The 42,789-nt window shown below is 31.4% G+C and carries 36 protein-coding genes, 1 other RNA gene and 2 pseudogenes (1 of these 39 running past the window's edge); 14 read left to right on the top strand and 25 right to left on the bottom strand.

Annotated elements, in window-relative coordinates:
* From Q0870_RS12070 to Q0870_RS12045, 6 genes and pseudogenes are all read right to left on the bottom strand, one after another.
* Positions 1 to 1,973: pseudogene (locus tag Q0870_RS12070) on the bottom strand (hypothetical protein); the annotation flags it as partial.
* A 34-nt stretch (positions 1,974 to 2,007) separates the two neighbouring features.
* Positions 2,008 to 2,406 (bottom strand): hypothetical protein, encoded by a 399-nt coding sequence (locus Q0870_RS12065; protein WP_298555767.1) that lies wholly within the window; start codon positions 2,404 to 2,406, stop codon positions 2,008 to 2,010.
* 546 nt (positions 2,407 to 2,952) lie between these two features.
* Positions 2,953 to 4,866 (bottom strand): OmpA family protein, encoded by a 1,914-nt coding sequence (locus Q0870_RS12060; RefSeq protein WP_298555766.1) that lies wholly within the window; start codon positions 4,864 to 4,866, stop codon positions 2,953 to 2,955.
* Positions 4,867 to 4,878: 12 nt separating this feature from the next.
* Positions 4,879 to 5,832 (bottom strand): type IX secretion system membrane protein PorP/SprF, encoded by a 954-nt coding sequence (locus tag Q0870_RS12055; RefSeq protein WP_298555765.1) that lies wholly within the window; start codon positions 5,830 to 5,832, stop codon positions 4,879 to 4,881.
* 13 nt (positions 5,833 to 5,845) lie between these two features.
* On the bottom strand, positions 5,846 to 9,103 hold the full coding sequence (locus tag Q0870_RS12050) for a gliding motility-associated C-terminal domain-containing protein (protein ID WP_298555764.1): 3,258 nt from the start codon (positions 9,101 to 9,103) through the stop codon (positions 5,846 to 5,848).
* 39 nt (positions 9,104 to 9,142) lie between these two features.
* Positions 9,143 to 9,649: a hypothetical protein gene (locus tag Q0870_RS12045; protein WP_298555763.1), complete on the bottom strand. Its 507-nt coding sequence runs from the start codon at positions 9,647 to 9,649 to the stop codon at positions 9,143 to 9,145.
* A 250-nt stretch (positions 9,650 to 9,899) separates the two neighbouring features.
* On the opposite strand from Q0870_RS12045, the gene Q0870_RS12040 reads away from it, so the two are divergent.
* From Q0870_RS12040 to Q0870_RS12025, 4 genes are all read left to right on the top strand, one after another.
* Complete coding sequence (locus Q0870_RS12040) at positions 9,900 to 10,388, top strand: histidine phosphatase family protein (protein WP_298555762.1); 489 nt, start codon at positions 9,900 to 9,902, stop codon at positions 10,386 to 10,388.
* Positions 10,389 to 10,511: 123 nt separating this feature from the next.
* Positions 10,512 to 12,578 carry a polyphosphate kinase 1 gene (ppk1, locus tag Q0870_RS12035; RefSeq protein ID WP_298555761.1) on the top strand — a complete coding sequence of 689 codons (2,067 nt, stop codon included), beginning with the start codon at positions 10,512 to 10,514 and terminating at the stop codon, positions 12,576 to 12,578.
* A 1-nt stretch (position 12,579) separates the two neighbouring features.
* Entirely contained in the window at positions 12,580 to 13,485 is a 906-nt protein-coding gene (locus Q0870_RS12030) for a rod shape-determining protein (RefSeq protein WP_298555760.1), read from the top strand.
* A gap of 179 nt (positions 13,486 to 13,664) precedes the next feature.
* Complete coding sequence (locus tag Q0870_RS12025; RefSeq protein WP_298555759.1) at positions 13,665 to 14,270, top strand: outer membrane beta-barrel protein; 606 nt, start codon at positions 13,665 to 13,667, stop codon at positions 14,268 to 14,270.
* A gap of 9 nt (positions 14,271 to 14,279) precedes the next feature.
* Here the strand turns inward: Q0870_RS12025 and Q0870_RS12020 are convergent, their stop codons facing one another.
* The 3 genes from Q0870_RS12020 to dnaX are packed head-to-tail and all read right to left on the bottom strand — an operon-like array spanning position 14,280 to position 17,175.
* Positions 14,280 to 14,861 carry a tRNA-(ms[2]io[6]A)-hydroxylase gene (locus Q0870_RS12020; RefSeq protein WP_109352640.1) on the bottom strand — a complete coding sequence of 194 codons (582 nt, stop codon included), beginning with the start codon at positions 14,859 to 14,861 and terminating at the stop codon, positions 14,280 to 14,282.
* A gap of 12 nt (positions 14,862 to 14,873) precedes the next feature.
* A complete protein-coding gene (locus tag Q0870_RS12015) occupies positions 14,874 to 15,449 on the bottom strand; it encodes a DUF4738 domain-containing protein (RefSeq protein ID WP_298555758.1) in 576 nt (191 codons plus the stop codon).
* Positions 15,442 to 17,175: a DNA polymerase III subunit gamma/tau gene (gene dnaX, locus Q0870_RS12010; RefSeq protein ID WP_298555757.1), complete on the bottom strand. Its 1,734-nt coding sequence runs from the start codon at positions 17,173 to 17,175 to the stop codon at positions 15,442 to 15,444. The genes Q0870_RS12015 and dnaX overlap by 8 nt, the downstream gene beginning before the upstream one ends.
* A gap of 409 nt (positions 17,176 to 17,584) precedes the next feature.
* Here dnaX and rnpB point away from each other — a divergent pair.
* Positions 17,585 to 17,924: RNase P RNA component class A (rnpB, locus tag Q0870_RS12005), an RNA gene on the top strand.
* An 85-nt stretch (positions 17,925 to 18,009) separates the two neighbouring features.
* On the opposite strand, the gene Q0870_RS12000 is transcribed toward rnpB, so the two are convergent.
* The 5 genes from Q0870_RS12000 to Q0870_RS11980 all read right to left on the bottom strand — a co-directional run bounded on the left by Q0870_RS12000 (position 18,010) and on the right by Q0870_RS11980 (position 21,542).
* On the bottom strand, positions 18,010 to 18,753 hold the full coding sequence (locus Q0870_RS12000; protein ID WP_298555756.1) for a hypothetical protein: 744 nt from the start codon (positions 18,751 to 18,753) through the stop codon (positions 18,010 to 18,012).
* Between the two features lie 28 nt (positions 18,754 to 18,781).
* Entirely contained in the window at positions 18,782 to 19,300 is a 519-nt protein-coding gene (locus Q0870_RS11995; protein WP_298555755.1) for a nuclear transport factor 2 family protein, read from the bottom strand.
* A 163-nt stretch (positions 19,301 to 19,463) separates the two neighbouring features.
* Positions 19,464 to 20,003 carry an RsmD family RNA methyltransferase gene (locus tag Q0870_RS11990; protein ID WP_298555754.1) on the bottom strand — a complete coding sequence of 180 codons (540 nt, stop codon included), beginning with the start codon at positions 20,001 to 20,003 and terminating at the stop codon, positions 19,464 to 19,466.
* A complete protein-coding gene (locus Q0870_RS11985; protein ID WP_298555753.1) occupies positions 20,003 to 20,824 on the bottom strand; it encodes a DUF3822 family protein in 822 nt (273 codons plus the stop codon). The genes Q0870_RS11990 and Q0870_RS11985 overlap by 1 nt, the downstream gene beginning before the upstream one ends.
* On the bottom strand, positions 20,808 to 21,542 hold the full coding sequence (locus Q0870_RS11980) for a hypothetical protein (protein ID WP_298555752.1): 735 nt from the start codon (positions 21,540 to 21,542) through the stop codon (positions 20,808 to 20,810). Before Q0870_RS11980 ends, Q0870_RS11985 begins: the two co-directional genes overlap by 17 nt.
* 126 nt (positions 21,543 to 21,668) lie before the next feature.
* Between Q0870_RS11980 and Q0870_RS11975 the strand changes: the two genes are divergently transcribed.
* From Q0870_RS11975 to Q0870_RS11950, 6 genes are all read left to right on the top strand, one after another.
* Positions 21,669 to 23,093 carry an ATP-binding domain-containing protein gene (locus tag Q0870_RS11975; protein WP_298555751.1) on the top strand — a complete coding sequence of 475 codons (1,425 nt, stop codon included), beginning with the start codon at positions 21,669 to 21,671 and terminating at the stop codon, positions 23,091 to 23,093.
* Between the two features lie 20 nt (positions 23,094 to 23,113).
* Positions 23,114 to 23,719, top strand: coding sequence for a DUF4126 domain-containing protein (locus Q0870_RS11970; protein ID WP_298555750.1), 606 nt, complete (start codon positions 23,114 to 23,116; stop codon positions 23,717 to 23,719).
* Between the two features lie 36 nt (positions 23,720 to 23,755).
* Positions 23,756 to 24,484, top strand: coding sequence for a 3-deoxy-manno-octulosonate cytidylyltransferase (kdsB, locus tag Q0870_RS11965; RefSeq protein WP_298555749.1), 729 nt, complete (start codon positions 23,756 to 23,758; stop codon positions 24,482 to 24,484).
* Positions 24,475 to 25,179: an HAD family hydrolase gene (locus Q0870_RS11960; protein WP_298555748.1), complete on the top strand. Its 705-nt coding sequence runs from the start codon at positions 24,475 to 24,477 to the stop codon at positions 25,177 to 25,179. Before kdsB ends, Q0870_RS11960 begins: the two co-directional genes overlap by 10 nt.
* A 138-nt stretch (positions 25,180 to 25,317) precedes the next feature.
* A complete protein-coding gene (locus tag Q0870_RS11955) occupies positions 25,318 to 26,400 on the top strand; it encodes an iron-containing alcohol dehydrogenase family protein (RefSeq protein ID WP_298555747.1) in 1,083 nt (360 codons plus the stop codon).
* 1 nt (position 26,401) lies between these two features.
* The gene (locus Q0870_RS11950; protein WP_298555746.1) at positions 26,402 to 26,950 is read left to right on the top strand and encodes a 1-acyl-sn-glycerol-3-phosphate acyltransferase; all 549 of its coding nucleotides are present in this window, start codon (positions 26,402 to 26,404) and stop codon (positions 26,948 to 26,950) included.
* A 166-nt stretch (positions 26,951 to 27,116) separates the two neighbouring features.
* On the opposite strand, the gene Q0870_RS11945 is transcribed toward Q0870_RS11950, so the two are convergent.
* Positions 27,117 to 29,654 (bottom strand): zinc-dependent metalloprotease, encoded by a 2,538-nt coding sequence (locus tag Q0870_RS11945; protein ID WP_298555745.1) that lies wholly within the window; start codon positions 29,652 to 29,654, stop codon positions 27,117 to 27,119.
* Between the two features lie 166 nt (positions 29,655 to 29,820).
* Here Q0870_RS11945 and Q0870_RS11940 point away from each other — a divergent pair, with 166 nt between their 5' ends.
* Positions 29,821 to 30,561 carry an NYN domain-containing protein gene (locus Q0870_RS11940; protein ID WP_298555744.1) on the top strand — a complete coding sequence of 247 codons (741 nt, stop codon included), beginning with the start codon at positions 29,821 to 29,823 and terminating at the stop codon, positions 30,559 to 30,561.
* Here Q0870_RS11940 and Q0870_RS11935 read toward each other — a convergent pair.
* From Q0870_RS11935 to Q0870_RS11920, 4 genes and pseudogenes are all read right to left on the bottom strand, one after another.
* Positions 30,558 to 31,523, bottom strand: coding sequence for a Gfo/Idh/MocA family oxidoreductase (locus Q0870_RS11935; RefSeq protein ID WP_298555743.1), 966 nt, complete (start codon positions 31,521 to 31,523; stop codon positions 30,558 to 30,560). The genes Q0870_RS11940 and Q0870_RS11935 overlap by 4 nt on opposite strands.
* Before the next feature lie 68 nt (positions 31,524 to 31,591).
* On the bottom strand, positions 31,592 to 32,311 hold the full coding sequence (locus Q0870_RS11930) for a YebC/PmpR family DNA-binding transcriptional regulator (RefSeq protein WP_298555742.1): 720 nt from the start codon (positions 32,309 to 32,311) through the stop codon (positions 31,592 to 31,594).
* Positions 32,312 to 32,410: 99 nt separating this feature from the next.
* Positions 32,411 to 32,671 (bottom strand): annotated as a pseudogene (locus Q0870_RS11925) (4a-hydroxytetrahydrobiopterin dehydratase); the annotation flags it as partial.
* Between the two features lie 178 nt (positions 32,672 to 32,849).
* A complete protein-coding gene (locus Q0870_RS11920) occupies positions 32,850 to 35,228 on the bottom strand; it encodes an outer membrane beta-barrel protein (protein ID WP_298555741.1) in 2,379 nt (792 codons plus the stop codon).
* Between the two features lie 414 nt (positions 35,229 to 35,642).
* On the opposite strand from Q0870_RS11920, the gene Q0870_RS11915 reads away from it, so the two are divergent.
* Positions 35,643 to 36,494 carry a histidine kinase gene (locus Q0870_RS11915; RefSeq protein ID WP_298555740.1) on the top strand — a complete coding sequence of 284 codons (852 nt, stop codon included), beginning with the start codon at positions 35,643 to 35,645 and terminating at the stop codon, positions 36,492 to 36,494.
* A 12-nt stretch (positions 36,495 to 36,506) separates the two neighbouring features.
* A complete protein-coding gene (locus Q0870_RS11910; RefSeq protein WP_298555739.1) occupies positions 36,507 to 37,238 on the top strand; it encodes a LytTR family DNA-binding domain-containing protein in 732 nt (243 codons plus the stop codon).
* A gap of 318 nt (positions 37,239 to 37,556) precedes the next feature.
* Here Q0870_RS11910 and Q0870_RS11905 read toward each other — a convergent pair whose 3' ends face one another.
* The 6 genes from Q0870_RS11905 to Q0870_RS11880 all read right to left on the bottom strand — a co-directional run.
* On the bottom strand, positions 37,557 to 37,844 hold the full coding sequence (locus Q0870_RS11905; RefSeq protein ID WP_298555738.1) for a 4a-hydroxytetrahydrobiopterin dehydratase: 288 nt from the start codon (positions 37,842 to 37,844) through the stop codon (positions 37,557 to 37,559).
* 46 nt (positions 37,845 to 37,890) lie between these two features.
* Complete coding sequence (locus Q0870_RS11900) at positions 37,891 to 38,727, bottom strand: sugar nucleotide-binding protein (RefSeq protein ID WP_298555737.1); 837 nt, start codon at positions 38,725 to 38,727, stop codon at positions 37,891 to 37,893.
* Between the two features lie 24 nt (positions 38,728 to 38,751).
* Complete coding sequence (gene gcvT, locus Q0870_RS11895) at positions 38,752 to 39,834, bottom strand: glycine cleavage system aminomethyltransferase GcvT (protein ID WP_298555736.1); 1,083 nt, start codon at positions 39,832 to 39,834, stop codon at positions 38,752 to 38,754.
* A gap of 86 nt (positions 39,835 to 39,920) precedes the next feature.
* The gene (locus tag Q0870_RS11890) at positions 39,921 to 40,928 is read right to left on the bottom strand and encodes a T9SS type A sorting domain-containing protein (protein WP_298555735.1); all 1,008 of its coding nucleotides are present in this window, start codon (positions 40,926 to 40,928) and stop codon (positions 39,921 to 39,923) included.
* Positions 40,929 to 41,038: 110 nt separating this feature from the next.
* The gene (thrC, locus tag Q0870_RS11885) at positions 41,039 to 42,334 is read right to left on the bottom strand and encodes a threonine synthase (RefSeq protein WP_298555734.1); all 1,296 of its coding nucleotides are present in this window, start codon (positions 42,332 to 42,334) and stop codon (positions 41,039 to 41,041) included.
* A 104-nt stretch (positions 42,335 to 42,438) separates the two neighbouring features.
* Positions 42,439 to 42,789: the final stretch of a homoserine kinase gene (locus Q0870_RS11880; protein ID WP_298555733.1), read on the bottom strand. It continues 570 nt past the right edge of the window; 351 of the gene's 921 nt are visible here — the last part of the coding sequence; its start codon lies off the right edge, out of view; the stop codon is at positions 42,439 to 42,441.

Genomic DNA, 42,789 nt, shown 5'->3' with positions numbered 1-42,789 from the left:
CCACACGCATCGGTTACAGTAGGTAAAGTAAATGTTTCAGTAGCATCAGCAATACAATCTACAGTTTCTGCACCGTCTGTTGGTATTACAATAGGCGTAGTATTAATTACAGTAATTGTTTGAACAAAACTCGTAATTGTCACCCCACAGGCATCTGTAAAATTCCAAGAATTAGTATAAGTACCAGTATTGGCACAACCAGCATCAGGAACAAAAGACCCAGATGTTTTAACAGGAGTTAAAGCACACTTATTGGCAGATGGAAATAGGTTTTGAGCATCAGCTAAATTACTGGCGTCATTACATTGAACCGTTCTATCTAAATCTCCAAGTGCTGTTTGCCATGATATTGTAGGTTGAATAACATCCATGATTACAGGATCTTCAATACTAGCACCACATGGATCTGTTGTTGCAGAACTTAATGTTGATTGTTCAGTAGTATTTATTTCTCCAGAATAAGTAGCCTCAAACTGTACTTCAAATTGGGTTGTACAATTAGTTTCCAAAAAGTAGCACTCATCTCTAATCTGTAATTCAAATTCTACATCAAAAGGTAAACTTCCAGCAGCAACTAAACTATCATCTATAAAAAATTCTAGAAGATTAGTTCCTGTATTATAATTATAAGTTACACCAGAAGGTAATGTAGGTGATATTGGTTCTACTAAAGTTAACTGAGGAGGTAAAGTTTCAAAAATTCTTAAGTTTTTTGCATTATCATTACCTTTATTTTCAACATTAAATTCTGCACCAATCGTCGTTCCAGGACTTTGAGGTGCACTAGGAGTGTCTAATGTTACATTAATAGGTCCAAGTTCTGGTTTCCAAACTTCTACAGACAAGCCTAATAAGTATAATCCATAAACTTCAAGATTTGATGTTAAATTAAATGTGGCAGAAGTTTGATTGTTTCCAATAATAGTATTTCCTGGGTTAGATAATTGAAAAACTGCAGCATCAAAACCTAAGGTATTTGTACTGGCAGGGTTTCTGTCTGTAAAATTGGCGTTATCAATGGTTATTCTACTATTGAAAAAGTTGGTTTCTGGTCTGATTGGAATTGTAGGAAGTTGAGCTGTAGATAAATCGACAAAAGTCCCTGAAGTATTTTGTATTTGTAGGCCATCACCACTTAAACCTTGGTCACCTTCAAGGGCACCAATAAGCACATTTGCATTTACATTACCTGATGGTACGGTTTGAAAACCACTGAATATAATATCACCAGAATCCACTTCATTAACATGTGCATATCCATCAAAAATAGAAATGTTTTTAGGAAGTAGTGAAGGACTTTCATATACAAAAACAATTTGCCACCCCCCAGAGACACCAATTGGAGTACCTGAGTGATCACTTAATGAGCCAATTTTGCCCTCTACATTTGCAACTTGATAAGTTCCATAAGGGTTAGTTAGCGCGCCAACTTGGGTAGTAATATCCTTTACACATATATAAGGTTCATTACTAAAATGAGTATCTCTTCCTCTATAAATAATTTCACTACCTGTTGCAGTATAAGTTGTATAACTCGTTTCTCCAGGAAGCATTAGCTGTACATCATTGTAATTCCAACTTGGTTGGTTTTCATCAATTGTGTCACTAAATTCCCTATCTGCAGCAGCCCAATATAAAAACACTTTTCTAAGTGTTAAACAACTAGCACTAGGCGCAGGATTTGCAAAATTTGCACTACTGGAGTTAAAAGTGTTAGCTCCAATACCTGTGTTACCATCAATATCTACATACACTAAGTTTGATAAATTATGATTATCACTTCCACCTGTATAACTACCTGTAGCAGTTGTAGAAATCATATTGTTAGCAATAATAGTAAAATCTCCATTTACAGCCTCATTAAATCTTGGAGTAAAAGCTTGTTGTACTTGAGCTTGAGAAAAAACACTTATAAAAAGTATAAATACTAATAACGCTTTATAGTGAATTATGGATTTGGTAAAGATTTTCATAAGCTTTAACTAATTAATATTTTATAAATAATATTTAATGCCCTTTTGTATTGGAGTCGGCCATAAAAGATTTTATTATAACAGACTTTCTCTTACTATTTTTTTTATTTAATAATTTCGCTATGAGTTTTGAGCATTTCCATTGGCCAATTTCTGAATTATTTTCTCTAGTAATCTTTAGATAAAATTTTAAAGATTTTTTTGGTTGTAGCAAAATTTTACTTAAATTTTCACTCAAAGTTTTATTGTATATTTCAAAAGTTAAACTAGAACTAATTTTACTATCAATTTTCTTTTCTGAAACAACATTATCATTGTCAAGAAATCCTTTTTGGTTTTTAACGACATTATTATAATCATCTTTGCATTTAGCAGGTTTTACAAATAATTTAAATTCATTGATTTTATTTGAATTATTTGTAATTTCTAACAAATGATAATGTTCTTTATCTGTATCGGGCTTATCACTATATTTTACTATTTCTAAATCAAAAGCTGAATGATTTTTTCTTTGTTCCTGAGCATTTAGAATTTGAAACAGACAGGTTATTAGAAAAAAAATACAGATTTTAAAAGTCGATTTACTTTTCATGATTTGCATAATGTTAATTAAATAATTTGATTTAAATAATAACCAGATATTTAGTACTGGTACTAATTAGTAACTAATATTGATTAATAAAAAAATAAAAAAACTTTTGTTGAGGGAAAAATACGAGGGGAGAACATTACGATTTAATAATGCCTTATTTGTTTTTGAAATTAGATTCGGGGTCATAATTTTAAATTTATAGTAGGTTTTGCAAAAAAACATATATGATATTAGTTAGTCAAATATTCATGGTAAATCACTAATAAATTCGATTAACCGCTAAAATACGCATTTAATCGTAATAATATGTATATTGTCGATGTTTTTAATTTTTATTATTCATAAAAACTTGATAAACAAGTGTTTATAATATTAATTATTTTAGTATTATTTTTTTAATATATAAAAATAAGACCTACGATTTATTTGATGCTCTTGATCTGTACATTTAACACCATTAGAACATTTATTTAATAATTGACTTTCACCATATCCAATAGCGCTTTCAATTTGATTTTGTGGTATACCTCTAGAAAAAATATAATCTCTAGTAGATTTAGCTCTTTTATTAGATAATCGCATATTAAAATTATCCCTTCCTCGACTATCAGTATGAGCTTCAATTTTAATAACCATAGATGGATTAATCCTTAAAACATCTACAATATTTTCTAACTCATATTTTGCATCAGTACGGATATCCCATTTTCCATAATCAAAAAATATGGGTTTAATTACTATTTGATTTCCTTTAATTAAAGATTCTAAAAACAAATCTTTTTCAATAATAGTTTCGTTTTTGTCATTTGAAGTAATTTGAACCTGATCTTCAGAATATGCTATAAGTTTTGCTGTAACAGTATATTTCTTCTCACAGTTAATAATAAATTTATAAGCTCCATCATCTTTAGTTATGATTTCTTCAATAATTTTTCCTGTATTGTCAATAAGTTTTACATGCACATTACTTAATGGTTCATTATCTTTTTTATCTCTTGTAATTCCTTTGATAGTTTGAGAACATATTTTGGAATACACTGTATAAATATCATCACTTCCATTTCCGCCTGGTCTATTTGAAGATAAAAAACTTCTTTTATTATCATTTAATGGGTCTATGAAATAAGCAAAATCATCATAACCACTGTTATATGGAGCACCCAAATTTTTTGGTAGCGCAATACTATCTTTAATAAAATTAGATTCAAAAATATCTAAAAGTCCTAGGTTTAAACGTCCGTCTGAAGAAAAATAAAATGTGCTATCCTTGCTAACAAAAGGAAACATTTCACGCCCTTCAGTATTTATTTTTGATCCCAAATTTCTTGGTTCACTATATTTATTGTTTTCAAGAATGTCAACAACGTAAATATCAGTTTGCCCAAATCCACCATTTCTATCAGATACAAAAAATAGCTTTTTGTTATCTGGACTTAAAGTCGGGTGTCCTGTTGAATAAATTTCATCATTAATAGGTAACTCTATAATGTTTTCCCAGTGGTCTTCAATAAGAGAAGCTTTGTATATTTTTAAATGTGTAGTTCCTTTTTTATCGAAATTTAGTTTATTTTTTCTTGTTACATTATCTCTGGTAAAATACATGGTTTTGCCATCATTAGTAATAGCTATAGTAGCCTCATGATAATCAGAATTAATATCTGAAGATTCAATTAAATTAGCATTACCAAGTTCTAACGTGTAATCTTTTTCTTTTATTGAAATTTGAAATAAATCTAAGAAAGGTTCCTGATTCCATCCATATTCTTTAGTCTCATTAACACCTCTAGCTGAAGCAAAAAATAATTTATTATTAAAAATGAACGACCCGAAATCTGAAAACTTTGAATTGATAGGTAAATTTTCTATTTTAATAGCTAATGACTCATCAATAGCACTAAGTTCATCATATTTAGATAGATTATCGATATCATAATTTTTAACTCTACTATCGTTATTTCTAATTTCTATAAACTTTTTAATCCATTTATTTGCGTCGGAATAATTACCAATACTTTTTAAAGATTGAATATATCTATATAAATGTTCAGAATCAATATTAAATTTATTTACTGCTTTTTCGTACCAATAAATTGCTTTTTCAGAATTAGAGTTATTGTAAAAACAGTCACCCAAACGCGTTAAGTTATGCATGCTATCATCACCATTTTCTATAGCTTTTTCATATAACTCACTAGCTTTAATAAAACTGTAATTATCAAAAAACTTATCAGCTAGTTTTTTTTGAGCAAAAAGAGTACTAGTAAAAAAAACTAATAAGAGAATTAAAAAATTTGTTTTCATATTAATATAATTTTAGAAGTATCTAGGAGATTTAATACGTTTACTTTTAAAAAGTTCATACATAAATAATATTTCATGTGTACCACTAGAAACACCGTTTATTTCTGAAAGTGGGTACTCGTAAGCATATCCAATTCGAATCTGTTTAGAAACTTGAAAATCGGCAATTCCACCTAAAGCAGAGGCATGTTCATTAATTCTATAAGATGCGCCAAGCCAAAAGGTTTCATTAAATAAGAAATTAGCCGTAATATCAAAAGATAAAGGAGCTCCATTAGTAGCTTTAAGTAACATGGCTGGTTTAAATTTAGTTGTTTCATTTAAATCAAAAACATAGCCTCCTGTAAAATAGTAACTTACGCGCTCCAGAGCAATAAAATCAACAGCACCTTGTTTTCCATTATTATAATCTGTATTTAGTATCCTTGGAGCAGAGAGTCCTAGATACCACCTATTTGAATGCAAATAAGCACCTAGCCCAATATCGGGGCTAAACCTATTGGATACATCATCGAAAAAAGGGTCATTAATGCCATTATTTAATGATGGATCACTAGTATTATTTAATAATGACTGATCTAAACTGTATTGAGTGAAACCAGCTTTTAAACCAAAGGCAAGTTTATGCTTCTTTCCTACCGGAAGCGTATATGAGAAATCACCATAAAAATAGGTAAAGTTCTCATATCCTAATTCATCGTTAATGAATGAAAACCCTATTCCAACCCTATCATTTCTTAAAGGGCTGTGGACTGAAATTGTTTGGGTTGTTGGCCCTCCTTCTAAACCTACCCACTGACTCCTGTGTAAACCTACAACACTTAATGTTTCTCTACTACCAGCATATGCCGGGTTTATTGAGATTGTATTATACATATACTGTGTAAACTGTGGTAGTTGTTGTGCAACTCCTATCCAGCAATTTGCCAGTATAAAAATAATTATGTTTAACTTTATTGACTTCATAGTATGTTTAGATTTATTTAGTGCCTACATAAAATGCCTTAGCAAAAGGTTCTAACCCACTATCTTTTAAATTAATAATATAAAAATATGTTCCATTCGGAACTCTTTCTGCTTGTCCAACTGATCCACTAGAAGTAAATCCATTCCAATTATTTTGATAATTGAAGTTTTCATATATTTTTGCTCCCCAGCGATTGAATATCTGCAATTCTACCGTAAAACCACAAGTGTCTATACCATTGATTGTAAAGAATTCATTATATACATCTCCATTAGGAGTCACAACTTTTGAAATGATAACGTTATTCCTATCACTACATGGTAATGTTATACATTCTTCATGAATTTCAATAGTTACTTCTGTTGTATTTAAACATCCATTGTCATTGAAGGCATAACTGAATTTATAAAAGCCTAACACCACATTTTCAGGATCAAAAACACTTTCATCTAAACTTGCGTTGCCATCTAAAACTGTCCATTGCCCTCCTGTTTGATTTTTCTGTAAGTAATCATTCAAATCTATAGTTCCATCATCAAAACAAGCTCTTTTATTTACTGTAGTTACAAGTTCACTTAAAGTAACAGAAATGGTTTGAGTGTATGATTCTTGATTATCGCATTCATCAGTAACTGTCCATGTTCTTACTATTTCATAATCAGATGGATTGTTTTCATCAAAAGAACTTGTTTCTTCAAAAACTTCATTTATGTTAGACGAACAGTTATCAGTAAATTCAATATTTGGAATAGCTGGTATATTTTCACAGCTAACAGTAATTGTAGATTCAATAGTTGTTGTTGGCTCTGGAGCCTTCGTATCTTGTACAGTAATTGTCTGAATGTGTGTTGTTGTTAGTCCATTTGAGTCAATAGATACCCATTTACGCTCTAAAGAGTAATTAGACATACATAAACCATTTGTTCTTTCTTCTGTGAAATCTACATTAACATCACCATCACATGAATCTGTTACAGTTAATGTTACTGGGTCTGGTACGTTATCACATTCAAAAGTACCGTCTACAGGTAGCGTTTCAACAAATTCTGGTGCTTCTGCATCAGTAATAGTTACCAGTTGATTACAAGACAGACTGTCGTTTCCGCCATCATTAGCAATCCAAGTAATGGTTGTTGTTCCCACAGGGTATGGATCGGTTAATGCTAAGTTATCTGAACGTGTTCCTGTAAAAGTGAACGTTGTTGCACAGTTGTCGGTAGCTGTAGGGTCTACAATAGTTACATTAGTAGCCTCACAAGCATTAGTATCTGCATTTAAATCAATGGTTGCAGGACAGGTGATTATTGGTGCTTCTGCATCAGTAATAGTTACCAGTTGATTACAAGACAGACTGTCGTTTCCGCCATCATTAGCAATCCAAGTAATGGTTGTTGTTCCCACAGGGTATGGATCGGTTAATGGCAAGTTATCTGAACGTGTTCCTGTAAAGGTGAACGTTGTTGCACAGTTGTCGGTAGCTGTAGGGTCTACAATAGTTACATTAGTAGCCTCACAAGCATTAGTATCTGCATTTAAATTAATAGTTGCAGGACAGGTGATTATTGGTGCTTCTGCATCAGTAATAGTAGAAACATCATAACTTTCAGATACTGTACATCCGCTATTAGTGTCTGTTACAATAACAGTATAAGTACCAGCTATTAAGTTTGCTAAATCTTGAGTATCTGTATCAGGATCTTGAAGTCCATTATTATCCCAATCGTATGAATAACTTCCCGTACCACCAGAAACAGATATATCTATAGCGCCATCATTTCCGTCTAAACAAGTAACATCAGTACTTGATTCTAAACTAATAGCTAGAGCAGTAGGCAAGGTTAGCGTATTTGAAGATTCATTAATATCAGCTAAAGAACATGTTCCAACTCCATAAGAACCAGAATAAGTTAAATCAGCAGTAAAAGAACCTTCAAAAGCTGGAGTTCCTGTATAATTAAAAGTTCCATTTTGAGAATTTGAAGAACCAACTTGAGTTCCATTCAATCTGAAAACCCATTGAAATGAATCTGAAAAAGAAGTACACCCTCCTTGGTTTAAAGAACTGGAATATGATATTGAACTCGAGCATCCTAATCTTGAAATTACGGGATTTATTACAGGACAAGGAACACAAATATTAGGATTAGAAAAAGTGAGTGATGAAGTATTACAAGATGAATCTTCATAATTTATAACCGAATTACCTGGAACTTGATTACTACATGCATTCACACCGTCAGATTCAATAGTATATGTCAAAGTAATAGTCTCATCATATAAATTAGGAACAAACCATGATATAGAAGATGCTGTATTAGTCGTTGAACCAGAACTTGGGTTTATAGACCCAGGAACTAAAGTAAAACCACTTTGCAAAACATCTGAAACCAATGATTGTCCTGAAATTTGTGTGGCTGCAGGCACTAATCTTCCCAAAATTTGAGAATAAATCGCAGTTAAATTGGCATTATTTTCAGTGGAAAAAGCACCAGAATTTTGAATACCATCTAGTGTATTTAAAGCCACGGATTCTTCTGTGCCACTAATGGCTCCAATTAGACCAATAGTAAAAATGCTTTGATTGTATACCTCTCCCAAAACCGTTGTGGTTTGAGCATCTACACCTGCTTGTATTGCTTCTGTTTGACATGTTGTAACAGTAGTAGTAGAAAAACAAGAGTTGGTAAATATACCATTATTCCTTACTGTTGCAACACCATCAGATAAAAGAATAATACTTCTAGAGGTGGTACAATCAAATGTTCCAGTTGTTGTTAATACATTATCAGCTTTTACTATACCATCCTCAGTATTCGTACCTCCTCCTGTAACAATACTATTAATTGTTGCAATAACCGAAGCTTGTCCACTACTATTTGTCAAACCAATATCAATTGTCGCTGTACTACTAAAACTAACTATAGCTACTCTATTTAAACCTGTTGGATTATTAGCAGGCAAAAAGAAATTATTTACAAAATCTACAGCTGCATCTTGGGCAAAATCAATGGGTTTAGGATCATTACCAAAATTCATACTACCGGATCTATCAATTACCAAAACAACTTCTTGTGGCTGAGGCGGTGGGTTACCTATAACTTCTAGTGTTACATCAAATTGATTACAGTTTGTAGTATTCTCAATAGCATATTTATTAACAATAACTTCTTGAGCCATTAATACGCCAAAAGAGAAAAACAAGAAAACAACTAAAAGAATATTTTTTAGTTGCTTATTGTGTCCTTTTTGAATGAGTAATTGATTTCTCATATTTATCTTTTTATAACTAATTTATAATTATAATAAACTTTATTCTTCTGACGGATCAGGTATAAATACACTTAAAATTATTTCATCAGAAATAGTTTTATTCGAAATAGCTTCTACTTTAATACATCCCCAAGTGTTAAATTCTGTACCATTTGGAGCTGTGGCTGTTAGAGTAAATTGCTTTGTTTGTTCAGCATCTAAAGTGGTTTGAATACTAGATTCTGTGTTAGACATGCTTTGGGAATTATCTACCTCAAGCAACATATATAAATTTGAATTTTCTTTACTAGACAGATTTGAATTATACTCGTTTGAACAAGGAGAAGAATCTAATGTTGCTCTTATGATGAAGGATTTTCTTGAGCCAGATGTATTTTTTAGTTTTAATATGAAATTAGCACCGTCTTCATCTATAGATTTAAAATTTCTATTTTTTTCAACAGAAAGTTCTGCACTAGAGTTTTGCAGATTATTAACCGTTACCTTTTCCTTAGAAGGTAAAATTGTAAAAATTAGCGTTATAAGTATAGTAAATGTAATTTTCATTTTTTTATATTAAGTATTTGTAAATCATGTATTTAATAGATACATAATAGTTTAAACCGTCACTAAAATCAATAGTAGTTTTAAAGTAAAAAAACTCCATACTAACTAATGATTATACGACTCTTACTTCATTTTAGTTTTTCTAATTTCAATTTTTGTATTTTTTTATATATTTTGAACAAGCAAATAAATTGAATTTAACCGAAAAAAGCAACTTTTTATCGATAAAAAATGCATTTAATCGATATTTATGAAAAAATTAATATTAGTTAGGCACGCCAAATCATCATGGAATCATGATGTTACAGACCACGAAAGGCCACTTAAAACAAGAGGAATTAAGGATGCCAATTTAGTTTCCAAATCATTAAGAAGTCATAATCTATCTATGGAGTTAATTATTTCTAGTGATGCTGTTCGTACAAAATCTACTGCGAAAATTTTTATCAAAAATTTAAGCATTAATGAAGATAACCTGCAATTTAGTTATGATTTATATGATTTCTCAGGAGAAAACCTAATTCGATTTATCAAAACATGCGATAGCACTATTAATAATCTAATGATTTTTGGACATAATCATGCCATAACGGCTTTTGTAAATACTTTTGGTACAGAATATATAGATAACGTTCCAACAAGTGGAGTCGTAATCATAGAATTTGATATAGAAAAATGGCGTAAATTAAAACCAGGAAAAACAATAATAACATTATTCCCAAGAGATATAAAGCCATAAATAAGGTTCTTTTTTTTAATTATTTAATAAAAACATATTCAAATTTAATTATAGTTTAAAATAATATATTTTAGTCTAAATAGAATATATTTGTTTTAAACAATTAAAATTCATTTAGAGTCAATGACTAAACCTGAAAACTCAGAAAATAATAGTTATATAAATAGAGAAATTAGCTGGTTACAGTTTAATGCCAGAGTCCTACAAGAAGCCACTGACGAATCTGTCCCTTTAATAGAAAGATTACGTTTTTTAGGTATTTTTTCAAATAACTTAGATGAATTTTTTAAAGTAAGGTACGCAACAGTAAAACGTATTGTTGAAGCAGGAAAAGGAGGAAAAAGCGAACTAGGTGGTATTAAGGCAAAAGAATTGCTAGAAATTATAACTCAAATTGTAATTAAGCAGCAAAGTGAAAGTGTTGCCATTTTAAATACTATTGATAAGAAACTAAAAGAGGAAAATATTTATGTTATTGATGAAACGCAAATTGACGATAATCAGAGTGCATTTATTAAAACATACTTTTTTAAAACTGTTAGTCCTGCATTAGTAACTATTATTCTTAACGATTCAGTTGTATTACCAAATCTAAAGGATAGTGCCGCTTATTTAGCTGTAAAAATGCTAATGAATAATGATAATAAGCAATTTGCTTTAATTGAAATTCCAAAATCCGTTGATCGTTTTGTTGAATTACCTAAACAAGGTGATAAAAGCTATATCATTATGGTTGATGATGTATTGCGGTATTGTTTAGAAGATATTTTTAATATTTTCGATTACAAATCTATTTCTGCTCACATGATAAAAATTACCAGAGATGGTGAATTAGATTTTGAAAGTGATTTAAGTAAAAGCTTTATAGAAAAAATTTCTGATAGTGTTAAACATAGACAAGTTGGAGAACCAGTAAGGTTTGTTTATGACAAAACCATACATAAAGAAACATTAAGGTATTTAATGTCGAAAATGGGTATTGATGATACAGATAGCATAATACCAGGAGGTCGTTATCATAACAGACGCGATTACATGGGATTCCCCAGTTTAGGAAGAACAGACCTCTTATATGATAAAATTGAAGCTGTACCAATAAAAAACTTGAGTTTACAGCGAAGTATTTTTAAAGCCATTGCTAAAAAGGATTACTTGTTACATGCACCATATCAAACTTTCACATATGTTGTTAAGTTTTTAAGAGAAGCTGCTTTAGATCCTAAGGTTAAAACAATAAAAATCACTATTTATCGCCTTGCAGAAATATCTCATGTCGCTAGCTCGCTTATTAATGCAGCCGTTAATGGTAAGTCAGTTACAGTATCCATTGAGCTTCGTGCAAGGTTTGATGAGCAAGCAAATATTAACTATGCCCAACAGATGAAAGATGAGGGTGTCAATTTAATATTTGGAGTTACAGGGCTTAAAGTGCATAGTAAAATGTGCGTAGTAGAACGAGAGGAAGGCAAAAAAATAAAACGCTATGGCTTTATTAGCACAGGAAATTTTAATGAATCTACAGCAAAAATTTATACAGACTATACACTTTTTACATCCAACAAAAAGATTTTAAAAGACGTTAATCAAGTTTTTGATTTTTTTAAAACAAACTATAGGATTTTTAAATACAAACACTTAATCGTTTCGCCACATTTCACTAAAAGTGGAGTTTTTAATCTAATTAATAAAGAAATTGAAAATGTAAGGCAAGGCAGAGAAGGCCTTATAAGATTAAAAATGAATAGTATTTCTAGCTATCCAATGATTGATAAGTTATACGAGGCGAGCAGGGCAGGAGTCAAAATTCAAATGATAGTAAGGGGTATTTGTTGTTTAATTCCAGGAATAAAAGGAATGAGTGAAAATATAGAAGTTATAAGTGTTATTGATAAGTTTTTAGAACATTCAAGAGTTTATATTTTTGGTAATAACGGCGATTCAAAATTATACATATCTTCAGCCGATTGGATGACACGGAATATAGAAACTAGAGTAGAAGTGGGTTGCCCAATTTATGATGAAGACATAAAGAAAGAAATTATAGATACGTTTAATATTAGTTGGAGTGACAACGTTAAAGCCAGAATATTGAATGATTCTCAAGAAAACCAATACCTTATTAATAAAAAAACCAAGGTAAGGTCTCAATTTGCTATCTATGATTACTATACCAAAAAATTAGAAAACTAGTATGCTTTCAATAAAAAAATATGCAGCCATTGATATTGGGTCAAATGCGGTAAGGCTATTAATATCAAATATTATAGAGCAAAACGGACAGCCTGTACAATTTAAAAAAAATTCTCTAGTTCGTGTACCTATCCGTCTCGGAGCAGATGTTTTTATAAAAAATAAAATTTCCAAAGAAAACATACAGCGTATTTTAGATACCATGTTAGCCTTTAAATTGCTTATGAAATCTCATAAGGTTGTTAAGTATAAAGCCTGTGCTACATCTGCAATGCGGGAGTCGGAAAACGGAAAAAAAGTTGTAGATTTAGTATTGGAACATGCAGGAATCAGTATTGATATTATTGAAGGACAAGAGGAAGCAGCAATTATTGCAGCAACAGATTTAAACAAGTTTATTGATCCAAACAAAACATATTTGTATGTTGACGTTGGTGGAGGAAGTACAGAGTTTACAGTTATAGACAGGGGTAATCAAGTGGCGTCAAAATCTTTTAAAATTGGCACCGTACGTTTGTTGAACGATATGGTTAAAAAACAAACTTGGCAAGAATTGCAAGATTGGATTAAAAGTAATACCAAAGAGTATCATAAAGTTAATGTTCTTGGTTCTGGTGGAAATATCAATAAAATTTTCAAAGTATCTGGCAAATCTATGGGAAAGCCACTTTCTTATTTTTATATGACATCTTACTATAATATGCTTCAAACTTACTCTTATGAAGAACGTATTACGGAACTATCATTAAACCAAGATAGAGCAGATGTTATTATTCCTGCCATGCGAATTTACCTTTCGGCAATGAAATGGGGTGGTGCTAAAAATATTTATGTCCCTAAAATTGGTCTTGCAGATGGTATCATTAAAAGTATCTTTTATGATACAGTTTCAAGCAATACACAGTAAAATTTTGCACTTTAGCTTGTATACTTGCACTTTTTTAAATTTATAATATATATTCGTAGCTTAATATTATTAATAACCCAAATCTATTAATATTGAAATAAGCTTATATATATGTTGCCCTCAACTTCATAATATTTTGGCAAGTTACATCTGATAGATTAACATAAATAAATAAGCAGATGAAAAAATTATTACTACTAACAATACTATTTTGTTTTTCATTCCACGGATTTTCTCAAGATGACAAATTAATTAAATCTTCTAAAAAAGCCCAAGACACCGTAAAAGTGAAAGAAAAATGGTCAGCTTCAAGCGGTATAAAATACGGTGTTAGAGCTGGTTATACCATTTCGCATTTAGACTTTCAAGAAAACGCACCTATTTCAGAAAACAAACATAGAAACAGTATTTATATTGGTTTTTTAGCAAATATTGGCTTATCAAGAACATTATCAGTAGTACCTGAAATTCAATTTTCTGGAGAAGGAGCTAGAGAAGAAGAGCTACAACTAGATTATATTCAAATGCCAATTTTATTTAGATTTCGGTTTAGTGAAAAATTTCATGCTGGAATTGGACCACAAATTGGTTTGAAAGTTCATAAAACAGACGATGGCATGAAAAACCTAGGGTATTCTACTGTTATTGGAGCCGACTATAAAATTAACTACGCCATTTTTGTGGATGTTAGATACAACTATGGAATCAGCAATGTTTTTGATGAAGTATCTGGCATTGTTGCTAAAAACAGAAACATTCAATTAGGTATTGGTTATAAATTTTAATTAAGAATTTCAACCATGTATAGCTTCACTAGTACCTAAATTACTTATAATTTTACTCTCATATTCAAGAAGTTGTTGCCATTTGGTATCAACTTCTTTTTTTTCGCCATATTGTCTAGCAAAACCTAAAAACATAGTGTAATGATTTGCCTCACTTACCATAAGGTTTCTATAGAATTCTGCAAGTTCTTTGTCTTCAAGTTCCTCAGAAAGCAACCTGAAACGCTCGCAACTTCTTGCTTCTATTAACGCTGCGTATAATAAACGATGTACTAGTTGAGTGGTTCTACTGCCGCCTTTTGGGAAAAACTTAAGTAACTCAATAACGTAGTCATCACGTCTATCACGACCTAAAGTCCAGCCACGTTCAAGAATTTTATCATGTACCATTTTAAAATGGCTAATCTCTTCTTTAACCAAAGCTACCATTTCTTGAACAAGCTCTGTATATTCAGGAAAACTAACTATAAGTGAAATAGCTGTACTCGTTGCTTTTTGCTCACAAAAGGCATGATCTGTTAAAATTTCTTCAATGTTTTTCTCAACAATGTTAACCCAACGCGGGTCTGTTGGCAATTTAAGTCCTAGCATAACTAATAATATTTAACAGGTTGGTTTTTGTTCTATACGAATGGTGCCTTTTTTATCTATTGCTACAATAAAATCTTTGAAAGTTTCAGTTTCAGGAATATTAAAAGACGTATTTAAATACAACACATCATCACTTGATTTGTTATGGTCTACCCATACATACTGCATAATGGCCTGATTCCAAAACGATGCGTTTTCAAACTCACTAAATAATAGTTTATTAATTGTGGATTGATTTATTGGTGTATCATCTTTAAAAACTTCAATATGAGCTTCAAAGTTTTTGTAGTTCATTTTTATTATTGAATCCTTTTCCTTTTTTGTAACTTTATAAAAGGCATTATTTTCAATAGAGCGATAATTAATTTTAACATTAAACCCATTACTTAAAATAGTATCTGTGTTAATTGCTACAGGGGAGTTTGGTACAAATTCCACCTGTTCACTAAACTTATTTAGTAAATTGTTTTCTTGTAATATTTCTGTGTTATTCATGTACTTTCTATCTCTACCATCACAACTAATTAGTGACACAATGGGTATAAATATAAGCACAATTAACTTGCTATTAAATAGCGTTTTAAACATCTAAATCGAAAGTTTTTCTTAAAATATCAATATTTGGATTTTTCTCTTTTAATTTTTCAAATTTATCAGCTGTTGTGTAGGCATATTTTTTTTCCAGAACTTCATTAATTGTAATATCTAAACTGATATCAAAATTACTAAGTGTTTTTCTAATATATGCTAATAAATCGTACTGCTGGCGTTCTACTTCCACTTTGTTTGTAGCGTTAGGAAACTCTAAATGAATAGTTGTTCCTTTTACTTTTGGGGTGTCTATAGATAAAATGGAAGCCAAATTATGTTTCCCGTCGGTTCTTAATTTTTCAATAAATGTATTCCAAGCGGTAAGGAGTTCTTGTTCGGTAAATGGTTCTTTAGGCAAGTTTTCCTCATCAATAACCACATCCATTTGCCTAATTTCGTGCTCTTTCTTTGCTCTTATACTTGATAATGAAAGACCAGATGTTCGTTTAGAATCTTGTTTTAAAACAATTTTTGGTGGTTCTTTTACTTGAAATTTTTCAACAACTTCAGCAACTTGTTCTAAAGGTTCGGTGTTTTCAGTTATAGCTTCCGCAGAAGGTGTAACGTTTTCGGTTTTGTTAGGTATAGTAACTGGAATAGGGGTGATGCCCTTTTTCTGGAAGTAAGATGCTGGGATTATGTAATGTTTGCTATTTTTTTTTTCTCCATCATGAGTGATAGAGGCAAGTTGCATAAGGCACAGTTCAACAAGTAAGCGTTGATTTTTACTTGTTTTGTATTTGAGATCGCAATCGTTGGCAAGATTTATACCTTGCATGAGAAACTCTTGGGAGGCTTTTTTTGATTGCTCTAAATATTTGGTTTTGGTTTGGTCGCCAACTTCCAACAGCTCAATAGTTTCTTGAGTTTTACTAACTAGTAAATCTCTAAAGTGTGATGCTAAACCTGCTATAAAATGATGACCATCAAAACCTTTTGAGAGTGTACTATTAAATTGTAATAATAACTCTGGGATTTTATTTTCTAAAATTAAATCTGTGCTTGTAAAATAGGTTTCGTAATCAAGGACGTTTAAATTTTCAGTAACGGCTTGCCTGGTTAGGTTTTTGCCTGAAAAACTAACCACACGGTCAAAAATAGAAAGGGCGTCACGCATGGCGCCATCTGCTTTTTGAGCAATAATGTGTAAAGCATCATCTTCGGCAGTTATACCTTGTTCTTCAGCAATGTATTTTAGATAGCCTTTGGCATCTTTTACCGTAATGCGTTTAAAATCAAAAATTTGACAACGTGACAGTATAGTTGGAATAATTTTATGCTTCTCTGTAGTTGCTAAAATAAAAATACAATGCTTTGGTGGCTCTTCTAGAGTTTTAAGAAATGCATTAAATGCTGCTTGAGAGAGCATGTGCACCTCGTCAATAATATATACTTTGTATTTCCCAACTTGTGGTGGGATTCTAACTTGATCTGTTAAACTTCTTATATCATCAACAGAGTTATTTGAAGCGGCATCTAGCTCGAAAATATTAAATGCAAAATCTTCATCGCCAGTTTCAGTTCCATCACTGTTAATCATTTTAGCTAGAATACGCGCGCAAGTGGTTTTACCAACACCACGAGGCCCTGTAAAGAGTAAGGCTTGTGCTAAATGATTGTTTTCAATAGCATTAAGTAGGGTATTTGTAATAGCCTGCTGTCCCACAACGTCTTTAAACGTTTGAGGTCTGTATTTTCTGGCCGATACTACAAAGTGTTCCATTACTATTGGTAAAGTAACAAAGTTAAAAATTCAGTTTTGAAATAGGAATTTTGAAGCTATAATTTAATAGGAGTTATTAACAAAAATTAAACCATTAGGGAAGACTAAATCACTTGACTTTGTCAGAAAAAAATGATAACTTCGTTTAACGTCGGATATAAAACATTAAAACGATTTTATATCCGTAAAAACATTAAACGAACCTTCCCAAAAAGACACCAACTTTCATTTTAAAAACACTAGACTTGCAAGCACCCCCGCGTTAAGGATTGCAGTGGATAGCCCACAGTTTTTGCGCCTTAGCGCAAAATCGAGGACTTGTAACGAAAAGCCTGACCCCTTTTTTAGGGTAACGCCCAAATATTTAAAATTACTTAGATATTCTGCTTGTTTATTGTAATTTTGCACTCAAGTAAATCGCCTTATCGTCTCGAAGTTAATTCGGGAAGGAAAGTCCGGACACCGTAGTGCAATATAGTGGCTAACAACCACCAACCGTGAGGTTAGGAAAAGTGCAACAGAAAGTATGTACAGGTAATGCTGTAGTGAAACCAGGTAAACTCTATGTGGTGCAATGCTATGTAAACCAACGTTTGAGGGCTGCACGCCCAATTGTTGGAGGGTAAGCAGCTAAAGTGTTTTGGTAACAAGGCACGTAGATAAATGATAAGGTATTCTTGTTCTTTTTTTGGGAAATCCTGAAACAAGTTCAGGATGAACAGAATCCGGCTTATAGATTTACTTAGATATAAATAAACCCTTCTTATTAATTTAAGAAGGGTTTATAATTAAAAAAAAGGTTGGTTACTCTAGGTAATTGGTAGGTTATTTTGTTTATTCTTTTGGTGAGTAGGATAAATCTGGTCGCATTTTACCTCTAAATTCTTCCATTTTTTCGGTATAGTTTATAACTTTATTGAATGTTTTATAGCGGTCTGGACCTAGTACATCTCGATTTGCTTTAGATCTTGTTGCGCTATCTATTTCATCTTTTGCTGATATAGATACTAAATAATAATTATCCATGGTACCTAACGCTGTATGATACACATTATAATATTCTTTTGAGCCTTTAGACTCGAATAACTCTTTTACAGCTTTCATGCCTTCTTTCATTTTTTTAGCATTTTTTGGTTTGTAATGCATCATAAACCAAACGCGGTAATTTTGATCAGACATATCTGTGCCTTCTGGAGCTTTATAGCTTAAAGCATCAATACTTCGCATTAAGTATGAACCATGCGTATCATAACATTTATTAAAGCGCTCAAACATTTCACCAAATTTATCACCCATAGATTTTGCCATATCTTCCATTGGATCTTCGTCTAATTCTGCCATATTTTTAATTGGCGTGATATAATAATATGTAAAATCGTCACGCACAGCAGATATCCATTGTGTTTGCACGTTATTAGCAACACTAGCATCATTAAACTCTTTGGCAATTTTTTCATATTCCATTGCTTTGGAAGGCTTGACATTGTCTTGATGTATAAGAAACATTTGTTGAGCCGAAATTTGATGAGTAAAACAAAAGATTGTTACTACAAGTAAAATTAATTTAATAGTTTTCATAAATTATATAATTTGGTTAGTTAATATTTTATTCTTTAGATGTTTCTGCTTCTTGAGCAGCTTTAGCTTCTGCATTTGCTTTTAAAGTTTTGTTTATTCCTGCAGTATCATAGTATGCGTATTCTTGTGTGATTTTTCCATTAACAAACTCTACAGTTAAGTGTACGGGTATTACCAATTGTTTTTCGGTAACATTTGCTTTTCCGCCCCAGTTACCCCAAAAGTTCACCCAAGTTTTACCTTCTTTATCTATGACCATTTCATAGATACCGCCTTCTTTAGCAAATCCATATGAAGAAAAATTTGAAAGCATGTTTTTCATGCCTACCACCATTTGTTCTGGAGCTGCTGCTTTATTGGTATTGTGGAATATTTTGGCACTATCTGCGAAGTTCGATTTCCAAGCATCCCAATCTTGCGCTTCATAAGCTTTAATGCCAGCTTTTAAGGTTTCAATTTCTGGTGATGCATCAAAGTAACGTTGTGGTTTGTTTTGGCAAGCTATAAACATAGTTACAGCTAATGCTAATAGAAAAAATTTCTTCATTTTAATTTATGGTTTTAAAGGTTAGTATTAAAATTTAAACCATAAACTAAACTCAAAAAAATATTGTTTTTTTGAGAGATTAAAATAGATGTAGAGCCGGGGAGGCTCTTAAGGAGATTTCTAAATTACTGAAAAAAAATGAGTTATAAAAATATAAATCAAATTATGCTTTTTCGAAAAAGCTAAATACATTGCCTCCATAACTTTTTGAATATTGATAGTTTTCTAACTCTGAAAGCTTAGTGTGCTTAGAGTGTTCAACTATCAAAACACCATCTTCGAGCAATAAATCATTAGAAAAAATAAGTTCTGGTATTTTTGCAAATTGCTCGTCTGAGAAATTATAAGGTGGGTCGGCAAAAATAATATTTGATTGTATGGTAGCCTTTTCTAAAAACTTAAACACATCACTTTTAATAGTTTGAATTGGCATTTCAAATTTCTCTGAAGTTTGGTTTATAAATTTTATGCAACCAAAATCTTGATCTACAGATATTATTTGCTCGGTGCCTCTTGAAGCAAACTCATAACTAATATTTCCGGTGCCTGCAAAAAGGTCTAAAACTAAAATATCATCGAAATAGTATAAATTGTTGATGATATTAAACAAGGACTCTTTTGCCATATCTGTAGTAGGGCGCACAGGCAAGTTTTTTGGTGCTACTATTTTTCTACTTTTATAAAGACCTGATATAATTCTCATTAAAAACTTTTTAGCAATGTGAAATTAGAATACATAGACTTGGTTTTTTTAAGATGCTTAAAAGTATCTTTTCGGTCGCCAAAATTTATATTTCTTATATATTTATAAGCTATATTATATAAATTATCATGCTTAACAATATCACCTATTAGAACTAAATTTAGTGTTTCTGGATTAAGACCTAGTTGTTCAGCAGTAAAGAGTATATAATAAATAAAATCTTCTTCTGTGTAATATGAGAATGTATTGTAAAGTTCTAAATTACCTTTTTTTAAGATTAAAATTTCAAAATGATTAGAACTAACATTAATATACATTTTTGTGGAGCTAGATTCTTTTTCAAATTGTAATATAGATTCTATTAAAATTGTTGATACATGTTTAAAAATAAATGCACCAAATTTATCATAAATAAAGTTATTAATATTTATGTAAGGCACATAAACATTAACACTATTGCTTTCTGAAATGGGATCGTAGGCAATAAAATCTGACTTTAAAATTTTTGAATTAAATTTTAAATAATCAGCCAAATAGTTTTTGTTAAATAATGATTTTGGTACTAGTGTGGATAAATCATTATCATGAATAATATTTATACTAGAGAAGTTTCTTTTTAAAACAGTTTCTTTTAAAAATAAATGCTTTAATTCATCTAAAATTTCTAGCGGGTTTAAACTTTTCTCAAAGTGTAACTCCTTTATTATTTCAATAGTATTGGTGTTTCTATTTAGTATAGAAAAAGAAAGTCCACTCAAACTCACTTGAATGGACAATTCTATATTTGTAAGCTTGTTAGAGCTATTATTCGCTATCGCCATAAGTTTTTGGCCAGTTACCACCGGTTTTAACCTCGTCCATAGATCCTACTTTTAAAGCATCCCCATTAACACCGTCAACAGATACTACTTGATTTTCTTGAATTATAAGGTCTTTATTCTGATCATTTAAAAGAACTTCCTTTTTTACTAAAGCTTCAAAAACAGGAATTTTAATATTGTTTTGTTCTAAAAATCCAGATTTCATTTCAAATTTAGCACCTGGCTCACCAACAGGTACATTCATCATTGTTTTATATCGATTTGAAGTTTTAAATAATGAATCTTTAACAGCAACAGTACCTAACGTGTCTATAATAACAATTTCTTTAGTTGTATCAACTCCATATCTTTTTGTTAATACCTCATCAATGATGCTAGAATCTCTACGCTGCGTTAATGTATATTCAGCAGTATCAATAAATTTAATTAAACCATCAAAATTACTTGCAAATTTACCAGTTACTTGTCTATGTGCTAATTGAGCATCTCTAATGTCTTTTAAGCTTTCAATAACTACTGCGTAACGTTTCTTTTTTACTTTATTAAACTGTATTGGTTCATAAATAGACATATACGTTTGGTAGCCTAAAAAGGCTATTAATAACCAAAGTGCTATAGTCAAAATAGGTTTAAATTTAGAAGGGATAAATTTATCAACTAGCTTTACCAAGCCAATTGTAACTAGAATCACCGCTAATGCAATTAAAAAAAATGTCATAGTATCTATTTATTAAAAATTTGTTAATGGTATTTAGCAAATCTACAATTTTTTTTTAATCGTTAAAACCAAAGCACATAAAAATCATTTCTATATTTGAATAATTTTTAATTAGTTTTCATTTAAATGACTTCATCTGAATTTTATTCTATTATAAAACAGCAATTTCCGTTTAAACCTACATTAAAACAGAACATTGTTTTACAACAGCTAACAGAATTCATTTTTTCCAAAAGTCCAAATGCTCTTTATTTACTAAAAGGTTATGCTGGCACAGGAAAAACGACCATAATTGGTGCTATTGTTTCAAATTTATGGAAAGCAAAAAAAAGTGCTGTCTTAATGGCTCCAACGGGTAGAGCAGCAAAAGTAATCTCAAATTATTCTAAAAAAGAGGCTTTTACTATTCATAAAAAAATATATTTTCCAAAAAAAGAACAAAATGGGGGAGTGAAGTTTGTTTTGCAACCAAATAAGCATAAAAATACCATTTTTATAGTAGATGAAGCTTCTATGATTCCAGATACTCCAGGAGACTCTAAACTATTTGAAAAAGGTTCTTTATTGGATGATTTAATGCAATATGTGTATTCTGGTCATAAATGCAAACTACTTTTAATTGGTGACACAGCACAATTACCACCTGTAAAGTTAGATTTAAGCCCGGCTCTTGACGAACGCACCTTATCCTTAAATTATGATAAAGAGGTAACTAGAATGGAACTTGATGAAGTAGTTCGCCAAGAACAAGGTTCTGGTATTTTAACTAATGCTACGGTTTTAAGAGAGGCTCTTACCAATACCTTTTTTGATTCTTTTAAATTTGATTTATCTGACTACACTGATGTTATTAGGCTTATTGATGGTTATGAAATTATGGACGCCATAAATGGTGCTTATAGTGATTTAGGAAAAGAAGAAACCGCTATTATAGTAAGGAGCAATAAAAGAGCAAATCTTTACAACCAACAAATTAGAAATAGAATTCTGTTTAATGAAAATGAATTAACAGCAGGCGATTATTTAATGGTTGTTAAAAATAATTATTTTTGGGTAAAACCAACAAGCGAAGCGGGTTTTATTGCAAATGGTGATATTATTGAGGTTCTAGAAATATTTAGTATTCAAGAATTATATGGTTTTCGCTTTGCAGAAGTAAAAATAAGAATGGTTGACTACCCACGAATGAAACCCTTTGAAACGGTTTTACTTCTAGATACTATTGAAGCCGAAACACCATCATTGCCATATGAAGATTCAAACAGATTGTATCAAGAAGTAATGAAAGATTTTGAGAGCGAAACCAGCAAATACAAAAAGTTTTTAAAGGTTAAAGGGAATAAACATTTTAACGCCTTACAGGTAAAATTCTCTTATGCTATTACCTGCCACAAGTCGCAAGGAGGGCAATGGAATACCGTTTTTGTAGAACAGCCATATTTACCTAACGGAATCGATAAAGAGTATTTACGTTGGTTATATACAGCAGTAACAAGAGCAAAAGAAAAATTGTATCTTATTGGTTTTAAGGATGATTTTTTTGAGGAATAGTTTTTGATTAAATTTAAAACATGACATTTGAAACCATAATTAGTATTTGCCTTGGTGTTGGTTTATCAGCATCAGTAGGTTTTAGAGTTTTTTTACCACTATTTGCCTTAAGTTTAGCATCCTATTTTGATGTTTGGGAACTTAATGAATCTTGGCAATGGATAGGTAGTACAGCAGCGTTACTTACGCTAGGTGTAGCTACATTAGTAGAAGTCTTTGCTTACTTTATTCCATACATTGATAATTTATTAGATGGCATTGCGGTACCATTAGCTGCACTTGCAGGAACTGCAATTATGTTATCTACGGTTGTAGATTTAAGCCCTGTAATTACATGGGCATTAGCTATAATTGCGGGCGGAGGAACTGCAGCTGCAGTCGCAGGAAGCTCAAGTATCACAAGATTAGCATCAACAGCCACAACAGGAGGTATTGCAAATCCGGTAGTTTCTACTATTGAAACGGGAACTTCAGTAGTAATGTCAATCATATCAATATTTCTTCCCATATTAGCAGTAATTTTAGTAATTGCCATATTTTTTATAATATTTAAATTGTTTAAGAAGTTTAAAAATATAAATCCTACAATAATTATAGTATTTTTGAAATGGCTTTCCGTAGTCTAAACAAATATCTAACCAACAAATTTGTAAATTTAATAGATGAAAATAATTTCAATGATTCCTGCCAGATATGCAGCATCTCGTTTCCCAGGGAAACTAATGCAAGATTTAGCTGGAAAAACTGTTATTTTAAGAACTTACGAAGCTACTATTGCTACAAATCTTTTTGATGATGTTTTTGTAGTTACAGATAGTAATATTATTTATAACGAAATTGTAAATAATGGAGGCAAGGCTATTTTGAGTAAAAAGGAGCATGACTGCGGAAGTGATAGAATAGCTGAAGCTGTAGAACTAATGGATATCGATGTTGTTATAAATGTTCAAGGCGATGAACCTTTTACTGATAAAACATCTTTAGCTAAACTTATAGATGTCTTTAAGGGAGATGATGATAAAAATATAGATTTGGCATCTTTAATGGTTCATATCACCGACGAAGATGAAATTAACAACCCAAATACTGTAAAAGTTATAATCGATCAATCTGATTTTGCTCTATATTTTTCGCGAAGCCCAATTCCATACCCTAGAGATAAAAATGTTGGTGTTAAGTATTATAAGCACAAAGGTGTTTATGCATTTAGAAAACAAGCTATTCTAGATTTTTATAAGCTACCTATGCAGGTTTTAGAAGCCTCGGAAAAACTAGAGCAATTAAGGTATTTAGAGTATGGCAAGCGTATAAAAATGGTAGAAACAGATGTTCAAGGTGTTGAAATTGATACTCCAGAAGATTTGGAACGCGCAAAAAAACTATGGAAATAGACTATAATAACATTAAAGTTATTGGCTTTGATGCCGATGATACGCTTTGGGTTAATGAAACCTATTTTAGAGAAGCTGAAACTGCTTTTGCCAAGCTATTATCTAAATATGAAACCCCTAACAAAATAGACCAAGAACTGTTTAGAATGGAAATTGATAATCTTCCCTTGTATGGTTATGGAGTTAAGGCTTTTACATTATCTATGGTCGAATCTGCTTTAGAGTTATCAAACTATAACATTTCTTCAAAAACTATCGAATCTATTTTAAACATTGGTAAAAATATGCTGAATAAGCCAGTTGAATTACTAGATGGTGTAGAAGATGTTTTAAGAGTTCTTTCAAAAAAATACAGACTAATTTTAGCAACAAAAGGAGATTTACTGGACCAAGAGCGAAAATTAGAGAAGTCTGGTTTAACAAATTATTTTCACCACATAGAAGTATTAAGTGATAAAAAGGAATCTAATTATTCAAACTTATTAAATCATTTAGATATTAATCCATCTGAATTTTTAATGATAGGGAATTCATTAAAATCGGATGTTTTACCACTAGTAAATGTAAAAGCGCATGCCATTCATGTACCATTTCATACCACATGGGCACATGAGGAGGTTACTGAAGAAGAAAAAAACGGAAAAGCATATAAAACGATTAACACCTTAAAGGATTTATTGAAACTATTAAATTAATATATAATGAACTAAAATACGCCTTCTGATTAAGTGAAATTAGTAGCTAATGGGTTTTAACAAAAATTCATTCCAAAATATGTGTAAGTAAAATTAAAATAATGGTATTTTTACCTTTTGTAAAAGAAAATAAGTTAAATGAGTTATAAGAACTTTCCAATGGTGCCGAGAGTAATTTTTGGCAGAGGTAGTTTCAATCAATTAAATGAAGTTTTGGCTCCAAAGCGACATGGCATCAACGCTCCTTTTATTTTTTTAATTGACGATGTGTTTAAGAGTAATGCATGGATATCGTCTAGAATATCTCTATCCTATGATGATAGAATTATTTTTGTTTCGGCAAAAGAGGAACCTAAAACATCGCAGGTTGATGCACTTGTTGAGGATATCATACTAAAATCCAAAGCCCGCCCTTCGGGTATTATTGGCATTGGAGGCGGTACGCTGTTAGACTTAGCTAAGGCTGTTTCAATTATGATAACCAATAATGGCGGAGCTGAAAATTATCAAGGCTGGGATTTAGTTAAAAATCCAGCCATATATCATGTTGGTATTCCAACAATATCAGGAACTGGTTCTGAAGTTTCAAGAACTACAGTTCTTACTGGACCTAATAAAAAACTAGGTATAAACTCAGATTTCACACCGTTCGACCAAGTTATTTTAGACTCAGAACTCACCAAAGATGTTCCGAAAGAACAATGGTTTTATACAGGAATGGATTGCTATATTCATTGTATTGAATCTTTAACTGGTACTTACCTAAATACGTTTAGCGAAACCTATGGTAATATGGCTCTAGATTTATGTAAAGACATATTTTTAGAAAACAACCTTTCTGATGTTGAAGCTCAAGAAAAACTAATGATGGCTTCATGGCATGGAGGCATGAGTATTGTATATTCTCAAGTAGGTATTGCTCACGCAATGAGTTATGGATTATCTTATTTACTTGGAACCAAACATGGCATTGGCAATTGCATTGTTTTTGACCATTTAGAAGAGTTTTATCCTGAAGGCGTTAAAGTTTTCAAAGAAATGAAAGCAAAACATAACATTGCATTACCAAAAGGTATTTGTGCAGATTTAAGCGACAAAGAATTTAATATTATGATTGACGTTGCTTTAAGCCTAGAGCCACTTTGGGAAAATGCACTAGGAAAAAACTGGAAAAAAAACATTACCAATCAAAAATTAAAAGCATTGTACCAAAAAATGTAATATGCGGTGGTTAGCCAAACTAATATATTTTAAAATTTTAGGTTGGCAGCATAGTGGTAATACAACATTTTCTAAAAATTCAATTAAAAAAGCAATAATAATCGCAGCTCCTCATACTAGCTGGCACGATTTTTATATTGGAGTCTTATTAAGGGCAGTTGTTGGTGTCAAAACAAATTTTATTGGTAAGAAAGAGTTATTTGTATATCCATTAGGCCATTTTTTTAAGACCTTAGGTGGTACCCCAATAAACCGACAATCCAACGAAAATAAAGTAGAAGCTATAGCAAAATTATTTGAGCAAAATGAAGAGTTCCGAATGACTTTAGCTCCAGAAGGTACCCGAAAAAAGGTTGCCACTTGGCGAACAGGCTTCTATTATATAGCAAAACAAGCTAATGTTCCTATAATAATGTTTACTCTTGATTTTGAAAATAAAGAAAATAAAATATCAGAACCATTTTATCCAACTGATGATATTGATGCTGATTTTGAATACATGTATAACTTTTATAAAGGTATAAAAGGCAAAATAACTAAATATTCCTAACTATTTTATATACTTACACCTTGGCACAGATTTTGTATTATAAAACTTGAGCACATGAAACATAAAGTAAACAATTAATTGTTCCTAAAAAGAAACATGAGCGACCTCAAAACAAAAGCTACTCCAATTACGAAGTAGCTTTTTTGTTGTTATAATTAAAATTTAACTATTTTATTTCTTTAACAGCATTATCTATAAGCGTTCTTAAATGTTGTTTATGCGCTCTAGATGCTATGTTACCTGATGGCGCGGCCATTGCTCTTATAACTTTTAAGTTATATAAGGACATAGATTTCGCATTATTTGTAAATCTACTTTTATGTTTTCCAGTTACCATATCAATCAACATATTAGTATATTCTAATTGTAGATTTTGTCTAAATGAATTCACAGAACTATAGATATCAGACTTAAAAATGGCATTGTTTAAATCCGTCATAAACATAGATAGCTTGTATTTGTTTCCATATAGTTCAGAATCAGTAATTCGTTGCAAAGTATTTGGATGCAAAAGATGACGTAAAACACTCTTTTGATACCCTAAGACTTGATTGTGTATTTTAGGATCTTCAGGAGAAGATCTAAAATTAAACCCCCTACGTTGCCTTGCTAAATAATTATATAAATCATTTGGAGCATCAAACGCATTTGAAGCAAAAATATATTTACTTAATGCATTCATTGCTCTTTTTTGATCCAGTAAACTTACTGGAGTATAAGGCTGTGTAGCTCCTTTTTGACCTGCCATAGCACGATTAACATAAACACCACCAATGTACCTAGAAAATATATTTCCAGCATTCGCTTTTTGTCGGCTTAGCGAATAGTAAACACGTCTTAATTCATTATATGATTGTCCCTCTTTAATAAATTTAGTTTTTGCACTTTTAAGGAGTTCATTTGATAATTCAATACGATCTATAAAATAGGTTATAGGGTCACTTGACTGATCCCAAACATTTACTCTTGGATCTATTCCTCTTTCTGAAGAGCGCATATCATCAGCATCATTACCGAAAATATGCTCTGGTTTAGTAGATTCATTTAGCAAAGCTTGACGATCAGCTTCAGTTTTAAAAGGTGTATAACCTAGTTTAATAGCCCAAATATCATAAGGACCAACAGTAACATCATCATATTGCCCTTGCTTACTCCTGTCTTTGGTAACGTTTGTAATAGCATAATCCATTATAGAGGCTGTTAAACATTTACCTTCAATAAAATCAGGATTTGCTAATTGATTAGGAGTAAATAATTGACTCGCTTTCATATTATGATTTAATCCTAAAGTATGACCAACTTCATGTATGATTAATCCAGTAATAGTTTCTTTTTGTAAACGCTTTACATCAGAATTGGAGGCACCGTTTAGCATTGCTACGGATTTTGCAAAATGAAGATTTTCCATAACACCCTCAGCAAACAAACAATTCATTTCGCTGTCATATTCACTAAAATCAAAATTTTCTGAATTAGATTCATATAATTTAGAATTAAAACCACTACCAGTAATCATTGTATATTCTAACATAATATCTGCTCCAAAAATTTCACCTGTTTTTGGGTTTTTCATACTTGGTCCATAACCACCAAATGGAGGTTGTGGTGATGCTGTCCATCGCAATACGTTATATCTAATATCTCCAGCATCCCAATCGGCATCATCAGGTTGTTGCTTTACAACAATAGCATTTTTAAAACCTGCTTTTTCAAAAGCTTTATTCCATTCTAAAACAGCATTTTTAATGGTTTCTCTCCACTCCAAAGGGGTAGAGTTTTCCATCCACCATACAATAGGTTTTACTGGCTCTGAAATGGCTTGATTAGGATTTTTCTTTTTTAAATGCCATCTATTTATTAAATCGCGATAAGGAGTTGAACTAGCTGAAGTTTGATCAGTTACTTGATTTGTAAAATAACCTACTCTTGGATCATCAAAACGTGGTTCATAATCATTGTTAGGCATAGCAATTAAACTATGAAACACTTTAATACTTACATTTCTACCATCAGAAACAGCATCAGATCCACCGTTTAAAACAGAAGGTTTTGAATACACATATTCTACTTCCAAATTAGTGTTTTCAGGATAACTATTTATACTATTAATTTTTGTTTTACTTTTATCTAAACTTCCTAATTTAAAAGCAGAAAAGGAGGGACCTGGTCTGGAGGGTGGTTTTATTTGTAAAAAGGTTTCTTTTAAAAATAAATTATCAGCTTTTATTAAGTATAGACCTTCTTTTTTATCGTGAGCTTCAATTTTTAAACTCGCCATAATACCTTTACTTATATTGGCGTCTTTTGATTTAGAAATTGGATTGCTTGGATCAAAATAATAAGATGTGTTTTGAGTAATAAACTCTATTTTATTAAAAAATTTTTCAACTTTAAACACTTTAGAGCCCCTGTAAGATCCTCTAATAATACGCCCAGCATCCATTACACCATCAGCAATCTGCGCAAAATGAATAAACTCCATGTTTAATTGATCTTCTGGAATCACCATTTGTATAGCACCAGTAATGGTATCTCGATAAATGGTAAATAAACCTTCAATCTTTTTGCTTGATTTAGTTAAGTCTTTTATACTTTTTCCTTTGGCTTTTTTTAGAGGTTTAATAACAACTTCAGTATCGTTTTTTTTCTTTTTTTTCTTTTTCTTTTGCGCCTCTATATTTTGAGGCGTTAAAATGAAAAGCACTGAAACTAATAAGCATAAACACTTAAATACATTTTTTGGCAATACCATATGTAAAAAGAATTATTTAGGATAAAATCCTAGTTATTAAAAATAGTGAGCTAAAAGTAAAAAGAAATAGAAGCATAAGCATCTAAATAAAAGTTAAAATATTCTATCTTTATGAATTATGATAAAAGACACTAAAATTGCCGTATTAATAGACGGAGACAACATCCCTTCAAAGTACATCACAGAAATGATGGAAGAGATTACGAAATATGGAACACCAACAATTAAGCGTATTTATGGTGATTGGACTAAACCTTATTTATCAAAATGGAAGAATGTGCTGTTAGAAAATGCCATAACTCCTATACAACAATACGGCTACACTACAGGCAAAAATGCTACCGACTCTGCTATGATTATTGACGCCATGGACATTTTATATTCTGAAAAGGTTAATGGCTTTTGTTTAGTATCGTCTGATAGTGATTTTACAAAATTAGCCACACGTTTACGAGAAGCTGCAATGGTTGTTTATGGAATGGGAGAGAAAAAAACACCAAATCCATTTATAGTGGCTTGCGATAAGTTTATTTATTTAGAAATTCTTGCAAATGATGACGATGATGATGTAAAAGACAAAAAATCTGGTAAACCTAAAAAAGTCAATTTATATAATATTACTCCTAAAGTAATAAGACTTCTTAAAAACTCTGTCGATGATGCGGCCGATGATGATGGTTGGGCTTTTCTTGGTGATGTTGGCTCATTAATTTTAAAAAAGCAGCCTAATTTTGATTCTAGAAACTTTGGTTTTCAAAAGCTAACCCCATTATTTAAATCTTTGCCGCAATTTGTAATGGAACAGCGTGACCAAGCTAACGGGCGTTTCAAATTGATTTATGTTAAAAACAAAAATTAAATATCTTCTAAAATTTTTGACATAACCCAACTACTATGTAATGCCGTTTTACCTGTAGATGGATGGATGTTTTTGTTATCTTTAAAATAATCCCGCATACTTTCAACATGATATTGCTGAATGTGCTTTGGGTTTTCTATAATAAGTTCTTCATTTTTAGAATTACTTTTTAAAATAACAGGATTTTCATGAAATACAGAAAATTCAATAGTGCCTTTGCTTCCATAAATTGTTACTTTATCTAAATGGCTGTCGCATCCAAAATTCCATGTTCCAGATCCAGTGATGCCATTTTCATGTAACCATGAAGCCGTTACGGCATCTTTTGAAGAATATAAACCCTGTTGGTTTAAGCTAATTCCTTTGGCTTTTTTTATATCTCCCAAAAAGTAAGTAAATAGATCTAACCCATGGCTTGCTAAATCATCAAAATAACCTGCAGGAGCAACTTTAATATCTGTTCGCCAATTATAATTTTTAGAAATATCTACTTGACTCGCGGGTTTACTTAAATGAGAATTTATATGTCTTACTGCTCCAATCTCATTGTTGTCTAGCCATTCTTTTATTTTTAAAAACCGAGGAAGAGAACGCCTGTAGTATGCAACAAATAATGGAATCCTTTTCTCTTCAAATGCTTTTTGAACTTCTAAACTTTCAGAATAAGTAGGAGATAAGGGCTTTTCAATACAACATGGTTTTCCCGCTTCTGCTACTTTTAGCGCATATTTTTTATGCGTATCTGGAGGTGTTGCAATGTAAACTGCATCAACATCTGGGTCATTTATTAAGGCTTCAGCATTTGTAAATGTTTTTTCAATTCTATGTCGTTTTGCATAGTCGTTAAGTTTTTCAACATCACGACGCATAACAGCAACAACATTAAAACCATTTGTTTGTTGATAAGCCGGACCACTTTTTGTTTCGGTTACATCCCCACAACCTATAAATCCCCAATTCATATTTATAAATATTTTACTTAATAAAAATAAAGCTTTCCAGCTGTCTCTACTTACAGCTATACTTTATATTATTCTGCGTTTTCTTCCATGGTGTGATATACATTTTGTACATCATCATCTTCTTCTAGCTTTTCTAGAAGTTTTTCAACATCCTCAGCTTGTTGTGTCGATATCTTTTTTGTCACTTGAGGAATACGTTCAAAGCCAGAAGATAGAATTTCAATTTCACGATTTTCTAGTTCTGCCTGAATAGCTCCAAAACTTTCAAATGGTGCATATATTAAAATACCATCATCATCTGCAAATACCTCTTCAGCTCCAAAATCTATAAATTCTAATTCTATTTCTTCTGGGTCTAGCCCCTCAGCATTAATTCTAAAATTGCAGGTATGATCGAACATGAAAACTACCGAACCCGAAGTACCAAGGCTACCATCACATTTGTTAAAATAGCTTCGTACGTTTGCAACGGTTCGTGTATTATTATCTGTTGCAGTTTCAACTAAAACGGCAATACCATGTTGTGCATAGCCTTCAAAAATAACTTCTTTATAATCACCTTGCCCTTTTTCACTTGCCTTTTTTATAGCACGTTCTACATTGTCTTTTGGCATATTTACAGATTTTGCATTCTGTATTACTGCTCTTAATCGTGAGTTACTGTCTGGATCCGGACCACCTTCTTTAACAGCCATTACAATGTCTTTGCCTATACGTGTAAAAGCTTTACTCATAGCAGACCAACGTTTCATTTTACGTGCTTTTCTAAACTCGAAAGCTCTTCCCATAATTACATCTTGTCATTCCTGCAAAAGCAAGAATTTTATTAAATTAAATTAAAACTCGATTATTTTCACAAAGTTAACAACCTAAGGCAAAATTGCAAATTATTCCTCATTTGGTTCAACAATATTTTCAATAGCTTGAGCTAGCTTAAAATCTTTATTTGTAACGCCACTAACTTCATGTGTTGATAATGAAATGGAAAGTACATTATAAACATTACTCCAATTGGGATGATGAGTCAATGCCTCGCACTTAAAAGTAATTCTGCTCATAGCACTAAAGCAATATTTAAAATTTTCAAATTCAAACACGCCATGTATGGCATTATCGTAATATTTCCAATATGGAAAGCGAAGTAATTTTTTAGATGTTCTTTTCTAAAAGTTTTTCAACATCGCCAGTTTGTTCCTCATTTAATGCTTTGGTAACTTGAAGGATTCTTTCAAAACCAAATAACAGGATTTTAATGTTTGTAGATTCCGATTTTATCTTCCATAAATAACAAATCTTAAGAAAGAAATAGCGTAAATATTTTATAAGTTATAAATCTTCATCATCAAATTCAAATTGTGTTTTTTTACTCTTAAAACTATTAAATTTATAACTCATACTCAAGCCGAAGGTTGGTCCAGGAAATTTAATGAACCCTCTTCTATGTATGTTTTCATTTTCAGCTATAAGGATTAATCTATTTGTTCCCAATACATTACCAACAGTAAGTGCTATTGAACCTTTTTTATTTAAAAAAGAAGTGTTTACAGAAACATCAAACCAATATCTACTGGCGGTATACTCTTGTGGAAATTGTAACCTTGAATTAAAGAATCCATTAATCCTTAAATTAGTCTGTTTGGTTAAACTGATATTATTTCTCAGGCGTATTCGCCAACCGTTAAATTTTTGATTAACCTCTGTTCCTAAAACCATCCCGCTAATTACATTTTTAAAATAGCTTCCAGAAGCAGAAACTTTAAGCCATTTAAGAGGTCTTGTTTCAAAAGAAGATTCTATGCCATAAAATGTGGAATTATCGATGTTTACTGGAGACTGAATTGTTATGTTGGTATCTTCGTCCAATAGCCACCATCTTATTACATTATCGTGTGTTTTTCTGTAGTAGGGCTCGAATGTAAAAGTAGCATTTTTAAAGGAGTGGATATATGCCATTTCAAAAGCATCAATTTTTGAGGGAATAAGGTTTGGGTTACCACTAAGTCCATAGAAATTGGTAAATATATTGGTATAAGGACGCAAATCTCTCAAATTGGACCTTGAAATACGGCTTGAGTAGCTTAGTTTTAATTCTTGTTTTTTATTTATTTCTTTTATTAAATGAAAATTAGGAAATAAGTTTACGCGCTTAAATTCATCAAAAAAATCTTCGTTTTTATGTTCTATAGCTCTATCGTAGGCTTCAAGTCTTAGTCCCGCCATTACATCAAACCCAAATATTTTATTTTTGTAAATAAAATAACCTGCGTGGGTTTTTATATCAAATTCGAATTCATTTTTAGTAAAGGGTATAGCATTAGGGAAATAGGTTTCAGTTTCAATTGAACTTGAACGTTTTTGTATAATACTACTTGCCCCCATTTCTATTTGTTCGCTGTCACTAAAATTTTTTACATAATCAATGCTGAATCGTGCTTGATTGTGCTTAAACGACTCCACGAACAACCTGTCTGTGGTAATGTTTTCCCGTGTTAACGCATCATATTGTGTAAACGTTTGTGGTCTATCCATAGATTGTTCAAAATAAGTGGCAAAAAAAGTAAGTTCACTACCATTACTATCTAGTTCTATATGGTCATAAAGCGACAATGCATTTGTATGTCGTTCTATAGGCCTTTTAGAATCTGATAAAAATGGCATATCCATTTCATCTTGTGGATAATTATTAGCTAGTATATCAAAGCTATTACGTGCTGAATTTTTGCGAGCTGCTATTGTAAGTGTGTGTTTGCTAGTTATATAATAATCGAAACTAAGAAAGAACCTTTGTGCTTTTCTTGGTAAAAAGGCTGTAGAGAATATATTCAAATCTTCTCCATTGGGTAAAGTCTGGTTGATATTCCAGATATTTTCTCTCCATCGGTCTAGAAGGCTGATAGAACCCGAAAAACTATACTTCTCCTGAGTATAAGTTAAGGTTGAATTAAAATTATAATATTGCCTTATACGTTTACCTACTATGGCATCATAACTAGTAATCCCTGATAAGCCAAGGCCTTTTCCTTTTTTTAAAATAAGATTTATAATACCCGATGTATTGTTGGCATCATATTTTGCAGAGGGATTGGTAATGACTTCTATTCGTTCTATCTGGTTGGCAGCATATTGCTCTAGGGCTTCGCTGCCTTTTAATGGTGAGGGTTTACCATTAATAAGTACTTGAAAGTTTCCGCTGCCCCTAAGACTTAAGTTACCCTCTTCATCTGTATCAACAGAAGGTAGTATCTCTAGGGCTTCTGCTATCGTAGCATTTGGAGAAATCCCCATTTTATCTAAATTTAAAACCTTTTTATCTACTCTATATTCTATAGCAGGTCTTTCAGCAGTAACAACTATTTCGTTTAAGCTTGTAAGTTCTGGTTTTATATATACAGTTCCTAAGTTCTTATTAGGCATTTCTGTACTTAATAAAATATTGTGGATAGTATGCTCTCCAAACCCTAATACACTAACAATTATATAGTAGTTTCCAGAGTTATTAACTGTTATTTGAAATACACCATCCTCGTTCGATATACCACCAGTTTGCAAAATATTATCCGTTTCACTGTAAACAGCTACGGAGGCATAAGCTATTGGATATTCTGTTTTTTCCTCTTTTAAAGTGCCAGAAATTATATAATCGATAGCATAAATTTTGTTTATACTGAACATTAGTATAACTGATGTAAAATAGATACGTTGCATAGTTTTATGTGTTTTGAAGAAGGAAATTAGTTCAAAACTGGAGTCAAAAAAACTTTATTAGGCGGTTACGAGGATTAGCATGACAGACAAAAGAGTAACTATGTTAAATCATATTTGACATCATTTTTCATTTATTCGACAAGACAGAAAAAAGATTCAACGAAAAAACAAGTTTCAAGGTTTCTATTTTCATAGAAATTCTATCTTTATATAATGGGTAAATGGATAAGTATTAAATATAGCCTTCTAATCCGTATCGGTCGGCATATACTATTTTGGGGTACCTATATAGCTATATTTGTAAGTATTTATGGCCATTTTAGTAGTTCTAATAGTTATGCAATAGTATTCTGGCGTGAGATGGAGCGTCTTCCGCAAAAACTCCTAATTACCTATTTTACAATTTATGTTTTAATGCCAAGATATTTATTGAAGAAAAAATATGTTGAATTTGCCATTTATTTAATTGTATTGCTATTTATTGTACTTCTTATTAATAACTATTTTTATTTTCAGAATATTGCCAAATATAGCTTTAACGACCCATGGTCACACCTAAGTACTATGATGCATACTTACCCCATGGCAGGTATGGTTGTAGCCATAAAACTCTGGCAGCATTGGCATAAAAATCAGATAGTAAAAGAGCAGCTAAAAAAGGAGAAGGCCGAGGCAGAATTAAACTTGCTAAAGGCTCAAATACATCCTCATTTCCTATTCAATACTATTAATAATATTTATGCTTTGTCTTTGGAAGCCTCTAAAAAAACACCTGAGTCTTTGTTAAAACTTTCCGAGCTTCTTAATTATGTGCTCTATGAATGTAATCATAATATGGTTTCGTTAGAAAAAGAAATAAACCTTATTAGAAACTATCTTAGTTTAGAAAAGTTAAGGCACGAAGAAAGGCTAGATGTTATTTTAAACATTAATGGATCTTTACAAGATTTATACATAGCTCCGCTTATTTTATTACCTTTTGTCGAAAATAGTTTTAAGCATGGTGTAAATAGTATAATAGGTAAAGCTTGGGTAAGTATAGATATTAGTATAGAAGAAGGAATATTAACTTTTAAAACAGAGAATAATAAAAGTGATTTTATTTCTGATGAAAAAAGTGTTAAAATTCTTAATCATAATGGGGGTATAGGACTTAAAAATGTAAAGAAAAGGCTTGAACTGATGTATCACAATAGTTATGAATTAAAAACGATTGAAAGTGATGAGTCCTATTTGGTAATTTTAGAGTTAAACCTAAATCACTAAATTTATATTAAAATGAATACTTTAAAATGCCTTATAATTGAAGATGAAGCTCCCGCAGCAAAAGTACTAGAAAGATATATATTAAAAATTGACGGGATTGAACTTAAAGGGAGTTGCAGAAATGCCATGGAGGCTCTCAATATCATTAACTCTCAACCAATTGATTTAATCTTTTTAGATATTCAGATGCCTGGTATAACGGGGATAGAATTTATTAAGGCATTAAAGAAACCGTTTCGTATTATTCTTACCACGGCTTATCGAGAGTATGCAATAGAAGGTTTTGAACTGGATGTTGTGGATTATCTATTAAAACCAATTGCTTTTGAACGCTTTTTCAAGGCAGTTAGTAAAGTGTTTCAAAATGATATTAGTCAAAACTTTATGCCATCGCAAAATTTGATTAATGAATTTAATGCTTATAATAATAGTTATATATATGTTAGAACGGCAAAGAAAATGCAGAAAATCCAGCTTAGTGATATTAACTTTATAGAAAGTATTGGCGATTATGTAAAAATTATTCTTGATGATAGGCAGGTGGTTACTTATTTAAAAATAAGTTATTTAGAAAAGAAGCTTCCTACACAAAAATTTATTAGAATACATAGGAGCTTTATTGTCGCTAAAGATAAAATTCAAGCCTATACTTCGAGTACTATTGAGATTGAAGATAGGAAACTCCCTATTGGAGGAAGCTACAGAAGTTTTATACATAAGGTTTTAGGAAAATATACTCCGTAACTTAAATCATTACTTTAAATGTTACTCTTGTAGTATCTATTATATGTTTTTCTTAAGCAGTATTAATACGGTTGAATGGTTAAACTAAATGATTTACCTTGAACTATTCTTGCATGGTGTGATATACGTTTTGTAAATCATCCTTAACACACAAAATCGATAAGCTCCAATTTCAGTTCTTCTAAATCGGCACCTTTAATTTTAAAACTAAGGTGTAGTCGAATATAAAACTACCTAACTCGATGTGCCTAAACTGTCATCAGATTGGTTGAAATGGCTACTCACATATTTAAAAATCTACTAACAAGAAAGAAATCATTATTCTGGCTCAACAATATTTTCAATGGCTTCAGCTAATTTAAAGTCTTTGTTTGTAACCCCACCAGCATCGTGAGTTGAAAGTGAAATTGTAAGTACGTTATAAACATTGCTCCAATCTGGATGATGATTTAAGGCTTCGCACTCAAAAGCAATTCTACTCATCGCACTAAAACAATCTTTAAAATTTTCAAATTCAAACTCGCCGTGTATGGCATTATCATAATATTCCCAATCTGGGAATCGTAATAATTTTGCTTCTATGTCTTGTTCTGAAAGCTTAATCATAATTTATTTTTTTTTAAAATTTAGCGATTTACTATATGAAAGCCAATTATATTTTTAATTCAGTTAAAATGTCATCACTCTTTATTTGAAGATGTTTAGGAAGTGTATTGAATTTTGGTAAAACTGCCAAATAGCGATCATCATTTGTAGTATATACACGTTTGTAAATAGGTGCGTTTTTTAATTCTAATGAATCGATAATTTCTTTGATGAAATCTTCATGATGTACCAAATCATTACTTCCTAAGTGGAAGATTCCGTATTTATTTCTGTTGATGATGTAATGAATCTGTTGTGTCACTTTATAATCATTAGTAACATTCATTATGAGATTAGGAAACACTTCGATAGGTTCATTGTCTTTCGAAAACTGAATAATTTCTTGTATTCTAGGTGACTGAGAACCAAAAACCATAGGAAGCCTTAAAATTGCGACTTGCATTTTTGGTAAACGCAACAACATGTTTTCAATTTTTATTTTAAAATGCCCATATATACTATTACTATAAGTTTTGTCTTGTTCGTAACTAGGATACTTTATGTAAGCATCAAAAACATTTGCTGAGGAAATGAATAGTATTTTTACTTTGTTTTTAAATACATATTCTATTAAATGTTGATGTATTAAAACTTGTTTAGAAAAATCGCCTCGTAATGAAGAAATAATAATTGTGGGTTTTACAATTTCTAGAATTTCATAAATATCATCTTCTTCAATATTATATTGAAAAAAATGATTATTTTTTTCTAAAGCTTTGTTAGACGTATTGTAGGTTCCGAATGTTCGAAAGTAGGAGCAGAGTTCTTTATAAATAGCACTTCCTAAAAAGCCACTAGCTCCTAGAATTAACACTTTATGTTTACTAGCTTTCTTCCCCCTCACTTTCATCTTCAAATTTAAAGTAAACTAGTTTTTATAAAATGGCAATTTTACTACTGTAGCAGGAATAGTTTTTTTACGAATTTGAATATTTATTTTACTATTCACATCAGCAAAAATAGTCGGCACATATCCTAAGCCAATACCTTTACTTAAAGATGGTGACATGGTTCCTGATGTTACAGTACCAATTGTTTTTCCATTACCATCAACAATATCATAACCCTGTCGAGGAATTCCGCGATCATCCAACTCAAAAGCAATAAGTTTACGTTCAGATCCACGCTCTTTTTCAGCTTTTAAAGCTTCGGAATTTGTGAAATTTTTTGTAAACTTTGTTATCCAACCTAATCCAGCTTCAATAGGTGAGGTGGTGTCATCTATATCATTTCCATAAAGACAATACCCCATTTCTAAACGTAAAGTATCACGGGCTGCAAGACCAATTGGTTTGATACCAAAATTTGCTCCAGCTTCTAAAACTTTATCCCAAATTTGTTTTACTTCAGAGTTTTTACAATAAATTTCAAAACCACCACTGCCTGTATACCCTGTTGCAGAAATTATTACATGCTCGATACCTGCAAAATCTGCAACAACAAAATTATAGAATTTAATTTCAGATAAATCATAACTTGTTATACTTTGCATGGCTTCAATAGCTTTAGGTCCTTGTATAGCCAATAAAGAGTAATCTTCGCTCAAATCACGCATAGTAGCACCGACATCGTTTTTAGACTGAATCCAATCCCAATCTTTTTTAATGTTACTGGCATTAACTACTAATAAATATGTTTCTTCTTTAATTTTATAAATAATTAAATCATCAACAATACCATTATTGTCATTTGGTAAGCAACTGTATTGCGCTTTCCCAATAGTTAATTTTGAAGCATCATTACTCGATACTTTTTGTATTAAATCAAGTGCATGTTCGCCTTCAATCAAAAACTCGCCCATATGAGATACATCAAAAACACCAACTGTATTTCTAACGGTTTCATGTTCTATGTTTACTCCTTCATATTGTACTGGCATGTTGTATCCAGCAAAAGGCACCATTTTCGCTCCAAGCGTTTTGTGAGTTTCAGTTAAGGCTGTGTTCTTCATCTTTCTTGAAATTTTTCAAAACAAAAGTATTGAAAATTTCAAGAAAGATAGATTAATTAGAAAAAATCAGTTGCTAAATAAAAGGATTAAAATTTAACAATTTTCTTTACAAAATAATTGTTGACGTCTGAGTTAGAAATAAAATAAATACCACTTTGTAAATCAGAAATATCAATAGAATGTTTTGAAGAAATATAGTTTACTTCGCGAACAGTAATACCGTGTATATTTTTCAAAAATAATTTCCCATTTGAAAATAAGTTATCAATTTCAACTTTTCCATTAGTTGGATTTGGGAATATTTTTACATCACTATTTTTATTTAATTTATTAACTGATAATGTAGCACAAGGCGATTCATTATTTGTTAAATTAAATGCTGTACTATCAGATACATCTGTTCTACGTAGTACCATTTTGTCCATAAAAAAGAAACTAGACCTTGCATCTACAATAACTGAATATAAGCCTGCGGTATTGAAAGTTGCCCATATAAATCTAAAAGAATCTCCATCATTTGTATTTGTTACAAAGCCCCAACGCTGTTCTACAGGAAGATTTACGGGGTGCCTATTCATGAAAGCTTTAAAATATCCATTAGTACTAGAGCCTACTGGACAATCTCTATTTGGATTACTATTACAATCCGGTTTGGGTTCAACCGCTAAGGTGGATGTCGCACTACTTTGTTTGGTGGCATAAAAATCATCAGCTACTATACGTAACCAAGCATCGTTATGCTCTCCTCCAGAAGTACCGGTACCTATGCGTCCTCGCCATGCAAGCCTGTATGTGCCAGGGTTATTTATTTTGATGTTATAGGTAATGGCAGCACCGGTTAAGGCATTAAAAGATTGTGGACCATCCCAAAAAATATAGTTGATAGTGGAGCCCGATAAGTTTGGGTCAGCTTCACTTCCGGTTTTCCAATTAGAACCAGTAGGTAAATTACCCGATTCCATTTCAATAGTTAATAATCCATTTTGTTCTTCAAAAGGTAAAGTACCGTCACAAGTAGCTGTTTGTGCTAATAATTGTAAACTAACGATTGAGAATATTAATAAGAATATTGTTTGTAAAGTATTTCTTTTCATTGCTATTAATTTTTATGCTTCCAATTTCTAAAAATTAATATGCAAAACCATCATGAGGTATCCTGCTAAAGACACTCATAAATTAGCAAACCTATTAATTAAAATGGATATTACTTTTCTAGTAAATACAGTTTTAAATCATTATAAACTGAAATCACTACAGATTCTTTCTCTCTACCCATAACAGATTGAATTTGTTCAGGTAAAGGTTGTTCTTCTTTAATTACCTCTTCAACCACATCTAAAAATTTAGTTGGATGTGCCGTTTCTAAAAACACACAATGCGCATTAGGATTTTCTTTTAAATGCGATTTACAACCTAAATAACCAACAGCGCCATGTGGGTCTGCAACGTAATTGTAGTTCTCGTAAATCTCTGACATTGCATTACGTGTTTCATCATCAGAGAAACTATACGATGATAGGTTGCCTTTTAAAACATCAAACTCATTTTTATAGATTTCTTGAATACGAATAAAATTACTTGGCGCTCCAACATCCATAGCATTTGAAATGGTTTGAACCGATGGTTTTGGTTCGTATAACTGAGAAATCAAATAACGTGTTACAACGTTATTAGCGTTATTTGATGCTACAAAATGTTTAATAGGTAAACCTAGTTTTTGAGCCATCATACCTGCACAAATATTACCAAAATTCCCACTTGGAACAGAGAATACAATATCATCGTGTTTTTTATGTAACTGTTTGTAAGCAAACATAAAGTAGAATAATTGTGGTAACCAACGTGCTACATTTATAGAGTTAGCAGAAGTTAATTGCATTTTGCTAGTTAAACTTTCATCTAAGAAAGCAGTTTTAACCATGGCTTGACAATCGTCAAAAGTACCATTAACCTCAAGCGCTTTAATGTTTTGCCCTAAAGTAGTTAGTTGCATTTCTTGAATGTCGCTAACCTTTCCACTTGGATAAAGAATAACAACATTTACACCTTTAACACCTAAAAACCCATTAGCCACAGCACCTCCAGTATCTCCCGAAGTTGCTACTAAAACAGTAACTTCATTAGTGTTGTCTTTATTGAAATAACCTAAACAGCGTGCCATAAAACGCGCCCCAACATCTTTAAAAGCCATAGTTGGACCGTGAAATAATTCCAAAGTAGAAATGTTATCATTTAACTTCACCACAGGAAAATCGAAAGACAAGGTTTCTTCAACAATTGTTTTTAAAATAGCTTCTGGAATTTCAGGAGATACAAATTGTTTGATTGCTTCAAAAGCAATATCAGAATAGGATAAACTATCAAAATTATCCCAAAATGATTGTGGTAATGGTGTAATAATTTCAGGAAAGTACAAGCCTTTATCTGGCGCTAATCCTTTTATAACAGCATCTTTAAATGATGTGTTTGGTGCTTTATGGTTTAGTGAATAGTAATTCATTTTCTTGTCATTCCTACGAAGGCAGGAATCTGTTTTATTAATATGTCTTTGTCTTTATCTAAATAATGTGATTTCTCCTATTGTCGAAATGACATAAACTTAATTTATATAATCTTAACACCTTGAGTGTTAATTTTTGAAACATGTATATCAAATTCAATTCCAGTATTTGAATATACACTTTGCATAGTCTCTTTAACTTTGTTTGCCGTTTCTTGTCCTATACTTAATGAAAATATTGAAGGCCCAGAACCAGAAATTCCAGCACCTAAAGCTCCTGCATTTAAAACAGCTTGCTTTACGTCATTAAAATGTGGAATTAATTTGCTTCTGTAAGGTTCTACAATAACATCTTTTAATGAATCGCTGATTAAATTATAGTCGCTTGTATGTAGTGCATGAACTAAACTTCCAAGATTTGCCCATTGCGCTATAGCATCACTTAGAGCAACTTC

The organism is uncultured Algibacter sp. (assembly GCF_947487575.1).
Taxonomy (GTDB): Bacteria; Bacteroidota; Bacteroidia; order Flavobacteriales; family Flavobacteriaceae; genus Algibacter_B.
This window is presented reverse-complemented; position numbering and strand designations above follow the sequence as displayed.

Bases quoted from the DNA above. Each gene is read 5' to 3' on its own strand.
- Q0870_RS12060 (WP_298555766.1), bottom strand. From the start codon at position 4,866: ATGAAAACAAATTTTTTAATTCTCTTATTAGTTTTTTTTACTAGTACT.
- Q0870_RS12020 (WP_109352640.1), bottom strand. From the start codon at position 14,861: ATGCTAGGACTTAAATTGCCAACAGACCCGCGTTGGGTTAACATTGTT.
- Q0870_RS11990 (WP_298555754.1), bottom strand. From the start codon at position 20,003: ATGAGAATTATATCAGGTCTTTATAAAAGTAGAAAAATAGTAGCACCA.
- Q0870_RS11995 (WP_298555755.1), bottom strand. From the start codon at position 19,300: ATGAAGAAATTTTTTCTATTAGCATTAGCTGTAACTATGTTTATAGCT.
- Q0870_RS12000 (WP_298555756.1), bottom strand. From the start codon at position 18,753: ATGAAAACTATTAAATTAATTTTACTTGTAGTAACAATCTTTTGTTTT.
- Q0870_RS11905 (WP_298555738.1), bottom strand. From the start codon at position 37,844: ATGATTAAGCTTTCAGAACAAGACATAGAAGCAAAATTATTACGATTC.
- Q0870_RS11915 (WP_298555740.1), top strand. From the start codon at position 35,643: ATGCCAAGATATTTATTGAAGAAAAAATATGTTGAATTTGCCATTTAT.
- kdsB (WP_298555749.1), top strand. From the start codon at position 23,756: ATGAAAATAATTTCAATGATTCCTGCCAGATATGCAGCATCTCGTTTC.
- Q0870_RS11980 (WP_298555752.1), bottom strand. From the start codon at position 21,542: ATGACATTTTTTTTAATTGCATTAGCGGTGATTCTAGTTACAATTGGC.
- thrC (WP_298555734.1), bottom strand. From the start codon at position 42,334: ATGAATTACTATTCACTAAACCATAAAGCACCAAACACATCATTTAAA.
- Q0870_RS11940 (WP_298555744.1), top strand. From the start codon at position 29,821: ATGATAAAAGACACTAAAATTGCCGTATTAATAGACGGAGACAACATC.
- Q0870_RS11955 (WP_298555747.1), top strand. From the start codon at position 25,318: ATGAGTTATAAGAACTTTCCAATGGTGCCGAGAGTAATTTTTGGCAGA.
- dnaX (WP_298555757.1), bottom strand. From the start codon at position 17,175: ATGGAACACTTTGTAGTATCGGCCAGAAAATACAGACCTCAAACGTTT.
- Q0870_RS12055 (WP_298555765.1), bottom strand. From the start codon at position 5,832: ATGAAGTCAATAAAGTTAAACATAATTATTTTTATACTGGCAAATTGC.
- Q0870_RS11985 (WP_298555753.1), bottom strand. From the start codon at position 20,824: ATGGCGATAGCGAATAATAGCTCTAACAAGCTTACAAATATAGAATTG.
- Q0870_RS11910 (WP_298555739.1), top strand. From the start codon at position 36,507: ATGAATACTTTAAAATGCCTTATAATTGAAGATGAAGCTCCCGCAGCA.
- Q0870_RS11960 (WP_298555748.1), top strand. From the start codon at position 24,475: ATGGAAATAGACTATAATAACATTAAAGTTATTGGCTTTGATGCCGAT.
- Q0870_RS12040 (WP_298555762.1), top strand. From the start codon at position 9,900: ATGAAAAAATTAATATTAGTTAGGCACGCCAAATCATCATGGAATCAT.
- Q0870_RS11920 (WP_298555741.1), bottom strand. From the start codon at position 35,228: ATGCAACGTATCTATTTTACATCAGTTATACTAATGTTCAGTATAAAC.
- Q0870_RS12050 (WP_298555764.1), bottom strand. From the start codon at position 9,103: ATGAGAAATCAATTACTCATTCAAAAAGGACACAATAAGCAACTAAAA.
- Q0870_RS11930 (WP_298555742.1), bottom strand. From the start codon at position 32,311: ATGGGAAGAGCTTTCGAGTTTAGAAAAGCACGTAAAATGAAACGTTGG.
- Q0870_RS11950 (WP_298555746.1), top strand. From the start codon at position 26,402: ATGCGGTGGTTAGCCAAACTAATATATTTTAAAATTTTAGGTTGGCAG.
- ppk1 (WP_298555761.1), top strand. From the start codon at position 10,512: ATGACTAAACCTGAAAACTCAGAAAATAATAGTTATATAAATAGAGAA.
- gcvT (WP_298555736.1), bottom strand. From the start codon at position 39,834: ATGAAGAACACAGCCTTAACTGAAACTCACAAAACGCTTGGAGCGAAA.
- Q0870_RS11890 (WP_298555735.1), bottom strand. From the start codon at position 40,928: ATGAAAAGAAATACTTTACAAACAATATTCTTATTAATATTCTCAATC.
- Q0870_RS12015 (WP_298555758.1), bottom strand. From the start codon at position 15,449: ATGTTTAAAACGCTATTTAATAGCAAGTTAATTGTGCTTATATTTATA.
- Q0870_RS12025 (WP_298555759.1), top strand. From the start codon at position 13,665: ATGAAAAAATTATTACTACTAACAATACTATTTTGTTTTTCATTCCAC.
- Q0870_RS11935 (WP_298555743.1), bottom strand. From the start codon at position 31,523: ATGAATTGGGGATTTATAGGTTGTGGGGATGTAACCGAAACAAAAAGT.
- Q0870_RS11975 (WP_298555751.1), top strand. From the start codon at position 21,669: ATGACTTCATCTGAATTTTATTCTATTATAAAACAGCAATTTCCGTTT.
- Q0870_RS12045 (WP_298555763.1), bottom strand. From the start codon at position 9,649: ATGAAAATTACATTTACTATACTTATAACGCTAATTTTTACAATTTTA.
- Q0870_RS12030 (WP_298555760.1), top strand. From the start codon at position 12,580: ATGCTTTCAATAAAAAAATATGCAGCCATTGATATTGGGTCAAATGCG.
- Q0870_RS11970 (WP_298555750.1), top strand. From the start codon at position 23,114: ATGACATTTGAAACCATAATTAGTATTTGCCTTGGTGTTGGTTTATCA.